Annotated in this window: 49 protein-coding genes, 1 tRNA gene and 2 rRNA genes (2 of these 52 cut by a window edge); 35 read left to right on the top strand and 17 right to left on the bottom strand. The window is 73.0% G+C overall.

Annotated elements, in window-relative coordinates; all coding sequences use genetic code 11:
- The 4 genes from QMF98_RS04950 to QMF98_RS04965 all read right to left on the bottom strand — a co-directional run.
- On the bottom strand, positions 1-801 hold the start of the coding sequence (locus tag QMF98_RS04950; protein ID WP_337974947.1) for a DUF885 domain-containing protein. Its footprint begins 894 nt before the window's first position; 801 of the gene's 1695 nt are visible here — the first part of the coding sequence; its start codon is at positions 799-801; its stop codon lies beyond the left edge, outside the window.
- A 71-nt stretch (positions 802-872) separates the two neighbouring features.
- Positions 873-1085, bottom strand: a complete 213-nt coding sequence (locus tag QMF98_RS04955; protein WP_337974948.1) for an acyl-CoA carboxylase subunit epsilon — start codon at positions 1083-1085, stop codon at positions 873-875.
- Positions 1082-1621, bottom strand: a complete 540-nt coding sequence (locus tag QMF98_RS04960; RefSeq protein WP_263731653.1) for a hypothetical protein — start codon at positions 1619-1621, stop codon at positions 1082-1084. The genes QMF98_RS04955 and QMF98_RS04960 overlap by 4 nt, the downstream gene beginning before the upstream one ends.
- Positions 1618-3267 carry an acyl-CoA carboxylase subunit beta gene (locus QMF98_RS04965; protein ID WP_490715645.1) on the bottom strand — a complete coding sequence of 550 codons (1650 nt, stop codon included), beginning with the start codon at positions 3265-3267 and terminating at the stop codon, positions 1618-1620. Before QMF98_RS04965 ends, QMF98_RS04960 begins: the two co-directional genes overlap by 4 nt.
- 103 nt (positions 3268-3370) lie before the next feature.
- Here QMF98_RS04965 and QMF98_RS16980 point away from each other — a divergent pair, with 103 nt between their 5' ends.
- Positions 3371-5389, top strand: a complete 2019-nt coding sequence (locus QMF98_RS16980; RefSeq protein WP_348773395.1) for a biotin--[acetyl-CoA-carboxylase] ligase — start codon at positions 3371-3373, stop codon at positions 5387-5389.
- 34 nt (positions 5390-5423) lie between these two features.
- On the opposite strand, the gene QMF98_RS04980 is transcribed toward QMF98_RS16980, so the two are convergent.
- A complete protein-coding gene (locus QMF98_RS04980; protein ID WP_337974949.1) occupies positions 5424-6212 on the bottom strand; it encodes an SOS response-associated peptidase in 789 nt (262 codons plus the stop codon).
- Between the two features lie 105 nt (positions 6213-6317).
- On the opposite strand from QMF98_RS04980, the gene QMF98_RS04985 reads away from it, so the two are divergent.
- Positions 6318-7664 carry a multidrug effflux MFS transporter gene (locus tag QMF98_RS04985; protein WP_337974950.1) on the top strand — a complete coding sequence of 449 codons (1347 nt, stop codon included), beginning with the start codon at positions 6318-6320 and terminating at the stop codon, positions 7662-7664.
- 30 nt (positions 7665-7694) lie between these two features.
- Here the strand turns inward: QMF98_RS04985 and QMF98_RS04990 are convergent, their stop codons facing one another.
- The 7 genes from QMF98_RS04990 to QMF98_RS05020 form a co-directional block, all read right to left on the bottom strand.
- Positions 7695-8918, bottom strand: a complete 1224-nt coding sequence (locus QMF98_RS04990; protein ID WP_490715646.1) for a pyridoxal phosphate-dependent aminotransferase — start codon at positions 8916-8918, stop codon at positions 7695-7697.
- Positions 8919-8947: 29 nt separating this feature from the next.
- The gene (locus QMF98_RS04995) at positions 8948-9073 is read right to left on the bottom strand and encodes a molybdopterin oxidoreductase (RefSeq protein WP_337974951.1); all 126 of its coding nucleotides are present in this window, start codon (positions 9071-9073) and stop codon (positions 8948-8950) included.
- A gap of 81 nt (positions 9074-9154) precedes the next feature.
- Positions 9155-9664, bottom strand: a complete 510-nt coding sequence (locus QMF98_RS05000) for a hypothetical protein (protein ID WP_337974952.1) — start codon at positions 9662-9664, stop codon at positions 9155-9157.
- A gap of 174 nt (positions 9665-9838) precedes the next feature.
- Positions 9839-12475 (bottom strand): bifunctional acetaldehyde-CoA/alcohol dehydrogenase, encoded by a 2637-nt coding sequence (gene adhE, locus QMF98_RS05005; RefSeq protein WP_490715661.1) that lies wholly within the window; start codon positions 12473-12475, stop codon positions 9839-9841.
- Positions 12476-12815: 340 nt separating this feature from the next.
- Positions 12816-14975 carry an alpha-galactosidase gene (locus QMF98_RS05010; RefSeq protein ID WP_337974953.1) on the bottom strand — a complete coding sequence of 720 codons (2160 nt, stop codon included), beginning with the start codon at positions 14973-14975 and terminating at the stop codon, positions 12816-12818.
- Between the two features lie 217 nt (positions 14976-15192).
- Positions 15193-16122 (bottom strand): aldo/keto reductase, encoded by a 930-nt coding sequence (locus QMF98_RS05015; RefSeq protein WP_337974954.1) that lies wholly within the window; start codon positions 16120-16122, stop codon positions 15193-15195.
- A gap of 31 nt (positions 16123-16153) precedes the next feature.
- Positions 16154-17020, bottom strand: a complete 867-nt coding sequence (locus QMF98_RS05020; protein ID WP_337974955.1) for an aldo/keto reductase — start codon at positions 17018-17020, stop codon at positions 16154-16156.
- Between the two features lie 137 nt (positions 17021-17157).
- Between QMF98_RS05020 and QMF98_RS05025 the strand changes: the two genes are divergently transcribed.
- On the top strand, positions 17158-18102 hold the full coding sequence (locus QMF98_RS05025) for a LysR family transcriptional regulator (RefSeq protein WP_337974956.1): 945 nt from the start codon (positions 17158-17160) through the stop codon (positions 18100-18102).
- A gap of 327 nt (positions 18103-18429) precedes the next feature.
- On the opposite strand, the gene QMF98_RS05030 is transcribed toward QMF98_RS05025, so the two are convergent.
- Both QMF98_RS05030 and QMF98_RS05035 read right to left on the bottom strand, forming a co-directional pair.
- Positions 18430-18502, bottom strand: a tRNA-Arg gene (locus tag QMF98_RS05030).
- A gap of 76 nt (positions 18503-18578) precedes the next feature.
- Positions 18579-19235, bottom strand: a complete 657-nt coding sequence (locus tag QMF98_RS05035; protein ID WP_263731643.1) for a FadR/GntR family transcriptional regulator — start codon at positions 19233-19235, stop codon at positions 18579-18581.
- Between the two features lie 155 nt (positions 19236-19390).
- Between QMF98_RS05035 and argS the strand changes: the two genes are divergently transcribed.
- The 6 genes from argS (at position 19391) to rho (ending at position 28338) form a co-directional block, all read left to right on the top strand.
- Entirely contained in the window at positions 19391-21070 is a 1680-nt protein-coding gene (argS, locus tag QMF98_RS05040; RefSeq protein WP_337974957.1) for an arginine--tRNA ligase, read from the top strand.
- On the top strand, positions 21067-22428 hold the full coding sequence (lysA, locus tag QMF98_RS05045) for a diaminopimelate decarboxylase (RefSeq protein ID WP_337974958.1): 1362 nt from the start codon (positions 21067-21069) through the stop codon (positions 22426-22428). Before argS ends, lysA begins: the two co-directional genes overlap by 4 nt.
- Before the next feature lie 126 nt (positions 22429-22554).
- Entirely contained in the window at positions 22555-23868 is a 1314-nt protein-coding gene (locus QMF98_RS05050; RefSeq protein WP_337974959.1) for a homoserine dehydrogenase, read from the top strand.
- Positions 23868-24959, top strand: a complete 1092-nt coding sequence (thrC, locus tag QMF98_RS05055) for a threonine synthase (protein WP_337974960.1) — start codon at positions 23868-23870, stop codon at positions 24957-24959. The genes QMF98_RS05050 and thrC overlap by 1 nt, the downstream gene beginning before the upstream one ends.
- A 3-nt stretch (positions 24960-24962) precedes the next feature.
- The gene (thrB, locus tag QMF98_RS05060) at positions 24963-25901 is read left to right on the top strand and encodes a homoserine kinase (protein ID WP_337974961.1); all 939 of its coding nucleotides are present in this window, start codon (positions 24963-24965) and stop codon (positions 25899-25901) included.
- A 334-nt stretch (positions 25902-26235) separates the two neighbouring features.
- On the top strand, positions 26236-28338 hold the full coding sequence (gene rho, locus QMF98_RS05065; RefSeq protein ID WP_337974962.1) for a transcription termination factor Rho: 2103 nt from the start codon (positions 26236-26238) through the stop codon (positions 28336-28338).
- 45 nt (positions 28339-28383) lie between these two features.
- On the opposite strand, the gene QMF98_RS05070 is transcribed toward rho, so the two are convergent.
- Complete coding sequence (locus tag QMF98_RS05070; protein ID WP_337974963.1) at positions 28384-29553, bottom strand: glycosyltransferase family 4 protein; 1170 nt, start codon at positions 29551-29553, stop codon at positions 28384-28386.
- Between the two features lie 171 nt (positions 29554-29724).
- On the opposite strand from QMF98_RS05070, the gene rpmE reads away from it, so the two are divergent.
- From rpmE to QMF98_RS05175, 21 genes are all read left to right on the top strand, one after another.
- Positions 29725-29937 (top strand): 50S ribosomal protein L31, encoded by a 213-nt coding sequence (rpmE, locus tag QMF98_RS05075; protein WP_263731635.1) that lies wholly within the window; start codon positions 29725-29727, stop codon positions 29935-29937.
- 132 nt (positions 29938-30069) lie between these two features.
- A complete protein-coding gene (gene prfA / locus QMF98_RS05080) occupies positions 30070-31170 on the top strand; it encodes a peptide chain release factor 1 (protein WP_337974964.1) in 1101 nt (366 codons plus the stop codon).
- Entirely contained in the window at positions 31167-32150 is a 984-nt protein-coding gene (prmC, locus tag QMF98_RS05085) for a peptide chain release factor N(5)-glutamine methyltransferase (protein WP_337974965.1), read from the top strand. Before prfA ends, prmC begins: the two co-directional genes overlap by 4 nt.
- The gene (locus QMF98_RS05090; protein ID WP_337974966.1) at positions 32147-32815 is read left to right on the top strand and encodes an L-threonylcarbamoyladenylate synthase; all 669 of its coding nucleotides are present in this window, start codon (positions 32147-32149) and stop codon (positions 32813-32815) included. Before prmC ends, QMF98_RS05090 begins: the two co-directional genes overlap by 4 nt.
- The gene (locus tag QMF98_RS05095; protein WP_337974967.1) at positions 32812-33921 is read left to right on the top strand and encodes an MraY family glycosyltransferase; all 1110 of its coding nucleotides are present in this window, start codon (positions 32812-32814) and stop codon (positions 33919-33921) included. Before QMF98_RS05090 ends, QMF98_RS05095 begins: the two co-directional genes overlap by 4 nt.
- Positions 33921-34400, top strand: a complete 480-nt coding sequence (locus QMF98_RS05100) for a Cg1360 family ATP-synthase-associated protein (protein ID WP_337974968.1) — start codon at positions 33921-33923, stop codon at positions 34398-34400. Before QMF98_RS05095 ends, QMF98_RS05100 begins: the two co-directional genes overlap by 1 nt.
- Positions 34381-35355: a F0F1 ATP synthase subunit A gene (gene atpB / locus QMF98_RS05105; RefSeq protein ID WP_348773396.1), complete on the top strand. Its 975-nt coding sequence runs from the start codon at positions 34381-34383 to the stop codon at positions 35353-35355. Before QMF98_RS05100 ends, atpB begins: the two co-directional genes overlap by 20 nt.
- A 92-nt stretch (positions 35356-35447) precedes the next feature.
- Positions 35448-35690: an ATP synthase F0 subunit C gene (atpE, locus tag QMF98_RS05110; protein WP_291763071.1), complete on the top strand. Its 243-nt coding sequence runs from the start codon at positions 35448-35450 to the stop codon at positions 35688-35690.
- The gene (locus tag QMF98_RS05115; RefSeq protein ID WP_291763069.1) at positions 35687-36280 is read left to right on the top strand and encodes a F0F1 ATP synthase subunit B; all 594 of its coding nucleotides are present in this window, start codon (positions 35687-35689) and stop codon (positions 36278-36280) included. Before atpE ends, QMF98_RS05115 begins: the two co-directional genes overlap by 4 nt.
- Entirely contained in the window at positions 36280-37092 is an 813-nt protein-coding gene (locus tag QMF98_RS05120; protein ID WP_337974969.1) for a F0F1 ATP synthase subunit delta, read from the top strand. Before QMF98_RS05115 ends, QMF98_RS05120 begins: the two co-directional genes overlap by 1 nt.
- Positions 37093-37170: 78 nt before the next feature.
- The gene (gene atpA, locus QMF98_RS05125) at positions 37171-38796 is read left to right on the top strand and encodes a F0F1 ATP synthase subunit alpha (RefSeq protein WP_291763065.1); all 1626 of its coding nucleotides are present in this window, start codon (positions 37171-37173) and stop codon (positions 38794-38796) included.
- A 2-nt stretch (positions 38797-38798) separates the two neighbouring features.
- A complete protein-coding gene (locus QMF98_RS05130) occupies positions 38799-39698 on the top strand; it encodes a F0F1 ATP synthase subunit gamma (protein WP_291763064.1) in 900 nt (299 codons plus the stop codon).
- Positions 39699-39729: 31 nt separating this feature from the next.
- Entirely contained in the window at positions 39730-41211 is a 1482-nt protein-coding gene (atpD, locus tag QMF98_RS05135; RefSeq protein WP_291763062.1) for a F0F1 ATP synthase subunit beta, read from the top strand.
- An 11-nt stretch (positions 41212-41222) separates the two neighbouring features.
- Positions 41223-41498 carry a F0F1 ATP synthase subunit epsilon gene (locus QMF98_RS05140; protein ID WP_263731623.1) on the top strand — a complete coding sequence of 92 codons (276 nt, stop codon included), beginning with the start codon at positions 41223-41225 and terminating at the stop codon, positions 41496-41498.
- 12 nt (positions 41499-41510) lie between these two features.
- The gene (locus tag QMF98_RS05145; RefSeq protein ID WP_337974970.1) at positions 41511-41951 is read left to right on the top strand and encodes a DUF2550 family protein; all 441 of its coding nucleotides are present in this window, start codon (positions 41511-41513) and stop codon (positions 41949-41951) included.
- Between the two features lie 17 nt (positions 41952-41968).
- Positions 41969-42664 (top strand): endonuclease NucS, encoded by a 696-nt coding sequence (gene nucS / locus QMF98_RS05150; protein ID WP_337975550.1) that lies wholly within the window; start codon positions 41969-41971, stop codon positions 42662-42664.
- On the top strand, positions 42664-43566 hold the full coding sequence (locus QMF98_RS05155) for an HAD family hydrolase (protein ID WP_337974971.1): 903 nt from the start codon (positions 42664-42666) through the stop codon (positions 43564-43566). Before nucS ends, QMF98_RS05155 begins: the two co-directional genes overlap by 1 nt.
- 110 nt (positions 43567-43676) lie before the next feature.
- A complete protein-coding gene (locus QMF98_RS05160; protein ID WP_337974972.1) occupies positions 43677-45125 on the top strand; it encodes a GH1 family beta-glucosidase in 1449 nt (482 codons plus the stop codon).
- 49 nt (positions 45126-45174) lie between these two features.
- On the top strand, positions 45175-45483 hold the full coding sequence (locus QMF98_RS05165) for an Rv1322 family protein (protein WP_337974973.1): 309 nt from the start codon (positions 45175-45177) through the stop codon (positions 45481-45483).
- A 75-nt stretch (positions 45484-45558) separates the two neighbouring features.
- Positions 45559-46368, top strand: a complete 810-nt coding sequence (locus QMF98_RS05170; protein WP_337974974.1) for an alpha/beta hydrolase — start codon at positions 45559-45561, stop codon at positions 46366-46368.
- The gene (locus QMF98_RS05175) at positions 46365-47150 is read left to right on the top strand and encodes an alpha/beta fold hydrolase (protein ID WP_337974975.1); all 786 of its coding nucleotides are present in this window, start codon (positions 46365-46367) and stop codon (positions 47148-47150) included. The genes QMF98_RS05170 and QMF98_RS05175 overlap by 4 nt, the downstream gene beginning before the upstream one ends.
- Positions 47151-47164: 14 nt before the next feature.
- Here QMF98_RS05175 and QMF98_RS05180 read toward each other — a convergent pair whose 3' ends face one another.
- Positions 47165-47659, bottom strand: a complete 495-nt coding sequence (locus tag QMF98_RS05180) for a hypothetical protein (protein WP_337974976.1) — start codon at positions 47657-47659, stop codon at positions 47165-47167.
- 5 nt (positions 47660-47664) lie between these two features.
- On the bottom strand, positions 47665-49866 hold the full coding sequence (locus QMF98_RS05185) for a coiled-coil domain-containing protein (protein WP_337974977.1): 2202 nt from the start codon (positions 49864-49866) through the stop codon (positions 47665-47667).
- A 192-nt stretch (positions 49867-50058) separates the two neighbouring features.
- Between QMF98_RS05185 and QMF98_RS05190 the strand changes: the two genes are divergently transcribed.
- The 5 genes from QMF98_RS05190 to QMF98_RS05210 all read left to right on the top strand — a co-directional run.
- The gene (locus QMF98_RS05190; RefSeq protein WP_337974978.1) at positions 50059-52044 is read left to right on the top strand and encodes a hypothetical protein; all 1986 of its coding nucleotides are present in this window, start codon (positions 50059-50061) and stop codon (positions 52042-52044) included.
- Positions 52041-53081, top strand: coding sequence for a DUF8094 domain-containing protein (locus QMF98_RS05195; protein WP_337974979.1), 1041 nt, complete (start codon positions 52041-52043; stop codon positions 53079-53081). Before QMF98_RS05190 ends, QMF98_RS05195 begins: the two co-directional genes overlap by 4 nt.
- Before the next feature lie 37 nt (positions 53082-53118).
- On the top strand, positions 53119-54057 hold the full coding sequence (locus QMF98_RS05200; RefSeq protein WP_337974980.1) for a tetratricopeptide repeat protein: 939 nt from the start codon (positions 53119-53121) through the stop codon (positions 54055-54057).
- 610 nt (positions 54058-54667) lie between these two features.
- A 16S ribosomal RNA gene (locus QMF98_RS05205) occupies positions 54668-56185 on the top strand.
- Positions 56186-56622: 437 nt separating this feature from the next.
- Positions 56623-57671, top strand: a 23S ribosomal RNA gene (locus tag QMF98_RS05210); it runs 2059 nt beyond the window's last position.
- Together the 16S and 23S rRNA genes form the textbook arrangement of a ribosomal RNA operon.

A 57671-nucleotide genomic window follows, 5' to 3' on the forward strand; every position in this document is an offset into this window, starting at 1 on the left:
GGTGATGGCCGCGAGCTGGTCCAGACCCCAGGCGTACGTCTCGTCGAGGTCGACCGTCGCGCCCAGGAAGGCCCGGGAGAGCAGGCCGTAGCGGTCCCGGCCGACGGCGTCCTGGTCGACTGCGAGCGGTGCCAGCTCGTCCCGGAGGAACTCGGCCAGGGCGGCGTACGCCTGCCCGGCCAGCGCCGCCCCGCGCTCCAGCTCGACCCGCAGCGATCCGGCCAGCTGGTCGGGCGCGGAGGCGACGAACCCGGGGAAGAACGACGACGACGGGTCGGCCTGCTCCTGCGCCTGCCGCACCGCCTCGGCGACCTGCCGGACCGGGGCGACGTGCCCCTGGGCCGCCGCGGCACGCAGCGACTCGGTGTAGCCGGCGACGGCGGCGGGCAGCTCGACGAGCCGCGCGGCGACGGCGGCCCAGTCGTCCGGGGTGTCCGTCGACATCAGGTCGAACACGTCCCGCAGACCCTGGACGGGCGAGGCGATGTTGTTCAGCGTGGCGAGCGTCTCGCCCGCGGCGTCGAGCTCCAGGTCCGTGCCCAGCAGGTACGACATCGCCTCGAGGGTGGTGACGTCGTCCTCGTCCACCGGGTCGACGCCGTCGAGCAGCTGCAGCGTCTCGCGGGTCAGGTCCGACCGGGCGGCGTGCCCGGCGGGGGACAGGTCCGTCATCTCCGAGTCGTGCCCGGTGACGCCGAGCTCAGTGGCGAGCAGCGGGTCCAGCGCCGCGTAGCGGTCGACGAACGAGTCGGCCACCTCGTCGACGGGGGTGTGCGGGCGCGTGGGCTGCTCGGGGGTCACAGGGCCGACCCTACCGACGGGCGGTCCGCCGACACCCGGGGAATCCGCGGACGGCGGTGGTCAGGGGGTGGTCAGGGGTGCAGGCTCCAGCGCCAGGTGGTCGGTCCGGGGGTCGGTGCGGGCGTGGGACGTACCGTGCGCCGGCGGTCCGTCCACGCGGCCGGGTGCTCGCCCTCGTGGGCGTCGTCGGACCGTGCCGTCGCGACGAGCCCGGCGACCAGCGCGGCCAGCTCGTCGTCGTCCGGCGTCCCGCGGACCACGTGGACGTGGGGGGTGTCGGTCACCCCTCGTCGTCCTCGTCGTCGTCCCCGAAGCTCATCGGCGCACCCCGGGACGCGCCCCACTCGATCACCTGGAAGCCCGCGTCCTGCAGCTTGTGCGCGAGCTCGGAGCCGCCCGCGTCGACCAGGTCGAGCACCGAGTCGAGCGTGAGGTCGCTCGCGCCGGTCGGCGGGCCGACGACGAAGCCGAGGTGGAACGTGTCGACGTCCTGGTCGGACGGCTCCTCGTCGTGCTCGTCGTCGTCCCACGTCATGCCGGTCAGGTCGGCGTGCACGCCGAGCGTCTCGTGCAGCAGGTCGTACAGCTGGGCGTTCAGGGTGCCGACCTGCGACTCGAGGGCGAGCACCCGCGGGTCCTCGTCGGCCTCGTGCGCGCCGAACTCCGCGCGCACGCCCACCGCCGTCTCGACGTAGGAGTGCAGGGCGGCGGCCATCTTGTCCACGACCGCGTGCAGCGCCGTCGGGTCGACGTCCCGCAGCGGGTCGCTGCCGTGGGACGCGGCGTCGTGGTCGTGCTCGTCGTGCTCGTGCTCGCTCATAGAGGGATGTTCCCGTGCTTCTTGGCCGGAAGGGTGGCTCGTTTGGTGCGCAGCAGCCGCAGCGCCTTGGTGATCTCGGCGCGGGTGGCCGACGGATGGATGACGGCGTCGACGTAGCCGCGGTCGGCGGCGTCCCACGGGTTGACGATCGCCTCCTCGTACTCGGCGGTGAGGCGCCGCCGCTCGGCGTCGACGTCGCCGCCGGCCTGCTCGACGGCCTTGAGGGCGCCGCGCTGGAGGATGTTCACGGCGCCGCTCGCGCCCATCACGGCGATCTGCGCGGTGGGCCAGGCGAGGTTGACGTCGGCGCCCAGCTGCTTCGAGCCCATCACGATGTAGGCACCGCCGTACGCCTTGCGCGTGATGACGGTGACGAGCGGGACCGTCGCCTCGGCATAGGCGAAGATCAGCTTCGCGCCGCGCCGGATGATGCCGTTCCACTCCTGGTCGGTGCCGGGCAGGAAGCCCGGGACGTCGACGAACGTGAGCACCGGGACGTTGAACGCGTCGCACGTCCGCACGAACCGGGCGGCCTTCTCGGCCGCGTTGATGTCCAGGGTGCCGGCCATGGACATCGGCTGGTTGGCGACGATGCCGACCGGATGACCCTCGACGTGCCCGAACCCGATCAGCACGTTCGGGGCGTACAGCGACTGGACCTCCAACAGCTCGCCGGCGTCGAGCACCGCCTCGACGACCGTCCGCATGTCGTACGGCTGGGAGTCCGAGTCGGGGACCAGGGAGTCGAGTGCCAGGTCCTCGTCGGTCGGCTCGAGGTCGGCCTCGTGGGCGAACGACGGCGGGTCGGTCAGGTTGTTGGGCGGCAGGTAGGACAGCAGCGCGCGGACGTAGTCGATCGCGTCGTCCTCGTCGGACGCCAGGTAGTGCGCCACGCCGGACTTCGTGTTGTGGGTCGTCGCGCCGCCCAGCTCCTCGAAGCCGACGTCCTCACCGGTCACGGCGCGGATCACGTCCGGGCCGGTGATGAACATGTTCGAGGTGCCGTCCGCCATCACGATGAAGTCGGTCAGCGCGGGGGAGTAGACCGCACCGCCGGCCGACGGGCCGAGGATCAGGCTGATCTGCGGGATCACGCCGGAGGCCGCCACGTTGCGGCGGAAGATCTCGGCGAACTGGGTCAGGCCCGCGACACCCTCCTGGATGCGCGCACCGCCGCCGTCGAGGATGCCGACCAGCGGGACGCCGGTGCGCAGCGCCAGGTCCATCACCTTGGTGATCTTCTGGCCGTGCACCTCACCGAGGCTGCCGCCGAACACCGTGAAGTCCTGCGAGTAGACGCACACCTCGCGGCCGTCCACCGTGCCGTGCCCCACCACCACGCCGTCGCCGGGCACGCGCTTGCGGTCCAGGCCGAAGTTGGTGGACCGGTGCCGCACGAAGGCGTCGATCTCGGTGAACGTGCCCGGGTCGAGGAGCGCCTCGATGCGCTCGCGGGCGGTCTTCTTGCCCCGGGCGTGCTGCTTCTCGGCGGCGGTGCGCTCGGCCTCCTCGATCGCGGCCTGCTGGCGCGCGGCCAGGTCGGCGAGCTTCGCCGCGGTGCCGGAGGCCTCGGCGGCGGCATCGGGCGCGTCCGCCGGCGCGGACGGGTCGGCCGGTGGGGCGCCGGAGGGATCGGTCTGAGTCACCCGACGAAGGCTAGTTGTCGCGTCCCTGCGGTGCCGTGCAGGCGCGTCACGGGGTTCGTCGCGGCACCTCGTGGGGACCCCACAACTGCACGATGATGGCCGGATGACCGCCGACCGTCCCCCGCTGCGCCGGGGTGAGCTCCGTGAGCTGCTGCTCACGCCCGGGGGACCGCTCGCGAAGGTCGAGGTGGTGGACGCGGTCGGGTCGACCAGCAGCGCCGTGGCCGACCAGCTGCGGGCCGACCCGGAGTCGTGGCCGGACCGCTCGCTGCTCGTGGCGGACCAGCAGGTCGCCGGCCGCGGGCGAGCGGGACGCAGCTGGGTCACGCCCGCGCGCGCGGCGCTGACGGCGACCCTCGTGCTCCGACCTCGGGTGCCGGCGGACCGGTGGGGCTGGTTGCCGCTGCTGGCCGGGCTCGGTGCGGTGACGGCCCTCAGGGCGACCGCGGGCGTGCCGGCGGCGCTCAAGTGGCCCAACGACGTGCTGGTGGACCTCAGCGGTCACGTCGGGGAGCTGGACGGCTGGGGAACGGCGCGCAAGGTCGGCGGCATCCTCACCGAGGTGGTGGCGCTGCCCGGCGGCCCGGCGGCCGGCGGGGCGACAGCGGGGCCCGGTGCGGCCGTGCTGATCGGGATCGGCGTGAACGTCTCGCAGACGGCACCGGAGCTGCCCGTGGACAGCGCGACGTCGCTCGCCCTGGCCGGCGCGCAGCACACCGACCGGGAGACCGTGCTGACCGCGGTCGTCAGCGCGGTGCTCGAGGTGGTGGAGCGGTGGGTGGCGGCCGACGGGGACGCCGTCCTCGCCGGTCTCGCGGCCGAGGTCTCGGCGGTGTGCGAGACGCTCGGCCGGCGCGTGCACGTGGAGCTGCCGGGCGGCGGCGTGCTCGACGGGGTGGCGCTCCGGCTGGACGCGACCGGCGCCCTGGTGGTGGCCGGGCCGGACGGCGAGCACGTGGTGGCGGCGGGCGACGTGCTGCACCTGCGCGGCCAGGTGGACCGCGGTGCCGCGCACTCCGCGACGGCCGTCGGCGACGGGCCGGGTGCGGGGACCGCCGGTGCGCCGACCGAGGTGCGGGCGGCGGCCGAGCCGGTTCCCGACTCGACGGTGGCCAGGCTGGACGAGGTGCTGCTCGGCGGTCCGCGCACGTTGACCGCCGGTGAGCTCGCGCTGCGTGCCGGGGTGGACGAGGAGTCCGTCCGCACGTTCTGGCGCACCTTCGGACTGGCGGCGGCCGAGCCGGGCGAACGGGCGTACACGGAGCGCGACGCCGAGGCGGTGCGGGCCCTCGTCGACCTGGTGCGGCGCGAGGGGCTGCAGCTGTCGACCGTCCGCACCCTCGTGCGCGGCCTGGGGCACACCACCGACCGGCTCGCCCTGTGGCAGGTGGAGGCCTTGGTCGAGGACGCAGCCACCCGGTACCGGCTGGACGACGCGAGCGCACGCCTGCTGGTGCTCGACAGGCTCGCCGCCATCGCGCCGGTCCTCGAGCAGGAGCTGGTGCTGGCGTTCCGCCGGCAGCTGGCGACGATCGGCGGCCGGTTCGCAGCCGAGCTGGGGCAGGCGCGGCAGGTCGGCACCGGCCCGTCGGACCTGCCGCTGGCCCGCGCGGTCGGGTTCGCCGACATGGTGCAGTTCACGCGGCGCACCGCGGGGCTCGGGTCGACCGACCTGTCGGCGTTCGTGCAGCGCTTCGAGGCGGCCGCGCGGGACGTCGTCGCGGCCGCCGGCGGACGGGTCGTCAAGACGATCGGGGACGCCGTGCTGTTCGTCGCCGACGACGTGGTGACCGGCGCGGAGGTGGCGCTCGGGCTGGCGTCGCGGTTCGGCGACGGGGCGGGTGCCGTGGCCGACGACCTGACGCAGGGTGCGCGGGGCGTGACGCCGGTGCGCGTCGGCATGGTGTGGGGACGCGTGCTGTCGCGGTTCGGCGACGTGTTCGGCGCCTCGGTGAACCTGGCGGCGCGCCTGACCGACATCACCGAGCCGAGCGGGGTGTGGGTGGACACCACCACGGCGCGATTGCTCGCCGACGACCCGCGGTACGTCCTGACCGCGCTGCCGCCACGCGACGTCGAGGGGCTGGGGACGGTCGAGCCCGTGGCGCTGGGCCGGGCCTGACCGCCCGATCCGGGCGGGCGCCGTCGTCGCGGAGTCAGGCGGAGTCGCGCACCTGACGGTCGTCGACGTCCCCGGCCGGGTCCGACGCCGGATCCACCGGCTGCACCAGTTCCGGTCCGTTGTTCTGGACGGCATTGACCGCCGTCGACACCGGGGTGGCCACCAGCTCCGGCCCCGGGGCGTCGAGCAGGGGGCGCGCCGCCGCACCGTCCACCGCGGGGTCGAGCCAGGCGTCCCAGTCCTCGGGTCGCAGCAGCAGCGGCTGCCGGTCGTGGATCGCCGCGAAGCGGGCGTCCGCGGGACGGGTGACGATCGTGACGCTGACGAGCCAGCGGGACGGGTCGTCGTCGGCCTTGGACGGGTCCTTCCAGAACTCGTAGAGACCGGCGAGCGCCAGCACGCCCCCGTCGGCCGGGTGCAGGTAGAACGGCTGCTTGCGCCGGCGTGCCTTCGGCTGCCCCGGCACCGGTGGGAGCGCCTGCCACTCGAAGTAGCCGTCGGCCGGCAGGATGGCCCGGCGCAGCCCGAAGGGTCGCGCGAACGCCGGCTTGTCGGCCAGCGACTCGCGGCGGGCGTTGATCATCCGGTTGCCGATCGACGGGTCCTTGGCCCACGACGGCACGAGTCCCCAGTGCGCCACCCGGAGCTGGCGGGTCACCTCGCCGGTGTCGCGGTCGGCCCGCTCCACCACCATGCGGACGCCGTCGGTCGGCGCGACGTTCCACGACGGCGGGAGCAACCGTGCGTCGTCGGCCACCGTGGCGATGGCGAACTCGTCCTCGATCGCCTGGTCCTCCCGGAACGACGCATACCGTCCGCACACGCCGCCCACCCTGCCACCCGCCTCCCACACGGGCGCGCCGTGCTCCGGACGCGCCGATCGAATCGATTCGCGGCGGCCGTCGGATGCGTGTGACGATGGGGGCCCATGAGCTCGACGCCCCCGAACCCCGCACAGCCGTCCGGGCCGCCGGCGCCGCGACCGACGGACGCGCCGGTGGCGGAGGCGGACACCGGTGGCGGGACGGTCGCACCGCCCGAGCACGCCCCCACGCCCGCAGCGCCGGTCTACCGTCCGGACGCGCGCTACGTGCTGATGCTCGGCTTCATGACCGCGCTGCCGGCGATCTCGACGGACATGTACCTGCCGTCCCTGCCGGACGTCGCGCGCGACCTGCACACCACCGCCGCCGGCGCCCAGCTGACGATGACGGCGATGATGCTCGGTGGCGCCGTGGGTCAGCTGGTCATCGGTCCGCTGTCCGACCGGTTCGGGCGCCGGCGGCCGGCGCTCGTCGGCGTGGCCTTGCACGTGCTCACCTCGCTGACCTGCGCGGTCGCCCCGCTGATCGGCGTGCTCGTCGGCCTGCGCGCCGCCCAGGGCTTCTTCAACGCGGCGGCCACCGTGGTGGCCATGGCGTTCATCCGGGACAGGTTCGTCGGTGCCGACGCCTCGCGGCTGATCTCCCGTCTGATGCTGGTGATCGGCGTGGCCCCGCTCTTCGCCCCGTCGGTCGGCGGGTTCATCGCCGGGCAGTGGGGCTGGCGATCGGTGTTCGTGGCGCTGGCCGTGTTCGGGGTGGTGCTCTGGGTGGCGGTGTGGTGGCGGCTGCCCGAGACGCTGCCGCCGAACGTGCGGCAGCTCGGCGGCGTGCGGGTGGCGGCCGCCGGGTACGGCCGGCTGGTGCGGGACCGGCAGTTCGTCGGCCTCGCGCTGATCCCCGGTCTGACCTCCGCCGTGCTGATGAGCTACGTAGTGGCGTCGCCGTTCGTGTACCGGGTCGGGTTCGGGCTGAGCAGCCAGCAGTTCGCGCTGATGTTCGCGGTCAACGGCCTGGGGCTGGTGGGCGGTGCGCAGGTGAACGCGGCCCTGGTGCGCCGGGTGGCGCCGATCCGGATCCTGCGGGTGGCCCAGCCGGTGCTCGCCGGCCTCACCCTGGTGCTGCTGGGGCTCGCGGTCACGGGGGTCGGTGGGCTCTGGGCCCTGCTGGTGGTGCAGGCTCTCGCGCTGTCGATGATCAACCTCGCCCCACCCAACGCCTCTGCTCTGGCGCTGACCCGCTACGGGCGCCTGGCGGGCACCGCGGCGGCGGTGCTCGGCGCCGTGCAGGCCGCCGGGGGCGGCCTGGTCAGCCCGCTTTCCGGCCTGCTGGGCGGTGACGCGCGGGCGATGGCCCTGGTGATGGCGGGGGCCGCGGTGCTGGGGGTGCTGGTGCTGGCCCTCGCGACGCCGGCGTACCGGCGCGGGTCGGCCTGGACCGTCGTCCCCGGCTGACCGTCAGCCCCGCGTGTCCGCGGCTGACCGTCAGCCGCGCGCGAGCCGTGCGAGCCGCTCGGCAGCCTGCTCGAGCACCTCGGTCCGCTTGACGTAGGTGAACCGCACCCAGGAGCGCAGCCGGCGCTCGGTGGCCGACCCGGCGTGGGTGAACGCGCCGACCGGCACGGCCACCACTCCCGTCAGGGCGGGCAGCTCCCGGCACAGCCTCGTGCCGTCGTCGTACCCGAGCGGTCCGGCATCCGCCAGCACGAAGTAGGTGCCGCGCGGCACCACCACGTCGAACCCGGCGGTGCGCAGGCCGGCGCAGAGCAGGTCCCGCCGCCGTGCCAGCGACGTCGCCAGCTCCCGCACCCACGCCTCGACGCCGGGGTCGGTCAGGGCGAACGCCACCGCCGGCTGGAAGGGTGCGCCGGACACGTACGTGAGGAACTGCTTGACGGTGCGCACGGCCGTCACCAGGTCCACCGGACCCGTCACCCAGCCGATCTTCCAGCCGGTGAACGAGAGCGTCTTGCCGGCCGACGACACCGTGAGCGTGCGCTCGGCCATCCCCGGCAGCGTGGCGACGGGGACGTGCACGGCGCCGTCGTACACCAGGTGCTCGTACACCTCGTCGGTGAGGACGAGGGCGTCGTGCCGGACCGCCGCGTCCGCCACCGCTGTCAGCTCGGCGCGGGTCAGCACCGTGCCGGTCGGGTTGTGCGGCGTGTTCAGCAGGATCAGCCGGGTGCGGTCGTTGACCGCCGCGCCCAGGGCCGCGACATCGAGCCGGAAGCCGTCCGGGCCCGGGACCAGCGGCACGGTCACGTGCGTGGCGCCCGCCAGGGCGATCGCCGCCGCGTAGGAGTCGTAGAACGGGTCGAGCGTCACCACCTCGTCGCCCGGTCCGGTCAGCGCCAGCACCGCCGCCGTGAGCGCCTCGGTCGCGCCCGTGGTCACCAGCACCTCGGTGTCCACGTCCGGCACCAGCCCGTAGTGCCGGCGCTGGTGGTCCACCACGGCGGCCCGCAGCTCCGGGATGCCGGTGCCGGGCGGGTACTGGTTCGCGCCCGCCGCGATGGCGTCCGCTGCGGCGCGCGCCACCGAGGGTGGTCCGTCGACGTCCGGGAAGCCCTGCCCCAGGTTGATCGCCCCGGTGCGTGCGGCCAGCGCGGACATCTCGGCGAACACCGTCGAGCGCACGGTTCCCGACGGGTCCAGCAGGCCGGTGGCGGCGGCGACGGAACGCCAGCGGGGCGGCAGCGGGGGCACGCCCGCGAGGATAGGCCGACGGCGGACGGTCAGCGGACCCCGGCAGCCGCCATCAGGCCGCCTGCGACCAGCAGCCCCAGCGAGCCCCACGCGGACACGACCCACCACGCCACGTGGCGGTGCGGGAGGCCGCTCGGGTCGGTGCGGATGGTCATACCGTCACCATCGGCAGGTGCCCGAGACACTTCCAGGGGCCACGCGGGTGAACGGTCGATTCCACCCGGGGGAGCGTGGCGTCAGCCCTTCGCTGCCTGGTCGATCTTCGAGCTGAGCTCGTCGAGCGTCGTGCGGACCGCGTCGAGGGCCGTGCTGCCCTTGTCGCCCGCCTGCGTCGTGACCGCGTCGAGCTGGCTCTTCGCGTCGGCGAGATCGGTCTTCGCCTTGGCCAGTGCATCCTTCGCAGACGCCGAGCCCTGGGTCCCGGCCTGCTGCAGCGCGGTGGTGGCCTCGTCGACGGCCTTCTGGGCCGCCGTCAGCGCCGTCTGCGCCTGCGTGCGCGCGGCCGAGTCGGTGGACGACAGGCTGTCCTTGGCCTGCTGGATCTTCGCGGCCGCGTCGTCGGCGGCCTGCTTGGCGCTCGCCAGCGCCGACTTGGCTCCGGCGACGGCCGAGGTCGCGGAGGCGGCTGCCTTGTTCAGGTCGCCCGTGCTGCAGGCGGCGGTGCCGAGCAGCAGGGTGCCGGCCAGCGCCAACCCCGTCAGGGCGGTGACGCGGGTGCTGCGGTGGGCGGTGCCGACGGGTCTCACGGTCCCTCCAGGTGTGCGTGGTCAGCAGTCGGACCATCCAGTCTGCCCGCACGGTCCCCGTCCTGCGCGCTGCGCGGGAGTGCCGCACCCGCCGGCAGACGGCCGACGCCCCGTCCGGACAGTGCCGGGCGGGGCGTCGGTGCGAGCGCGGTCAGGCGACCGTCGGGGAGTCGGTCAGGCGCTGGCCTGCTCGCGGCGGCCCCGGACGTCCTCCAGCGACGTGCCGTAGAAGGCCGCGGTCATCAGGTCCTTCATGTCCTCGATCATCGGCATGCGCGGGTTGGCCGGGGCGCACTGGTCCTCGTACGCACCCATCGCCACCTCGTCGAGCCGGGACATGAACTCCTGCTCGTCCACGCCCTGCGCCTGGAAGGACGCCGGGATGCCGACCTTGGCGCGGAGCGCCTCGACGGCGATCGCGTAGGACTCGACACCCTCGGCGGGGGTCGAGGCCGGCAGGCCGAGCATCGCCGCGATCTGCTGGAACCGCTCCGGCGCGACGTAGCTCTCGTACTTCGGCCAGCTGGTCAGCTTGGTCGGGACGGTGCCGTTGTACCGGATGACGTGCGGCAGCAGCGTGGCGTTGGTCCGGCCGTGCACCAGGTGGTACGTCGAGCCGATGACGTGCGCCATCGCGTGCACGATGCCGAGGAACGCGTTGCCGAACGCCATGCCGGCGATGGTGCCCGCGTTGTGCATCTTCTCCCGGGCGTCCTTGGTCGCCGGGTCGGCCGGGTCGCCGTTCACCGACTGCGCCAGGTTGTCGAAGATCAGGCGGATCGCCTGCAGCGCCATGCCGTCGGTGAAGTCGTTCGCGTACACCGCGACGAACGCCTCGGTGGCGTGCGTCAGGGCGTCGAACCCGGAGTCGGCGGCCAGGGACCGGGGCATCCGCGAGGTCAGCACCGGGTCGATGATCGCGACGGTCGGGGTCAGCGCGTAGTCGGCGAGCGGGTACTTCTTCTTCGCCTCGGTGTCGGTGATCACCGCGAACGGCGTCACCTCGGCGCCGGTGCCCGACGTGGTCGGGATGCAGACCAGCTTGGCCAGGTCACCGAGCACCGGGAACTTGAACGCGCGCTTGCGGACGTCGAAGAACTTCTGCTTGAGGTCGGAGAACACGATCTCCGGGTGCTCGTACAGCAGCCACATCACCTTGGCCGCGTCCATCGGCGAGCCACCGCCGAGGGCGATGATCGTGTCCGGGCGGAAGTGGCGCATCTGCGCGGCACCGGCCTGCACGGTCTTGACGGAGGGCTCCGGCTCGACCTGGTCGATGATCTGCAGCGCGACGTTGTTGGACCGGCGGCGCAGCACGTCGATCACCTTGTCGACGAACCCGAGCTGGGTCATCGTCGAGTCGGTGACGATCGTCACGCGCTCGATGCCCGCCATGTCCGCGAGGTAGCGGACCGCGTTCGGCTCGAAGTACGTCTTCGCGGGGACCTTGAACCACTGCAAGTTGTTGTTCCTCCGCCCGACGCGCTTGATGTTGATCAGGTTGATCGCCGAGACGTTGTTGGACACGGAGTTGTGCCCGTACGAGCCGCAGCCCAGGGTCAGCGACGGGATGAAGGCGTTGTAGATGTCACCGATGCCGCCGAGCGACGACGGCGCGTTGCAGATGACGCGGATCGCCTTGACGCGCGAGCCGTAGGCCACGGTCAGCGCCTCGTCCTGCGTGTGGATGGCGGCGGAGTGGCCCAGGCCGTCGAACTCCACCATCTGCTCGGCGAGCTGGAAGCCCTGCTCGGTGGAGGTGGCGCGCAGCACCGCGAGGACCGGGGCGAGCTTCTCGCGGGTCAGCGGCTCGTGCGGGCCGACGCCGGAGACCTCGGCCAGGATGATCGAGGTGTCCCGCGGGACGGAGAAGCCGGCCTGCTCGGCGATCCACTGCGGGGACTTGCCCACGACCGCGGGGTTGAGCTTCGCTCCGCCGCAGTTCTCGCCGCCGGCCTCGACGCCGAAGATGAACTGCTCGAGCTTGGCCTTCTCGGCCGGCGTCACCTTGTAGGCGTGCAGCACGGCGAACTCGGCCAGGGCGGCGTCGTAGATCTCGTCGTCCAGGATCACGGCCTGCTCGGAGGCGCAGATCATGCCGTTGTCGAACGCCTTGGACAGCACCACGTCGTTGACGGCGCGCTTGAGCTTGGCCGTCTTCTCGATGTAGGCGGGGACGTTGCCCGCACCGACGCCGAGGGCCGGCTTGCCGCAGGAGTAGGCGGCCCGGACCATCGCGTTGCCGCCGGTCGCCAGGATGGTGGCCACCCCGGGGTGGTTCATCAGGGCGTTGGTGGCGGCCAGGGACGGCGTCTCGATCCACTGGATGCAGTGCTCGGGCGCACCGGCGGCGATCGCGGCGTCGCGCACGATCTTGGCGGCGGCGACCGACGACTTCTGCGCGTTCGGGTGGAACGCGAAGATGATCGGGTTGCGGGTCTTCAGCGAGATCAGCGACTTGAAGATGGCCGTCGAGGTCGGGTTGGTCACCGGGGTCAGACCGGCGACGACGCCGACCGGCTCGGCGATCTCCGTGATGCCGCGGATCTCGTCCACGTTGACCACGCCGACCGTCTTCAGCGACGCCATCGAGTTGGTCACGTGCTCGCACGCGAAGATGTTCTTGACGGCCTTGTCCTCGAACGTGCCGCGCCCGGTCTCCTCGACCGCGAGCTTGGCGAGCTGGCCGTGCTGGTCGAGCGCGGCGACCGCGCCCTTCTTCACCAGGCGGTCCACGTCCTCCTGGGTGAACGTGGCGTACTCGGCCAGCGCCTTGGTGGCGTTCGCGACGAGCTGGTCGACCGTCGCCACGATGGCGGAGTCGTCGGTGGCGGGCGCGACGGTGGCCGCGGCCTTGGGCGTCTCGACGACCTTCTTGTCCCGCGCGCTGGAGGTGCGCGGGGTCGGGCTGCTCTCGGTGGATGGCACCGGTGGTTCTCCCCTAGTCGTATCGATGGGTGTCGACCTGCGACGCTGGAGGTCTGTCTTGGCGACATCTCGACGCTAGGGGCGCCGGTCCGGCCGGACGGCGGGGCAAAGGTCCTGACGGTCGTCCCAGGTGTTGTGACGAGGACCCGTCACGCCTCCGTTCCGGGACCTGGGTCCTGGGATGTCTGCGGTGGAACGGCCCGGAACGGTCCGGAACGGCCCGTCAGAGCGCCCGGACCTCCTCGGCGGTCAGGTGCAGCACCAGCGCCTGGAACGGCCACAGCACCGGAAGCTGCAGGCCGACCTCGTCCAGCACCCGACCGGGCAGCCGCACCTGGCCGGCGGACAGCCACGGCGGGATGATCCAGCCCGCCTGCGGGGAACCGATCTCGTCGCGCACACGGACCCGGTACAGGCGCGCGGGGTCGAGGCCCGGCAGCCGTACGGGCTCGGGCAGCGCCTCCTCGAGGGCGGCCACGGTGGCGACCGTGAACACCGCCTCGTCCCGGTCCGCCGCCACGACGCCGGTGATCCGCAGCGCTGGGTCCACCGGGTCGGCGTGCACCGCCGTGCCGGTGTGCAGCAGCGGCCGCAGCTCCGTGTACAGGGCGGCGAACCGCCGCAGGGCTGCCGTCTCCGCTTCGTCGCAGCCCGCGATGTCCCACTCGAGGCCGGCGGAGCCCATCAGCGCGGTGGCCAGCCGGTACGGCAGGTCGATGGTGCGACCGGAGCTGTGCGCGGTCGGCGGTCCGACGTGGCCGCCCACCAGCTCCGGCGGCAGCAGCAGCTGCGTCCAGCGCTGGATGTCCTGGCGCTCGACGGGGTCGTTGGAGTCCGACGCCCACACCCGGTCGGTCACGGCGAGGATGCCCAGGTCGGTGCGGGCGCCGCCGGACGAGCACGACTCGATCTCGAGGCCGGGGTGGTCGGCCTTGAGGCGGGCGATCAGGGCGTACGTGGCCAGCGTCTGGGCGTGCGTGCCCGGCCGGCCGGCGTGCACGGGTTCGACGAGGTCGCGGTTGTGGTCCCACTTGATGAAGTCGATCCCGAGCCGGCTCACCAGCGCGTCGATCTGCCCGTGGACGTGCTCCCAGGCCGCCGGCTCGGCGAGGTCCAGCACGTGCTGGTTGCGCCACGAGACGCCGTCGGGCGCCGCGAGCGGCCGCGCGTGCAGCAGCCACTCCGGGTGCGCGCGCGCCAGGTCGGAGTCGAGGTTGACCATCTCGGGCTCGAACCACAGGCCCAGCTGCATGCCGAGGGAGTGCACCAGCTCGGCGAGCGGCTCCAGCCCGTGCGGCCACACCGCCGGGTCCACCACCCAGTCGCCGAGGCCGCGGGTGTCGTCCCGACGGTCGTGGAACCACCCGTCGTCGAGCACGAACCGCTCGACGCCGACCTCCGCAGCCCGCCGGGCCAGCGCCGCCAGCCGCTCCGGGTCGTGGTCGAAGTACACCGCCTCCCAGGTGTTGAGCACGAGGGGCCGAGGCGTGCGCGGGTGCTGCGGGCGGGCCCGCAACCAGGTGTGGAACCGAGCCGAGACGCCGTCCAGCCCCGTGGCCGACCAGGCGAAGTACGCCACCGGCGTGCGGTACTCCTCGCCGGGACCGAGACGGACCTCGCCGGGACGCAGCAGCTCGCCGGCGCCGAGCAGGGTGCTGTGGTCCGTCAGCCGGTCGAGTCGGTGCGTGACGTCGGCGCTCCAGCCGAGGTGCACCGCCCACACCTCGCCGTGGCGGTCGTGGGGTGCGCCGGTCGAGGCGAGCGTGGCCCACGGCGAGTCGTGACCGGCGCGCCCGCGACGCGAGGTGCGGGTGGTGCTGCCGCGCGGCATGGGCGTGGTCTGCGGCACCTTCTCGCGGGTCCACCGACCGGCGAACGTGGTCACGTGGTCGGCCCGCCGCGGCACGGGCAGGGTCGCCTCGAGCCAGGCGACCTCCACGGTGCCCGGTCCGTCGTTGGTCAGGGCGTGCTCGACCAGCACGAGGCCTCCGGCGCCCACCTCGATGCGCGTGCGCAGCAGCAGGCCCTCCGTGGCGGCGGCGACCTCGACGACGGCGGCGCCGCGATCGACCGCCAGGACGGTCCAGCGCGGGAAGAGCGGCGCGCCGTCGCGGGTGAGCAGCACCCCGGGGCGACCGGGCCAGCCGTCGCCCTCCTGCGGCAGGACGGTGAGGCCCCACGCGCCGTCGAGCGCACCCGGCGGCGTCTGACGGGAGGTGGCCGCGTCGATGCCGGCCAGGTCCTCGTCCGACAGCGTGCCGAGGTCCGCACCCCAGTGCCGCACGGTGGGAAGTCCGCCCGCCTCGTGGGCGACCACGACGGCGACGCCGTCGCGGCGCAGCACCGTCCACGCCGGGGGAGCGGGATGCGAGGGAACGGTCACGGAGCACCTCTCGGGGGGACATCGGCGCGCGGGCACCGTCGCGCGGCCATCATGGCGGACCTCCACCGCCCGGCGCACCGGTGTGCCGCCGCGCGGGCACGGCCGCACGGGTGCGGCCGCGCCTGGCCCGCCGACCGCACCGACCTGCACCGGACTGAGCGCGACCGAGCCCGGCCGGGACGGACCCGACCGGGCTCGGCACTGCCGGTCACGCGCGTCAGGGGACGACGTACCCCGCCGCGGTGAACAGCTCGTACCACTGGGCACGGGTCAGCTGCAGGTCCGAGCCGGCGGCCGCGTCCGCCACCCGGTCCGGTCGGGTGGTGCCCAGCACCACCTGCATCTGCGCCGGGTGCCGGGTGATCCACGCCGTCGCGATCGCCGTGGGCGTCACGTCGTGCTCCGCCGCGAGGCGGTCGATCACCGCGTTGAGCTCGGGGTACTCCGCCGAGCCGAGGAACGGCCCCTTGAAGAAGCCCGCCTGGTAGGGCGACCACGCCTGCACGGTGATGTCGTTCAGCCGGCAGTAGTCCAGCACGCCCAGGCTGCGGTCCACGGACTGCTGCTCGTCCCGCATGTTCATCGCCACACCCTGGGCGACGATGTCGGCGTGCGTCAGCGACAGCTGCAGCTGGTTGGCCACCAGCGGCTGGCGGACGTACCGGCGCAGCAGCTCGATCTGCCCCGGCGTGTGGTTGGACACCCCGAAGTGGCGCACCTTGCCGGCCGCCTCGAGGTCGTCGAACGCCCGGGCCACCTCCGCCGGCTCGACCAACGCGTCCGGCCGGTGCAGCAGCAGGATGTCGATGCGGTCGGTGCCCAGCGCCGCGAGCGAGCCGTCCACCGACTCCACGATGTGCTCGTAGGAGAAGTCGAACCCGGCACCGCGGACGATGCCCGCCTTGGTCTGGATCACCAGCTCGTCCCGGTCGGCGGGGGTCAGCCGCATCGCCTGGGCGAACCGCTCCTCGCACTCGTGCAGGCGGGTGCCGTACACGTCGGCGTGGTCGAGGAACGTGATGCCGGCGTCGCGGGCGGCGGCCAGCAGAGCCCGGATCTCCTCGTCCGACTTGTCGGCGATCCGCATCAGGCCGAGCACGACGTTGGGCACGGTCAGGTCCGTGCCGGGCAGGGTGAACGTCTTCATGTCAGCGTCTCTCCCGTGGGCTCGGGCCGGCTCAGGCGCCGGCGCCGGACAGCAGCGCGACCTCGTCGGCCGACAGCTGCAGCTCGGCTGCCCGGACGGAGTCCTGGATGCTCGTCGGGCGCGACGCCCCCGGGATCGGGACGACGACGGGCGCCAGCGCGAGCTCCCACGCGAGCGTCACCTGCTGCGGGCTGACGCCGTGCGCGTCCGCGACCTGCTGGAACGCGCCGTGCCGCGAGCCGACCTCACCGGCGCGGGCGATGCCGCCGAGCGGGCTCCAGGGCAGGAAGGCGATACCGAGCTGGGCGCAGTGCTCCAGCTCGCCCTGCGACGAGCGGAAGGCGGGGGAGAACTGGTTCTGCACGGACACGAGCCGGCCGCCCAGCAGCTCGTTGGCCTGGTCGATCTGCGCGACGTTCGCGTTGGAGATGCCGGCGAGCTGGATCACGCCCTCGTCGAGCAGCTGGACGATCGCGCCGATCGAGTCGGCGTAGGGCACCTTCGGGTCGGGACGGTGGAACTGGTACAGGCCGATCGCCTCGACCCCGAGCCGCTTGGCGGACGCCTTCGCGGCCTCGAGCAGGTGCTCCGGACGGCCGTCCTGGGTCCAGGAGCCGTCACCCGGGCGCAGGTGGCCGCCCTTGGTGGCGACCAGCACCTCCGAGGTGTCACCGCCGTACGTGCGCAGGGCCTTGGCGATCAGCTCCTCGTTGTGACCGACCTCGCCCGCGAGCAGGTGGTACGCGTCGGCGGTGTCGATCAGGGTCACGCCCGCGTCGAGGGCGGCGTGGATCGTGGCGATCGAGCGGGCCTCGTCCGGCCGGCCCTCGATGGACATCGGCATGCCGCCGAGGCCGATCGCGCTGACCGTGCGGGGGCCGAGGGTGCGCTGCTGCATGGGGGAGAGCCCTTCGTCGTCGTCGGCCCGGCCGATGGTCCCGGACCGTCGTCCTCGACCCTAGGGAGGGCTAATCTAGAAGTCCAACGACTACGAGTGATGCCAGTTATGAGTGTCACTCATGAAAGAGGCCACCGATGGATCTGCGGCAGATGGAGCACCTCGTCGCCCTGGCCGACGAGCAGCAGTTCACCCGCGCCGCCGCGATCTCCGGCGTCTCGCAGTCAGGCCTCTCGGCGTCGATCAAGGCGCTCGAGGACGAGCTGGGCACCTCGCTGTTCACCCGGACGACCAGGCGCGTCGAGCCGACCGACGCCGGCATGGCCCTGCTGCCGTACGCCCGCTCGATGCTCGCGCAGGCGGCCGCGGGCCGCGACGCCGTGGTGCGGTCGACGCGCGAGCTCGCCGGCTCGCTGCGCGTCGGCGCCGAGCAGTGCCTCGGCGTGGTCGACGTGCCCGCGGTCCTCGAGCGGTTCCACCGGCGGTACCCGTTGGTCGACATCCACTTCGCCCAGGCCGGGTCGCACGAGCTGGTCGGACAGGTGCGCGCCGGGGAGCTGGACCTGGCGTTCGTCGCGACCACCGAGCACGTCGCCACGGTCGCGCGGACGGTGATCGACCGGCGTCCGATCGTGCTGCTGGTGCCGCCCGAGCACCGGCTGGCGGGCAGCAGCCGCGTCGACTGGGCGCAGCTGGACGGCGAGGACTTCATCGACTTCCAGGACTCGTGGGGCGTGCGGTCGCTGAACGATGCGGCCTGCCACGCGCACGGCGTGCGGCGGCGGGTGCGGTGCACGGTGAACGACATCCACACGCTGCTCGACCTGGCGCACCGCGGGCTCGGCATCGCGCTGGTGCCGCAGCACATCGCCGCCAAGCCGCAGGCCGCCGGCCTCGTCACGGTGCGCCTGCCCCAGGACACGACCCCGGAGTGGGTGGTCTCGGTGGTGAGCAGCCCGACGCCGGCCGCCGCCTCGCTGGCACCCCAGCTGCTGGAGCTGCTGGAGCCGTGCGCGGTGGACGTCGCCGCGAGCGGCGCAGCGGCAGGACCGGCCGACGACGAGCGCCTGGTGCTGGCCTGACCCGTCGAGATCGCCTCGCACGGGTCCGTCTCCGCTGCGCGGACCTCGTCCTTCTCCGGGTCCGTCACGGCGTCCGGGGTGTCGTCCGGCACGCTGGCGCGCCCGTTCGGGACGTGGGCCGGACATGGCGCGGCCCCCGCCGGCAGGGGGTCCGGCGGGGACCGCAACGAATCTGGACGCTAGTCCTGTAGCGGCGCTCAAGGGGCCGGTTCACGGACCGGGATCGACAGGATCACCCGGGCGAACGCACTCCCGGCGGCATCCCGGCCCTCCACCGCCCGGTACGACGAAGCCCCGGCCACCGCTGCGGTGACCAGGGCTTCAACGTGCCCGCGACTGGACTCGAACCAGCGGCCTTCTGCTCCGGAGGCAGACGCTCTATCCACTGAGCTACGCGGGCCTGTCGCCGTCAGCCACCCGGACGATCACTCCTCCGGCTGCGCCGCGACGCGGAGACCGAGACTACCAGCCGGTGCTCACTGCTCACGGACCAGGTCGGACAGGTACGTCGACGTCTCGTCTACCGCGCGTGCGTCGTTACCGGCGACGATCGCGTCGATCAGCCCGTCGTGGGCGTCGTGCCCGTGCGCGTCCTCGCCGATGAAGTTGAACCGGATGTTGTCGCCGATGGCGTCGATCAGGTTCTCGTACAGGGACAGCAGCACCGGGTTGGCGGCCGTCTCCACGATGGCGCGGTGCAGGGCGAGGTCCGTCTCCACCATCTGGTCGAGGTCGCCGGCCAGGTACGCGGCGGAGCGGGCGTCGCGGCGCGAGACGAGGGTGGCGGCATCGGTGGCGGTCCGACGACGGGCGGCGAGCCGCGCCGCCTCGACCTCGAGCGCCCGACGCACCTCGATCACGTCGCGCTGGCGCGCCTCGGCGATCTGGCGGCTCATGCTCACGGCCATCTCGGAGCTGGACAGCACGTAGGTGCCCGACCCCTGCCGGCGCTCGAGCAGGCCGGCGTGCACCAACGACTGCACCGCCTCCCGCACGGTGTTGCGGCCCACGCCGAGCAGCTCCACCAGGGCGGGCTCGGGAGGGATCCGGGTGCCCACCCCCCACTCGCCGGAGACGATGCGGGAGCTCAGCTGTTCGACCGCGCTGTCGATCAGACCGGTACGTCGCGCCATGGGGACAGTGTGCCCGCATCGAGCCCCTGCCCGGGACAGGTCGTCCGACGTCTCACCCCTGGTGCTGCCGACGCCTCACCTGCGCGGGCGGGCGCCGCTCGGGGGCGGCCCGGACGCCGACCGGGCGTCCACGTGCTGCTCGGTAGGCTGACGCGGTGACCCCCGATCAGCTCGCGCAGGCCGTGCGCGCCGCTCTCCTGGCCGCCGTGGACGACGGCAGCCTCGCCCTCGACGCCGCCGAGATCCCGGCCGAGGTGCACCTCGAGCGACCCCGTCAGCGCGAGCACGGCGACTGGTCGACCAACGTCGCGATGCAGCTGGCGAAGAAGGCCGGCACGACGCCGCGTGCCCTGGCCACCGACCTGGCGGGCCGCCTGGAGCAGACGCCGGGCGTCGCCTCCGTCGAGGTGGCCGGCCCGGGGTTCCTCAACATCCGGCTCGACGCGGCCGCCGCCGGTGAGCTGGCCCGCACGATCGTCGACCAGGGGCCCGGGTACGGCCGCAACACGTCGTTCGACGGCATCGCGGTCAACCTCGAGTTCGTGTCCGCCAACCCGACCGGTCCGCTGCACATCGGCGGGGTGCGGTGGGCGGCGGTCGGGGACAGCCTGGCGCGCGTGCTCGAGGCGTCGGGCGCCACGGTGACGCGCGAGTACTACTTCAACGACCACGGCGCCCAGATCGACCGGTTCGCCCGGTCGCTGCTCGCCCGCTCGCGGGGCCAGGAGGCCCCGGAGGACGGCTACGGCGGGCAGTACATCACCGACATCGCGGAGCAGGTCGTCGCCGACGCGCTCGCGGCGGGCGAGCCGGACCCCAGGACGCTCCCGGACCGGGAGGCGACCGAGGCGTTCCGCGTGCGGGGCGTCGAGCTGATGTTCGCGGAGATCAAGCAGTCGCTGCGCGACTTCGGCGTCGAGTTCGACGTCTACTTCCACGAGGACTCGCTGCACGAGTCGGGTGCCGTCGACCGGGCCGTGGAGCGGCTGCGCGCCGCAGGCCACATCTACGAGAAGGACGGCGCGGTCTGGCTGCGCACCACCACGTTCGGTGACGACAAGGACCGGGTGGTGATCAAGTCCGACGGCGAGGCGGCGTACATCGCCGGTGACATCGCCTACTACCTGGACAAGCGGGAGCGCGGCGCCGACCGCGTGGTGATCATGCTCGGCGCGGACCACCACGGGTACATCGGCCGGATGATGGCGGTCTGCGCCGCCTTCGGGGACACCCCGCACGTCAACCTCGAGCTGCTGATCGGCCAGCTGGTCAACCTGGTCAAGGACGGTGAGCCGGTCCGGATGAGCAAGCGCGCCGGCACGGTCGTCACCATCGACGACCTGGTCGACGCGGTGGGCGTCGACGCCGCCCGGTACGCCCTCGCCCGCTCGTCGACGGACTCGGCGATCGACCTCGACCTCGACCTGCTGGCGAAGGCGACCAACGAGAACCCCGTCTTCTACGTGCAGTACGCCCACGCGCGCACGGTGAACGTCGGCCGCAACGCCGCCGACTCCGGGGTGCGCATCGAGGACGGCTTCGACGCCTCGCTGCTGGACCACGAGTCCGAGGCGGTGCTGCTCGGCCGGCTCGCGGAGCTCCCGCGCGTCGTCGCGGCCGCCGCGGAGCTGCGGGAGCCGCACCGCGTCGCCCGCTACCTCGAGGACCTCGCCGGTGCCTACCACAAGTGGTACGACCAGCGCCGCGTCACGCCCTTCGGCGACGAGGACGTCTCCGACGTGCACCGCACGCGCCTGTGGCTGAACGAGGCGACGCGTCAGGTGCTGGCCAACGGGCTGGCGCTGCTGGGTGTGAGCGCACCGGAGCGGATGTGACCGGCCCGCTCGGGGAGCCGTGGTCGTCCGGCACCACGAGGACGGCGGACGGGTCGCTGTCGGTCGCCGGCGTGGACGTGCACGAGCTCGCCGCGCGGTTCGGCACACCGGCCTACGTCCTGGACGAGGCGGACCTGCGGGCTCGGGCGCGGGGCTTCCGCTCGGCGTTCGAGCGGGCCTTCGCCGCCCTCGGGTGCGAGGTGGACGTCTACTACGCCGGCAAGGCGTTCCTGTCGCGCGCCGTCGCGCGCTGGGTGCACGAGGAAGGGCTTCGCGTCGACGTCGCGACGGGAGGTGAGCTCGCCGTCGCGCTCGCGGCCGGCGTCCCGGGCGAGCACCTCGGCATGCACGGCAACAACAAGTCGGACGACGAGATCGCGGCGGCCCTCGACGCCGGCGTCGGCCGGCTGGTCGCCGACTCGCTGGTCGAGATCGACCGGCTCGCCGCCGCGGCCGCGGCCCGGGGACTGGTCGCACCGGTGATGGTGCGGGTGACCACCGGCGTGCACGCGGGCGGCCACGAGTACATCTCCACGGCGCACGAGGACCAGAAGTTCGGCCTGTCGATGACGGCCGGCCCGGACGGCGGCGACAGCCCGGCGATGACCGCGCTGCTCGCGGTTCTGGACCGCCCGTCGTTGCGGCTGCTCGGCATCCACTCGCACATCGGCTCGCAGATCCTCGACCCGGCCGGGTTCGAGGTCGCCGCGCGGCTGGTGCTCGAGCTGCGTGCCGAGCTGGCCGCGCGCAGCGGCGTGCTGGTCGAGGAGGTCGACCTCGGCGGCGGGTACGGCATCGCGTACCTGCCCGGCGAGGAGCCGATGGATGCGGACGAGGTCGCCGACGGCGTCGCAGTCGCTGTGGCGGCCGCAGCCCGGGACACCCGGACGGCGCTGCCGCGGTTCTCGGTGGAGCCCGGCCGGGCGATCGTCGGGCCGGCGGGTCTGACGCTCTACACGGTCGGCACGGTCAAGCCGGTGCGCCTCGACGACGGGCGCGTGCGCACCTACGTGTCCGTGGACGGCGGGATGAGCGACAACATCCGGCCTGCCCTGTACGGCGCGCGGTACCACGCGGAGGTCGTCGGGCGCTCGTCCGGTGCGGACACCGTGCTGGCGCGCGTGGTGGGCAAGCACTGCGAGAGCGGCGACATCGTCGTGCACGAGGTGCAGCTGCCGGGGGACGTGCACGCGGGCGACCTGCTCGCGGTGCCGGCGACGGGGGCCTACGGGAGGTCGATGGCCTCGACCTACAACCTGGTGCCGCGGCCCCCCGTGGTCGGCGTGCGCGACGGTGCGGCCCGCGTGCTGCTGCGCCGGGAGACCGTCGCGGACCTGCTGGCGCTCGACGAGGGCTGATCCACCCTGTCCCGGGCGTCGCCGTGCGGCACCGGAGGCAGTGTGCCCGACCCCTGATCGGCCCGGACACCCGCGCGACGGCGGCCCGTATCGTATGCGCCGACACCCCCACGAGGAGAGGTACCCGTGAGCGCTGCGCCCACCTCCGGACCGTTGCGCGTGGCCGTCCTCGGCTGCGGCGTGGTCGGCACCCAGGTGGTCCGGCTGCTCACCGAGCAGGCCGACGACCTGGCCGCGCGCATCGGGGCGCCGCTGACGATCGTCGGGGTCGCCGTCCGCAACCTCGACGCCGAGCGTGACCCCGTCGTGGACCCCGACCTCCTCACCACCGACGCGCAGTCCCTGGTCCGCCGGGCGGACGTGGTGGTCGAGCTGATGGGCGGCATCGAGCCCGCCCGCAGCCTGATTCTCGAGGCGATCTCCCACGGTGCCGCGGTGGTGACCGCGAACAAGGCGCTGCTCGCGCAGGACGGTCCGACGCTCTACGCGGCGGCGGAGGCGGCCGGTGTCGACCTGTACTTCGAGGCGGCCGTCGCGGGCGCCGTCCCGGTGGTGCGCGCGGTGCGCGAGTCCCTCGCGGGCGACGATGTGCGGCGCGTGCTCGGCATCGTCAACGGCACCACCAACTACGTGCTCGACCGGATGGCCGCCGAAGGTCTCGACCTCGACATGGCGGTCAAGGAGGCGCAGGCGCTCGGCTACGCCGAGGCGGACCCGACGGCGGACGTCGAGGGGTACGACGCGGCGGCGAAGGCCGCCATCCTCGCCTCGCTCGCGTTCCACACCCGGGTCTCGCTGGACGACGTCGGCCGGGAGGGCATCACGGCCCTGACCGCGGACGACGTGGCGTGGGCGGCGCGCACCGGCCACGTGCTCAAGCTGCTCGCCATCGCTGAGCGGGTGCACGACGAGGAGACCGGCCGGGACGGCGTCCTGGTGCAGGTGCACCCGTCGCTGGTGCCGGAGGGGCATCCGCTGGCCAAGGTCGGCGGCTCGTTCAACGCCGTGTTCGTCGAGTCCGACGCCGCCGGGGAGCTGATGTTCCTCGGCCGTGGTGCCGGCGGCGCCCCGACCGCCTCCGCGGTGCTCGGCGACGTCGTCTCGGTGGCGCGGCACCGCGTGCTCGGTGGCAAGGGTCCGGTGGAGTCGTCCTACGCGGACCTCCCGGTGCTGCCCGCCGGTGCGGGCCGCGCCCGGTACCAGGTGCGCCTGGACGTGGAGGACCGTCCGGGTGTGCTGGCCCAGGTGGCCGCCCTGCTCGCCGAGCACGAGGTGTCCATCGAGGCGGTACGCCAGTCGCCCGCCGCCGGCGATGCCGCGCACCTGGTGATCACCACGCACATCGCGTCCGAGGCGAACCTCCGCGCCACCGTCGCCGCCATCGCCGAGCTCGCCGTGGTGCGAGCCGTGCTGTCCGTCCTGCGAGTCGAGGGAGCCTGATGGCCCACCAGTGGCGCGGCGTGATCGCCGAGTACGCCGACCGCCTCCCCGCCCACGTCCAGCAGAAGGTGGTCACCCTCGCCGAGGGCGGTACGCCGCTGGTGCCGGCCCCCGTGCTGTCCGCCCGGATCGGTGCGGAGGTGCACCTCAAGGTCGAGGGCATGAACCCGACCGGCTCCTTCAAGGACCGCGGTATGACCACCGCGATCTCGGCCGCGGCCGGACGCGGTGCCAAGGCCGTCGTCTGTGCATCCACCGGCAACACCTCGGCCTCGGCCGCGGCCTACGCCGCGCGCGCGGGCATGGTCTGCGCCGTGCTGGTGCCGGACGGCAAGATCGCGATGGGCAAGCTGAGCCAGGCGGTGGCGCACGGCGCCCGGTTGCTGCAGGTGGACGGCAACTTCGACGACTGCCTGGTCGCGGCCCGCAAGCTCGCCGAGGCGTACCCGGTCGAGCTGGTGAACTCGGTCAACCCCGACCGCATCGAGGGCCAGAAGACGGCGGCCTTCGAGATCGTCGACTCGCTCGGCGACGCCCCGGACGTGCACGTGCTGCCCGTCGGCAACGCCGGCAACATCACCGCGTACTGGAAGGGCTACCGCGAGTACGCGGGCCTCGACGGCGGGTCGGGTCTCCCGGCCGTCGCGAGCCGCACCCCGGCGATGTGGGGCTTCCAGGCGGCCGGCGCCGCACCGATCGTGCTGGGCCACCCGGTGGACGCCCCGGAGACGATCGCCACGGCCATCCGCATCGGCAACCCCGCGTCGTGGGCGCAGGCCGAGGACGCGCGGGACACCTCCGGCGGCCTCATCGAGTCGGTGACCGACGAGCAGATCCTGGCCGCGCACCGGTTCCTGTCCGCGCAGGAGGGCGTGTTCGTCGAGCCCGCGTCGGCCACCGGCGTCGCCGGCCTGCTGGCGCTGTCGGAGGCGGGTCGCATCCCGGCCGGCCTGCGGATCACCGTCACGGTGACCGGGCACGGCCTGAAGGACCCGCAGTGGGCGCTGCGCACGGCCGACGGCGGTGACGTGCAGCCCGTTCGCGTGTCGGCGGACGTCGTGTCCATCGCCGACGCCCTCGGCCTGGACTGAGCGATGCGTCTGGCCGCCGACCGGGTGCACGTCCGCGTGCCCGCCACGAGCGCGAACCTCGGTCCCGGCTTCGATGCGCTCGGCGTCGCGCTGTCCCTGCACGACGAGCTGGAGGTGCGCGCCGTCGGCTCGCCGGGCGCCACGGTCGAGGTCTCCGGGGAGGGCGCCGGGCAGGTGCCGGACGACGAGAAGCACCTGGTGGTCCGGGCGGTCCGTCTGGCGCTGGACCACGTCGGCGCCTCACAGGTGGGCCTGCACCTGGTGTGCCACAACCGCATCCCGCACGGGCGGGGCCTGGGGTCGTCCGCGGCGGCCGTCGTCGCCGGCATCCTGGCCGCGCGAAACCTGATCAGCGACCCCGAGGCGCTGGACGACGACGTCTGCCTCGACCTGGCGACGCAGATGGAGGGACACCCGGACAACGCCGCCCCCGCACTGCTCGGGGGTGCGACCGTCGCGTGGTCCGACGACTCGGGGGTGCGCGCCGCCCGGCTGCCCGTGCATCCCGACGTGCTGCCCGTGGCCGTGGTGCCGCCGCAGCACCTGTCGACGCGGACCGCACGCAGCGTGCTGCCCGCTCAGGTGCCGCACGGCGACGCCGCCTTCGAGGCCGGCCGTGCCGCGCTCCTGGTCGAGGCGCTCGGCCGTCGGCCGGACCTCCTGCTGCCCGCCACCGAGGACCGGCTGCACCAGGAGTACCGACGCGCCGTGATGCCGGACTCGCTGGCGCTGGTCGGGGCGCTGCGGCGGCAGGGGATCGCCGCCGTGGTGTCCGGCGCGGGTCCCACGGTGCTGGTGCTGGCGCGCCGCACGGCGGACGGCGGTACCGATGCCGACGCGGCGATCGCGGCGGCGTTCGGCGGCGTGATGGCCGGCTGGCGGGTGCTGCCGCTGCCGGTGGACCCGCGCGGGGCCGTCGCCGAGCGGTCCCCGCTCCACTGACCGGCGTGGCCGCTGCCAGCACCGACGCGGCTGTCCACGCCGAGCGACGCGCGGCGGTCGGGACCTCCGCCGGTGCTAGCATCGTGCCGTTCCCCGGACCTCGTCCTCATCGCAGGAGCGACGGTTTCGCGGCCCCGGCACGGTCGGGACCGCCTGGACCGGTGCACCAGCACCCCGCACACGTTCGGCACGAGTCGACGAACGGGAACGCCCCGCCCACGTGAGCTGACGTCGTCGAACGTCTTCCGTGCGGCTCCACCACCGCCCGGTCCCGGACCGGGCGACGGCCGGCCCGACGAGCGTCGGGAGGCCCGACGAGGGGGAAGGGTCCTTCGTGACAGACACCATCGACACCGCCGTGACGAGTTCCGGCGGTACTGCCCGTTCCGGGGGGCTGTCCGCCCTCCGGCTCCCCGAGCTGCAGGCCATGGCGGCCCAGCTCGGCGTGAAGGGCACCTCCAAGATGCGCAAGGGCGAGCTGGTGCAGGCGATCGGCGCCGCACGCGGCACGGCGGGCCCGGCATCGCAGGAGAGCCGCCCGCGGGAGGTACGGCGGGTGGCCGCCGAGCCGGCCGTCGCACCCCAGACCACGGCAGCGCTCGCGTTGCCCGAGCGCGCGGACGAGCCCGCGGTCCGGACGACCGAGCGGGCGGAGCGGCCGCCCCGGCGCGCGGCGCGGCCCGTGCGCGCACCCCTCGGTTCCGGAGACGACGAGGCGCGCCCCGTCCGTGGCGCGCAGGACGCCCTCGCGGGCCTCGAGGCAGCGCTCGACGCCCGGACGACGGCGCACCAGGACGACCGCGAGGACCGGGCGGCCCGTGCGGCCGAGGCCGTGGTCGGCGTCAACGCCGAGCGCCGCAGCCGCCGCGCCGGTCGCGGTGCCGGTGCGCCCGTCCGTGCCGACGAGGCGGACCGCGCGCAGCCCCGCGCCGCGGAGGTCACGGGCGAGACGGGAGCCGAGGGTCCGGACCGCCTCGACCAGGAGCGTCAGGGCGGCGAGCGGCCGGCTCAGGACCGCCTCCGCTACGAGCGCGAGGGCTTCGTCCGCGGCGACCGTCAGCAGCGCACCGAGCGCACCCAGGGCCCGGTGGGGCAGGGCGAGCGCACCGACGCCGGCGACGAGGGCGAGGGCAACGGCCGTCGTCGTCGGTCCCGGGACCGCTACCGCGACCGGGACCGCAAGCGCGGCCGGGGCCGGGGCCCCAACGGTCCGGACCTGCTCGGCCTGGACAACGAGGTCGAGCTGTCCGAGGACGACGTGCTGCTGCCCGTCGCGGGCATCCTCGACGTGCTCGAGTCGTACGCCTTCGTGCGGACCAGCGGCTACCTGCCGGGCCCCCACGACGTGTACGTCAGCCTCGGCCAGGTGAAGAAGGCCGGGCTGCGCCGCGGTGACGCGATCACCGGTGCCGTCCGTCAGCCCCATGAGGGCGAGTTGCCGCCGGCGGGCAACCGGCCGAACAAGTTCAACGCGCTGGTGCGGCTCGACACCGTCAACGGCCTGACGCCGGAGCAGGCCCGTCAGCGGCCCGAGTTCGGCAAGCTGACGCCGCTGTACCCGCAGGAGCGCCTGCGCCTGGAGACGGAGCCGACCCGGCTGACGCCCCGCGTGATCGACATCGTCGCGCCCATCGGCAAGGGCCAGCGCGGCCTCATCGTCGCGCCGCCCAAGGCGGGAAAGACGATCATCATGCAGCAGATCGCCAACTCGATCACCGCGAACAACCCCGAGGTCCACCTCATGGTCGTGCTCGTCGACGAGCGCCCTGAGGAGGTCACCGACATGGAGCGGACGGTGAAGGGCGAGGTGATCGCCTCCACCTTCGACCGGCCCGCGTCGGACCACACGATCGTCGCCGAGCTGGCGATCGAGCGGGCCAAGCGCCTGGTCGAGCTGGGCCAGGACGTCGTGGTGCTGCTCGACTCGATCACCCGGCTGTCCCGCGCGTACAACCTCGCGGCGCCGGCCTCCGGGCGCATCCTGTCCGGCGGTGTCGACGCCGCGGCGCTCTACCCGCCGAAGAAGTTCTTCGGCGCCGCGCGCAACATCGAGAACGGCGGCTCGCTGACGATCGTCGCGTCCGCGCTCGTGGAGACGGGCTCGAAGATGGACGACATCATCTTCGAGGAGTTCAAGGGCACCGGGAACATGGAGCTGCGGCTGTCCCGGTCGCTGGCGGACAAGCGGATCTTCCCGGCGGTGGACGTCAACGCGTCCGGCACCCGCCGCGAGGAGATCCTCATGTCCACCGACGAGCTGAAGATCGTCTACAAGCTGCGCCGGGTGCTCGGTGCGCTCGACCAGCAGCAGGCGATCGAGCTGCTGCTCGGCAAGCTGCGGGAGACGAAGTCGAACGTGGAGTTCCTGCTGCAGGTGCAGAAGACGACCCCCGGTGGCCCCTCGATCCTCGAGGACACCATCGGCCGCACCGTCTGACGCCGTCCCGCCCGCACCGGACCACCGGTGCGGGCGGCCACCGCGTCAGCGCCCGGCCGCCCGCACCGCCCGGCGGTACACCGCCTCGACCTGGTCCATGACCAGGTCGGCGTCGAACCGGTGCACGGCCGCGCGCTGACGGCTGACGGCGGCGGCGCGCTCCTCGTCGTCCGCGTCGACCCAGCGTGCCAGGGCGCGGGCGAGCGCGCGCACGTCCCGCGCGTCCACCAGCTGCTCCTCGACGCCCGCCATCGTGGTGCGGTACCCGGCGTTGTCACCCGCCAGCACCGGGCCGCCGGCGCAGGCCAGCGCCTCGACCACCGAGATGCCGAAGCTCTCGCCGCCCGTCGAGGGCAGGACGACGAGCCCGGCGCCGGCCAGCAGGTGCGCCTTCTCCTCCTCCGCCACGAACCCCGGCATGCGCACCCGCTCCGTCAGACCTCCGGTGCGCACCGCACGGTGCAGCTCGTCGACCAGCGGCCCCCCACCGGCCAGGGTCAGGGTCCACGGCCGGCTCGTCATGCGCTCGCGCTCCATCAGCACCAGCGCCGCGACCAGCTCCCGGGGCCCCTTGCGCTCCACGAGCCGGCCGAGGAACACGATCTGGGTGGTCCGGCCGGCGGTGGGCTGCACCGGTCGGGCCGGGAACGCCGACAGGTCCAGCGGCATGCCGATCGCGGTCGACGTCACGCCGAAGGCGCGCTGCGCGAACTCCCCGGCCGGCTCGGACAGGGCGATGACCTCGTGGAACCGCCGCAGCGTGCGCCGCTCGGCCAGCCCGAGCGCCCGGGTGGCCAGGGCCACGCGGGGGGAGTCCGGCAGGATCAGGAAGGTCCCGACCACGGCGACGTCGGCAGCCGCCCGGCGCACCACCCGCCCGGTGAGCAGGGGTGAGTGCGGCAGCTGCACGTGCAGCACGTCGAACGGCACCTGCGCGAGCAGTCGGCGCACCGAGGCGGCCGAAGCCGGCAGGGGCGTCCGCACCACGTTGCCGTTGACGCGCACGCCGAGGTGACGGCCCAGGACGTGGAGGTTCTCCAGGTCCGTGCGGCGGGTGGTGGAGGCGACCAGGTGCACGGTGTGCCCCCGGGCCGTCAGGTTCCGGGCGAGCGCCAGCACGTACTGCTGCACACCGTCCGGACGGTCGAGCCCGTCGTCCAGCAGCAGACCGATGGTCAGCGGCCGCACCTCGTCGGAGGGGGGCGAGGCGGACATCCGCCCAGGATAGGTGGGGGACGGAGGCGGGGTCGCCGGCGGCCGACGGCCGGTCCGCCGGGATGATTTCGGGCCGGTCCGTGGTTCTGGCATGATTGTCTGTCGGTCTGCCGGTTCACCGGCGCAGCACCTGCGTCCGGACCCGGAGACGTCCCCGAACAGGAGATCCCCGTGAAGTCTGGTATCCACCCGCAGTACGTGCCCACCACGGTGACGTGCACGTGCGGCAACACCTTCGTCACCCGGTCCACCGTGACCAAGGGTGAGATCCACGCCGACGTCTGCAGCGCCTGCCACCCGTTCTACACGGGCAAGCAGAAGATCCTCGACACCGGTGGCCGTGTGGCCCGGTTCGAGGCCCGCTACGGCAAGAAGCAGGGCTAGCACCTCGACAGCGCCGGCGCCTCGGCGCGGACCCGCCCCTCCCGGGGCCGTCCGCCCCGGGCGCCGGCGCTGTCGTGCTGTCCGGGGTCGTGCGCCGCGACCCCGCGTGAACGGTCGACCGGGAGGTCACGCATGAGCGCGTCGTTCGACGCCCTGCAGCCGGTGCTCGACGAGCACGCGGCCATCGAGGCGCGGCTGGCCGATCCGGCGGTGCACGGCGACCCGGCGGAGGCACGTCGGCTCGGTCGCCGGTACGCCGAGCTGGGTCGGGTGGTCGGCGCCTACCGAACGTGGCGGGCGGCCGACGACGACGCGCGCGCAGCCGCCGAGCTGGTGGAGCTCGCCGAGGGCGGCGAGGCCGCGGAGCTCGCGGCGGAGCTCCCGGCGCTGCAGACCGCGGCCGACGAGGCCGCCGAGCGGCTCCGGCGGGTGCTCGTGCCGCGGGACCCGGACGACGCACGCGACGTCATCCTGGAGATCAAGGCGGGAGAGGGCGGCGAGGAGTCGGCGCTGTTCGCCGCCGACCTGCTGCGGATGTACTCCCGGTACGCGGAGCGGCAGGGGTGGGCGACGCAGGTGCTCGACGCGACCGAGTCCGGCCTCGGCGGCTACAAGGACGTGCACCTCGCCGTGAAGGCGCGCGGCACCGTCGCGCCGGAGGACGGCGTCTGGGCGCACCTGAAGTACGAGGGCGGCGTGCACCGCGTGCAGCGGGTGCCGGTGACGGAGTCGCAGGGCCGCATCCACACGTCGGCGGCGGGCGTCCTGGTGCTGCCGGAGGCCGACGACGACTCCGAGGTGGACATCGACCCCGGCGACCTGCGCATCGACGTGTTCCGGTCCTCCGGTCCCGGCGGGCAGTCGGTGAACACCACCGACTCGGCGGTGCGCATCACGCACCTGCCCACGGGCATCGTCGTCTCGATGCAGAACGAGAAGTCGCAGCTGCAGAACCGCGAGCAGGGGATGCGCGTGCTGCGCGCGCGGCTGCTCGCGGCCCGTCAGGAGGAGGTCGCAGCGGCCGCGCAGGAGGCCCGGCGTTCCCAGGTCCGGACGGTCGACCGGTCGGAACGCATCCGCACCTACAACTTCCCCGAGAACCGGATCGCCGACCACCGCACGGGCTACAAGGCGTACAACCTCGACGCGGTGCTCGACGGCGACCTGGGGCCCGTGGTGCAGTCGGCGATCGACGCGGACGAGGCGGCCCGGCTCGCGGCCGCCACCTCATGACGCGCGACGGCGGTCCGGCCGGGGCAGCCGATGCGGGCCGCGCCGCCGGGCTGCGTCCCTTCGTCGACGCCGCGACGCGGCTGCTGCTCGAGGCCGGCGTCGCCTCCCCGCGGCACGACGCGCTCGCGCTCGCCGCGCACGTGCTCGGCCACGACCGCGTCGACCTCGTCCTGCCGCCCGAGCTGCCGGCCGACTTCGCGTCGCGGTTCGCCGAGCTGGTGGAGCGTCGCAGGCGGCGGGAGCCGCTGCAGCACCTGGTCGGCAGCACCGGGTTCCGGTACCTGACGCTCGCGGTGGAGCCCGGGGTGTTCGTGCCGCGCCCGGAGACGGAGGTGGTCGCCGGCGTCGCGGTCGAGGAGGCCGCCCGGGTGGCAGCCGGCGGGACGGAGCCGGTCGTCGTCGACCTGTGCTGCGGGTCCGGCGCGATCGCCGTCGCGGTGGCCACCGAGGTGCCGACCGCCCGGGTGACCGCCGTCGACCTCTCCGCGCAGGCCGTCGCACTGACCACCCGCAACGGCGCCGTGGCCGGTGCCGAGCACCTGGTGGCGCTGCAGGGCGACGTGGCGGACCCTGCGCTGCTGCCCGGGCTGGCCGGCCGCGTGCACGTTCTGGTGGCCAACCCGCCGTACATCCCACCGGACGCCGAGCCCGTGGACCCGGAGGTGCGCGACCACGATCCGGACCTGGCCCTGTACGGCGGCGGGGTCGACGGCCTCGACGTGCCGCGCGCCGTGCTGCGCGCGGGCGGCCGGCTGTTGGTGCCCGGCGGTCTGCTGGTGATGGAGCACGCCGAGGTCCAGGCGGCGTCCGCGCGGCAGGCGGCGACCGCGACGGGGCTGTACCGGGACGTCGTGACGCAGCCCGACCTGACGGGGCGCCCGCGGATGCTCGTCGCGCGCCGCACCGGTGCTCCGGAGCCGTCCGGCGTGGCGGAAGCCGACGAGCGGCAGGGGCACGACGTGGGAGACTCGCGGCCGTGACCGGCGAGCAGATCCTGGACGCGACAGACCCGGCGGCGTGGGGCCCGGCCCTCGACGAGGCAGTCAACGCGCTGGCCCGCGGCGGTCTCGTGGTGCTGCCGACGGACACGGTGTACGGCGTGGGGGCGGACGCGTTCGCCCCGGCCGCCGTGCAGGCCCTGCTGGACGCCAAGGGCCGGGGCCGGCAGATGCCGCCGCCGGTCCTCATGCCGGACGTGCGCACGCTGGACGGTCTCGCCCGGGACGTGCCGGAGGCGGCCCGGGCGCTGGCGGAAGCCTTCTGGCCCGGCGCGCTGACGATCATCGTGCACGCCCAGCCGTCGCTCGCGTGGGACCTGGGGGAGACCCACGGAACCGTCGCGCTGCGCGTGCCGGACCACGCGCTGGCGCTCGCGCTGCTGCGGCGCACGGGCCCGCTCGCCGTCTCGAGCGCCAACCTGACCGGGCAGCCGTCGGCGGTGACGGCGCAGGAGGCCGCCGAGCAGCTCGGGGACTCCGTGCCGGTGTTCCTCGACGGTGGCCCGACGCCGGGTCCCGTGCCCTCCACCATCGTGGACGCGACGGGGGACCGCCTCCGGGTCGTCCGGCTCGGCTCGATCAGCCTCGAGCAGCTGCGCGAGGTCGCGGACGTCGACGAGCCCGCGCGGGAGGACCCCGCCCGGTGAGGGTCTACCTGCTCGTCCTCGTGCTGACGGCGGCAGTGACGTACCTGATGACGCCGCTGTCCCGGTGGCTCGCGCTGCGCTGGCACGCGATCACCGCGGTGCGGGACCGGGACGTGCACGCCGTCCCCACGCCTCGGCTGGGCGGCACGGCGATGTACCTCGGCCTGCTGGTGGCCGTCCTGGTCGCCAGCCGGCTGCCGTTCCTCGCTTCGGTGTACGCCAACCCTCGGCCGCTGATCGGGATCGTGGGCGGCGCGACGGTCGTGGTGCTGCTCGGGGCGGCCGACGACGTGTGGGACCTCGACTGGCTGACGAAGCTGATGGGCCAGGTGCTGGCGGCCGGCTTCATGGCGTGGCAGGGCGTGCTGCTCTACCAGATGCCCCTGTTCGGGGTCACGGCGTGGTCCACCCGCATCTCGATCTTCGTCACCGTGCTGTCGGTGGTGGTCGCGATGAACGCGGTGAACTTCGTCGACGGCCTCGACGGGCTGGCCGCGGGTGTGCTGGCGATCGGCGGCAGCGCCTTCCTGCTCTACAGCTACCTGCTGACGATGGGCTCCAACCCCGGCGACTACGCGAGCCTGGCGACCCTCGTCCTCGCCGTCCTGGTCGGCATGTGCGCCGGCTTCCTCCCGCACAACCTGTACCCGGCCCGGATCTTCATGGGCGACTCCGGCTCGATGCTGCTCGGCTTCGTCATGGCGGCTGCGGCGATCATCGTCACCGGGCAGATCGACCCGCAGTCCGTCTCGCAGCGCGCGTCCTTCCCGGCCTACCTGCCGATGCTGCTGCCGCTCGCGGTGCTCGTGCTCCCGCTGCTGGACATGGCGCTGGCCGTGGTCCGCCGGGTCGGCGCCGGCAAGTCGCCGTTCCACCCGGACCGCCGGCACCTGCACCACCGGCTGCTCGCGCTCGGGCACTCGCACCGGCGTGCGGTCGCGATCATGTACCTCTGGACCGGTGTCTTCGCGTTCGGCGCCGCCGCCCTGGTGCGCTGGTCGACGACGACCGTCCTGATCGGCGTCGGCGTCGCCGTGCTCGCCGCCGTCGCCCTCACCCTCGGCCCGCTGCGCGGCCGGTCGACCCCCCACCCGGAGGCACCCTGATGACCGCACCTGACGACGGCGCGCTGCCGGACCCGGGCCGTGCGGCTCCGCCCGCGGAGCCGACGGCCGCTGACGCGGTCTTCCGTCGCGCGCTGCGCGACACCGTGCTGCTCCTCGTCGCCCTCACCGTGCTGGGTGTGCTTGTCGGAGCCCTCGTCTCCGGCCTGCCGGGCGTCTGGGGCGCGCTGATCGGCGTGGGGCTCGCTGCCGTGTTCTCCGGCACCACGGTCGTCGCCATGCTGCGCACCACGCGCTCGGCGCCGCAGGTGATGGCCGGGGTGGTGATGGGCACCTGGTTGGCCAAGGTGCTCGTCGTCATCGTCGCCCTCGCGCTGCTGCGCGGTCTGGACTTCTACTCGGCGCCCGTGCTCGCCGGCGTGCTCGCGCTCGGCGCGATCGGCTCCGCGCTGCTCGACTACCGGGCGGTCTCGACGGGGCGGGTACCGTACGTCGAACCGGGTGACGGGGGCCGTCGGTGACCCTCCTGAACCGTGCGCAACGGACCTTCGGCCATGGGTTAGGCTTGCCAACATCCATGACGGCCGGGGTGCCGATGGCCTGCCCGCACCGCTGCGGAAGGCGCCCGTTCGACCTCACGACCACCAGGAGCTTGCTCTGACCAGCCTCGCGACCCTGCTGCCGTTCGCCGCCGATCAGAGCGGGACCGGCGGCTTCGAGCCGCCCTCGATCGCGGACTTCTTCCCGGCGCCCGTGCTGTTCCAGGGCACCTGGCTGGAGTTCAACCGGATCATGCTCGTGCGGCTCGTCGCCGCAGTGGTGCTCGTCACCTTCATGGTGGTGGTCGCCCGCCGCGCCCGGCTGGTGCCGGGGCGCACGCAGGCGGCGGTCGAGATGGTCCTCGACTTCGTCCGGGTCAACGTCGTCAACGAGATCCTCGGCACCGAGCGCGGCAAGCGCTACGCGGCGATGCTGACGACCGTCTTCTTCGGCATCCTCGCCTTCAACATCACCGGCGCCATCCCGGGCCTGAACATCGCCGGCACGTCGCTGATCGGCCTGCCGGTGCTGCTGGCGGTCTGGGCGTACGTGACGTACCTCTCGGCGGGGGTGAAGGCCCAGGGCTTGGGCGGCTTCGTGAAGTCGAGCCTGTTCCCGCCGGGCGTCCCGTGGTTCATGTACATCCTGCTGACGCCGATCGAGCTGCTGCAGGTCCTGGTCATCCGGCCCGCGACGCTGGCGATCCGGTTGATGGCCAACATGGTCTCCGGGCACCTGATGCTCGCGCTCTGCTTCGCCGCCACCCAGTACTTCGTCGTCGAGGCGGCCCCGGCGCTCAAGGCCTTCGGCGCCCTGACCCTGGTGGCCAGCCTCGCGCTGACGGCCTTCGAGGTCTTCGTCGCGGCGCTGCAGGCGTACATCTTCGTCGTGCTGACGGCGGTCTACATCAGCCTGTCGGTCGAGGCGGAGCACTGACGACGCACTGACGCACACGCACCACCCGGGGGCCTCGGCCCCGCCAACCCGGTGCCGCCACCTGCGGCACCCACAGGAAGGAACGACCAACCGTGGACACCAGCACCATCCTGGCGGCGGCGGACACCGTCTCGGGCAACCTCGCCACGCTCGGCTACGGCCTCGCGGTGATCGGCCCCGGCATCGGCCTCGGCATCCTCATCGGCAAGACGATCGAGGGCATGGCCCGTCAGCCCGAGGTCTCCGGCCAGCTGCGCACCACCATGTTCATCGGCATCGGGTTCGTCGAGGTGCTCGGCCTCCTCGGCCTGATCACCGGGTTCCTCTTCAAGTGAGCACGGCCGCGCTCGCCGCGGCCGTCGTGACGGCCGCAACGCAGGAGCCTGACGGCGTCAACCTGCTGATCCCCCACACGTTCGACATCGTGTGGTCGCTGGTCGTCCTCATCATCATCGCCGTCCCCTTCCGCATCTGGGTGCTGCCGGCGTTCCAGCGGGTGCTGGACGAGCGTGCCGAGAAGATCGAGGGCGGTCTGGCCAAGGCGGAGTCCGCCCAGGAGGAGGCCGCGGCCGTCCTCGGCCAGTACCAGCAGCACCTGGCCGACGCCCGCGCCGAGGCGGCGCGCATCCGGGAGGACGCGCGCACCGAGGGTGCCCAGATCGTCGCCGACCTGCGCACCAAGGCGCAGGAGGAGGCCGCCCGCATCCTCGAGACGGCGCAGCGCCAGGTCGAGGCCGAGCGGCAGCAGGCCGTGGTGGCCCTCCGGTCCGACGTCGGCGCGCTGGCCACCCAGCTCGCGGAGAAGATCGTCGGCGAGTCCCTGGCCGACGAGGTCCGCCGGTCCCGTGTCGTGGAGCGCTTCCTCGACGACCTCGAGGCCGACCAGGCCGCGGGTGTCGCGACGGGCCAGGGCAAGGGGGCCTGATGCGGGGAACGAGCCAGGCGTCCCTGGACGCGGTCGAGGGCCGGTGGGAGCCGGTCCTCGAGGCGGCCGGGTCGCAGGCGACCGTGCTCGGCCAGGAGCTGTACGCCCTGGTCGACGCGCTGGACGCGTCGGGGTCGCTGCGCCGCGTGCTGGCGGACCCGTCCGCCGCGGGGGATGCCAAGGCGGCCCTGGCGGCACGGCTGCTCGCCGCCGCCGACCCCCGCACGGTCGCGGTCGCGCAGGACCTGGCCCGCTCTCGGTGGTCGGCTGACGCCGACCTCGCCGACGCCGCGCAGCGGCTCGGCACCTCCGCCGTGCTCGCGGCGGCGCAGTCGGCCGGCACGCTGGAGCAGGTGGAGCAGGAGCTGTTCGCCGTGGTCGGTGCCCTGTCGGGGCAGCGGGACCTGCGGCGCGCCCTGTTCGACCCGGCGGTGCCGGGCCAGGCCCGTGCGGACCTGGCCGAGCGCGTGCTCGGGTCGCACGTCAGCGCCACGACGCTGCTGCTCGCACGCCGTGCGGCCGCGGCCCCTCGCGGTCGGCGGTACGTCGCCTGGCTCGGTGACGTCGTCGACCTCATCGCGGAGCGCCGTCACCACCGTGTCGCGACCGTGACGGTCGCGGCCCCGCTGTCGGACGCCCAGCGCACCCGGCTCGCCGGGCTGCTCGCGACGGCCCTCGGACGGCAGGTCGAGCTCGACGTGGTGGTGGACCCCCGCGTGATCGGCGGCCTGCGCGTCCAGTCCGGTCCGGACGTCATCGACTCGACCGTGCTCGCCCGCCTGGCGGACGCCCGCCGACAGCTCGCCGGATGACCCTTCGCCCCCGCCCGGCGGTCCCGGGCCCACGCACCCCGCGCGCGACGCGCGCGACCCACGAGGAGAACAGACACCATGGCTGAGCTGACGATCCGGCCGGAGGAGATCCGCGCCGCGCTGGACAGCTTCGTGAAGTCGTACGAGCCGAAGCAGGCCGCGACCGAGGAGGTCGGACGGGTCACGCTGACCGCCGACGGCATCGCGCAGGTCGAGGGCCTGCCCGGGGCGATGGCGAACGAGCTGCTGCGGTTCGAGGACGGCACGCTCGGGCTGGCGCTGAACCTCGACGTGCGCGAGATCGGCGTCGTCGTGCTCGGCGAGTTCGCCGGCATCGAGGAGGGCCAGGAGGTGCGGCGCACCGGCGAGGTGCTGTCCGTGCCCGTCGGAGACGGCTACCTCGGTCGCGTGGTCGACCCGCTCGGCAAGCCGATCGACGGCCTCGGCGACGTGGAGACGGAGACGCGCCGCGCCCTGGAGCTGCAGGCGCCCGGCGTCATGCAGCGCAAGAGCGTGCACGAGCCGCTGCAGACCGGCCTGAAGGCCATCGACTCGATGATCCCGATCGGCCGTGGCCAGCGTCAGCTGATCATCGGTGACCGCCAGACCGGCAAGACGGCCATCGCGATCGACACGATCATCAACCAGAAGTCGGCCTGGGCCACCGGTGACCCGAAGCAGCAGGTGCGCTGCATCTACGTCGCCATCGGCCAGAAGGGCTCGACGATCGCCTCGGTGCGCGGCGCGCTCGAGGAGGCCGGTGCCCTGGAGTACACGACGATCGTCGCGGCTCCCGCCTCCGACCCGGCCGGCTTCAAGTACCTCGCCCCGTACACCGGCTCGGCCATCGGCCAGCACTGGATGTACCAGGGCAAGCACGTGCTCATCGTCTTCGACGACCTGTCCAAGCAGGCCGAGGCCTACCGTGCCGTCTCCCTGCTGCTGCGCCGCCCGCCGGGCCGCGAGGCCTACCCGGGCGACGTGTTCTACCTGCACTCCCGCCTGCTCGAGCGTTGCGCGAAGCTGTCCGACGACCTCGGCGCCGGTTCGATGACGGGCCTGCCCGTGATCGAGACCAAGGCGAACGACGTGTCGGCGTACATCCCGACCAACGTCATCTCCATCACCGACGGGCAGATCTTCCTGCAGTCGGACCTCTTCAACGCCGACCAGCGCCCCGCCGTGGACGTCGGCATCTCCGTGTCCCGCGTCGGTGGTGCCGCGCAGGTCAAGGCGATGAAGCAGGTGTCCGGCACGCTGAAGCTCGACCTGGCGCAGTACCGCTCGCTCGAGGCGTTCGCGATGTTCGCCTCGGACCTCGACGCAGCCAGCCGGGCGCAGCTGACCCGTGGCGCGCGGCTGATGGAGCTGCTGAAGCAGGGCCAGTACAGCCCGTACCCGGTTGAGGACCAGGTCGCCTCGATCTGGGCCGGCACCAAGGGCAAGCTGGACGACGTCCCGCTGGAGGACGTGCGGCGCTTCGAGTCGGAGCTGCTGGACCACCTGCGGCGCAAGACGGAGGTGCTGAGCACCATCGCCTCGACCGGCAAGCTCGAGGAGTCCACCGAGCAGGCCCTGGCCGCCGCGGTGGACGAGTTCCGGCAGGGTTTCATGCTCTTCGACGGCAGCCCGCTGGTGAAGTCCGACGAGGACGAGCCGGTCCAGGTGGACCAGGAGCAGATCGTCCGGCAGAAGCGGGCCTGAGGATGGCGGGTTCGCAGCGGGTCTACCGGCAGCGCATCCGGTCCACGCAGTCGCTGAAGAAGATGTTCCGGGCGCAGGAGCTGATCGCGGCGTCCCGGATCGGCCGTGCCCGGGACCGGGTGAGCATGGCGACGCCGTACTCGCGCGCCATCACGCGGGCCGTCTCGGCGGTGGCCACGCACTCGACCCAGTCCCACCCGTTCCTCGTCGAGCGGACGGACACCAACCGGGCCGCCGTGCTCGTCGTCGCCTCGGACCGCGGCATGGCCGGGGCCTACTCGGCGTCGGTGATCCGCGAGGCGGAGCGGCTGATCAACCGGCTGACGGACGAGGGCAAGGAGGTGGCCCTGTACGTCACGGGCCGCCGGGCGCTGTCCTTCTACACGTTCCGGCAGCGTGAGGTCGTCAGCAGCTGGACCGGCAGCTCCGACGCGCCGACGGTCGAGATCGCCGACGACATCGCCGGCACGCTGCTCGGTGCCTTCCGCGCTCCCGCAGACGAAGGCGGTGTCGCCGAGGTGCACATCGTCTACACCCAGTTCGTCAACATGGTCACGCAGCGCCCGCGGGTGCTGCGGCTGCTCCCGCTCGAGGTGGTCGAGGGCGTCGTCGAGCCAGGCGAGGCCGAGGCCCTGCCGCTCTACGAGTTCGAGCCGAGCCCCGACGTGGTGCTCGACGCGCTGCTGCCGCGGTACGTGCGCAGCCGGATCTACGCCAGCCTGCTGCAGGCGGCGGCGTCCGAGCTGGCGGCGCGACAGCGCGCGATGAAGACGGCGACCGACAACGCGGAGGACCTCATCCGCATGTACACGCGGCTGGCGAACCAGGCTCGCCAGGCCGAGATCACGCAGGAGATCAGCGAGATCGTCTCGGGCGCCGACGCGCTCGCGTCGGCCTCCTGAGCCACCCGAACACACCGAAGCGAGGCAGCACATGACCGCCACCACCGTCGACGCGACGGCGACCCCCACGGGCAGCTCCGGCGTGGGTCGTGTCGCGCGGGTGATCGGCCCCGTCGTGGACATCGAGTTCCCGCCGGACCAGATCCCCGAGCTGTACAACGCCCTCACCGTGAGCATCGACCTGTCCCGCCAGGGGGAGGGCGAGAGCTCGCACAGCCTCACCCTCGAGGTCGCCCAGCACCTGGGTGACTCCCTGGTGCGCGCCATCGCGCTCAAGCCCACCGACGGGCTGGTCCGCGGCGCCGAGGTGACGGACACCGGTGCGCCGATCTCGGTCCCGGTGGGCGACGTGACCCTCGGCCACGTGTTCAACGTGACCGGGGACGTGCTCGACCTCGAGCCCGGCGAGAAGCTCGAGATCACCGAGCGCTGGCCGATCCACCGGCGGCCGCCGGCCTTCGACCAGCTCGAGTCGAAGACCACGATGTTCGAGACCGGCATCAAGGTCATCGACCTGCTCACCCCGTACGTCCAGGGCGGCAAGATCGGCCTCTTCGGCGGCGCCGGCGTGGGCAAGACGGTCCTGATCCAGGAGATGATCCAGCGCGTCGCCCAGGACCACGGCGGTGTCTCGGTGTTCGCCGGGGTCGGCGAGCGCACCCGTGAGGGCAACGACCTGATCGTCGAGATGGAAGAGGCGGGGGTCTTCGACAAGACCGCGCTCGTCTTCGGCCAGATGGACGAGCCGCCGGGCACGCGTCTGCGCGTCGCCCTGTCCGCCCTGACGATGGCGGAGTACTTCCGCGACGTGCAGCGTCAGGACGTGCTGCTGTTCATCGACAACATCTTCCGGTTCACGCAGGCCGGGTCCGAGGTGTCCACGCTGCTCGGCCGCATGCCGTCCGCCGTGGGGTACCAGCCCAACCTGGCCGACGAGATGGGCCTGCTCCAGGAGCGGATCACCTCGACCCGCGGCCACTCGATCACCTCGCTGCAGGCGATCTACGTGCCGGCCGACGACTACACCGACCCGGCGCCGGCCACGACGTTCGCCCACCTGGACGCGACCACCGAGCTGTCCCGTGAGATCGCCAGCCGCGGCCTGTACCCCGCCGTGGACCCGCTGGCCTCGACCAGCCGCATCCTCGACCCGCGGTACGTCGGCCACGAGCACTATGCGGTGGCCACGCAGGTCAAGTCGATCCTGCAGCGCAACAAGGAGCTGCAGGACATCATCGCGATCCTCGGTGTCGACGAGCTGTCCGAGGAGGACAAGACCGTCGTGGCGCGTGCCCGGCGGATCCAGCAGTTCCTCTCCCAGAACACCTACATGGCGGAGAAGTTCACCGGCGTGGCGGGTTCGACGGTCCCGGTGGCGGAGACCGTCGAGGCGTTCAAGAAGATCGCCGAGGGCGAGTTCGACCACATCGCCGAGCAGGCCTTCTTCAACATCGGCGGGCTGGAGGACCTCGAGCGGAACTGGGCGCGGATCCAGAAGGACTACGGGGTCTGAGGGGAGGCACGGTGGCACAGCTCGAGGTCGACCTGGTCGACGCGGAGGGCAAGGTGTGGTCCGGACAGGCCCACCAGGTCACCGCGCCGGCGGCGGACGGTGAGATCGGCATCCTGCCGGGTCACACGCCCGTGCTGTCGCTGCTGCGCGCCGGTGAGGTGCGGGTGCGCGAGGAGCGTGGCGGCGCTGCGCTCGCGTGGCACGTCGACGGGGGCTTCCTGTCCGTCGACTCGGACCAGGTGACGCTCGTCGTCGACAACGCCGAGCCCACCACCGCCGGGAACTGAGGGCGAGCAGGGATGGGCGGGCTGGAGGCGGACACGCTCCTGGCGCTGGCCGCCCTCCTGCTGCTCGTCGTGCTGGCGTCCGGTCTCTGGCTGTCCCGGACCCGGACGCTCTCGCACCGGCTCGGCTCGTTCTCCTGCTCGCTCGCGCGCCGGCCGGAGGGGCCGTGGGCGCGTGGCATCGCGCAGTACGGCGTGCGCCGCCTGTACTGGTGGCGGCTCGCGTCGATCGTGCCCCGGGCGCGCCACGTCTGGAGCCGGCCGCGGATCGCGGTGCTGTCCCGGACGACGGTCCCGTCGCCGGACGGGCACACGCGCATCGTGGAGCTGCGCTGCCGCGTCGCCGGCGAGACCTCGTCGCCGATCGAGGTGTACCTGCAGATGTCCCCCGAGGCGTACGCCGGGCTGACGTCGTGGATCGAGGCGACGCCGACGCGCTCCGCCTCGGTCATCTAGAAGCCCCGGAGGTCCTGGTGCGGTTGGTGGTGGCCACGTGCACGGCCACGTACAGCGGACGGCTCGACGCGCACCTGCCGCAGGCCACCCGCCTGCTGGTGGTCAAGGCGGACGGGTCGGTGCTGGTGCATGCGGACGGCGGGTCGTACAAGCCCCTGAACTGGATGAGCCCGCCGTGCACGCTGACGGTCTCGGTGCCCGACGACGAGCGCGCGGCGCTCGGCGTGCAGGAGGTGTGGACCGTCCAGCACGCGAAGTCCGACGACCGCCTGGTCGTGGAGCTGTTCGAGGTGCACCACGACTCGGTGCACGAGCTCGGTGTGGACCCGGGCCTGGTGAAGGACGGCGTCGAGGCGCACCTGCAGCAGCTGCTCGCGGACCAGATCACGCTGCTCGGGCCGGGCCACCAGCTGGTGCGTCGCGAGTACCCGACCGCGATCGGACCGGTGGACATCCTGGCGCGCGACCCGGCCGGCGGGACCGTCGCCGTGGAGATCAAGCGTCGCGGCGACATCGACGGCGTCGAGCAGCTGACGCGGTACCTCGAGCTGCTCAACCGGGACCCGCTCCTCGCGCCCGTCCGTGGCGTGTTCGCGGCGCAGGAGATCCGCCCTCAGGCGCGGGTGCTCGCCACCGACCGCGGCATCGGCTGCCTCGTGCTCGACTACGCCGCCCTGCGTGGCGTCGACGACGCGGGCTCGCGGCTGTTCTGATGGCCGGACCTCTCCGCAGCGCGCCGAGCGGGGACGTCGTCCCGCCCGGTACGGGCGCGCCGCGGGTGGTCGCCACCGATCTGGACGGCACGCTGCTCGGGCCCGACGGTGGTCTGTCGGCCAGGACCCGGGACGCCCTGTCCCGCAGCGACCGCGCCGGCGTCCGGGTGGTCGCCGTCACGGCGCGGCCGCCGCGGTGGCTCGGCGACCTGGCCCCGGCGCTGGGCGGGTGCGGGGTGGCCATCTGTGCCAACGGAGCCGCTGTCGTCGAGCTGGCGACGTTGGCGGTCCGGCACGCCTACACGTTCGACGACCAGGTCGTGCGCGACGTGGTCGCCCGGGTGCGCCGTGCCGATCCGACGGTGAGCTTCGCGCTGGAACGCACCACCGGGTTCGCCGCGGAGGTGGGGTTCCGCTCGAGCCACCCGGTGCCCGAGGGCAGCCCGTCGGTCGCGGACATCACCCAGGCGTTGGACGGTCGCACGATCAAGGTGCTCGTCCGCGCGGCGCCGTCGATCGACCTGGACGCCTTCGTGGGGGCGTTGTCCACGGCGGTCGGGGACGCGGGCGTGGTGTCCCACTCGGGCGCCACCGGTCTGGCGGAGGTGTCGCCGTCGGCCGTCACCAAGGCCAGCACGCTGGCCGTCTGGGCGGCGGAGGAGGGGGTCGAGGCGAGCGACGTCTGGGCGGTGGGCGACGCACCGAACGACCTGCCGATGCTGGCGTGGGCCGGTCGTTCGTTCGCCGTCGCGAACGCCCATCCGACCGTCCTGCGCAGCGTCGACACGGTGCTGCCGTCGAACGCGGACGACGGCGTCGCGGTGCTGCTCGACACCGCCGTCGCGCTGGTGCCGCACGGCGCTCGTCGCGGGCGGGACCTCCCGGGCCTCGCGACCTCCTGATGGACCGTTGGAAGCGCTCCCGCAACGCGCGCGGCGCGGTGTATCGTATCGATTCGACCCCGGTCGCCGACGACCGGCCCTTCCCCTCCCGCGATCGACCGAGGATTCCCATGGCGACCACGCGCCCGTCCGGCCGGCAGTTCCCCACCGACTTCCTCTGGGGGTCCGCGACGGCCTCGTACCAGATCGAGGGCGGCGTGCACGAGGGTGGGCGCGGCCCGTCGATCTGGGACACCTTCAGCCACACGCCGGGCCGGGTGCTCAACGGCGACACCGGTGACGTCGCCGTGGACCACTTCCACCGCGTGCCGCAGGACGTGGCGATCATGCGCGAGCTCGGCCTGCAGGCGTACCGGTTCTCGATCGCGTGGTCACGGGTGCAGCCGACCGGTTCCGGCGAGTTCAACCAGGCGGGTCTGGACTTCTACTCCGACCTGGTGGACCGGCTGGTCGACGCGGGGATCCAGCCCGTCGCGACCCTGTACCACTGGGACCTGCCGCAGGCGCTGGAGGACGAGGGCGGCTGGGCGAACCGTCAGACCGCCTACCGGTTCGCCGACTACGCCCGCCGGATGGCCGAGGTCCTCGGGGACCGGGTGCGGCTGTGGACCACGTTGAACGAGCCGTGGTGCTCCGCCTTCCTCGGGTACGCGTCCGGCGCCCACGCCCCTGGGGTGACGGACGACGCCAAGGCGCTGGCCGCCGTCCACCACCTCAACCTCGGCCACGGTCTCGCGGCCCGCGCCGTGCGCTCCGTCCTCGGTGAGGGCACGCCGGTCTCGGTGACGCTGAACCTGCACGTCACGCGCGCTGCCTCCGACGATCCGGCTGACGTCGCGGCCAAGCACCGCATCGACACGATCGCCAACGAGGTGTTCCTCGGCCCGATGCTGCTCGGTGCGTACCCGGAGCAGGTGTTCGCCGACACCGCCGCGATCAGCGACTGGGCCTTCGTGCAGGACGGGGACCTGGAGCTGATCCGGGTCCCGCTGACCCTGCTGGGTGTCAACTACTACGCGACCGGGCTGGTGCGGGCCGGTGCGCCCGCGGCCGTCACCCCGGGTGAGCCAGGTCCGGACGGCCACCGCGCTGCCGAGCACAGCCCGTGGGTCGGCGCCGACCAGGTGGAGTGGCTGCCGGTGGCCGGCCCCTACACCGCGATGGGCTGGAACATCGAGCCGCAGGGCCTCGTCGACCTGCTCCTGGAGCTGCGCGACCGGTTCCCGGACCAGCCGCTGGCCATCACGGAGAACGGTGCGGCGTTCGCCGACGAGGTCTCGGCGGACGGGCGCGTGCACGACGCCGACCGGGTCGCCTACCTGCACGACCACATCGATGCGATGGGTGCCGCGATGGACGCCGGCGCCGACGTGCGCGGCTACTTCGTCTGGTCGCTGCTGGACAACTTCGAGTGGGCGTACGGGTTCGACCGCCGCTTCGGCGTGGTCCGCGTCGACTACGACACGCTCGAGCGCACGGTCAAGGACTCCGGACGCTGGTACGCCGAGCTGGTCCGCACCGGCACGGTGCCGCCGGCGGAGGTGGCCGCCACGCTCTGAGTGCCCGGTCGGTGGGCGAGCGACCGCCGGCATCGGACAGGATGGGCGCATGCCGAGCAGCCGTCGATCGTCGAGACGGCCGTACGGGACCGCCCACCCGGAGCTGGACCTGATGCGCGCCACCGGCGGGCGGACGGCCGAGAGCGCATCCGACGGCGAGTGGACGGTGCAGTCGGTCGCCGGCTCGTCCCGGGAGTACCGGTGCCCGGGCTGCGACCAGGTGGTCGCGCCCGGGACGCCCCACGTGGTCGCGTGGCGGACGGACGACCTGCTCGGTGACGGTGTGGAAGGTCGTCGGCACTGGCACACGGCGTGCTGGCGCGCGCGAGGCCGTCGTCGTCCCAGCCGTCGCGCCTGACGCCGCCGCGCCTGAGGATGCCCAGGCCGACGGTCGCCTGCATGCCCGCCACGGTCGCCGGTTAGGCTCGAGACGATGTCCGAGACCTCTGCCGCGACCGCCCACGGCGCCCCGATCCGCTCCCTGACCGTCCTGCCCGCACACCGGGAGGAGGTCGAGCTGCACACGGCGGACGGCCTGACGCTGGTCGGTGAGCTCGCCCTGCCGGTGGACGCGGAGGGCCGTCCGACGACGCCGCGCGCCACGCTGGTCACGCTGCACCCGCTGCCGACGCACGGCGGGTACATGGACTCGCACGTGCTGCGCAAGGCGGCATGGCGGCTGCCCGCCCTGGCGGGTCTCGCCGTGCTGCGGTTCAACACGCGCGGCACGTCCAGCCCGCGCGGCACGAGCCAGGGCTCGTTCGACGGAGGCGTCGCCGAGCGGTTCGACGTCGCCGCCGCCCTCGAGCTGGCCGAGTTCCACGACCTGCCGCACATCTGGCTCGTGGGATGGTCGTTCGGCACCGAGCTGGCCCTGCGGTACGGGCGTGACCCCGTGGTGGAGGGAGCCGTGCTGCTGTCGCCGCCCCTCAGCAGAGCGGGCGACGAGGACCTGGACGCCTGGGCATCGTTCGGCCGGCCGCTCGTCGTGCTGGTGCCCGAGCACGACGACTACCTGCGCCCGCCGCAGGCGCGTGAGCGCTTCGCGCGGGTGCCGCAGGCCGACCTGGTGGCCGTCGACGGTGCGAAGCACCTGTGGGTGGGGGAGTCCCAGGTGCGCCGCGTGCTCGACGAGATCGTCGCGCACGTCGCGCCGGAGGTTCCCGTCCCGCTGCCGCGGACGTGGTCGGGGCCGAGCAGCCAGGCGGAGTCGACGGTCGACCTGACGGGGGAGGACTCGTGACACCGATCGCAGGTCTGACCACGGTCCGGTCCGACGCCGGGGCGCTGCCGCTCGTGCTGCTGCACGGGATGCCGCTCGACTCGCGGATGTGGACCGCCGCCGCGCAGCTCGTCGCCGGCCCGGCGGCCGTGCACCTCGTCGACCTTCCGGGCACGCCGCGGTACGTCGCCGACCTGCCTGCGCCGTCGCTCGAGGCCTCCGCCGACGAGGTGGCCCGCCTCCTGTCGGACGCGGGTGTCGACCGCGCCGTCGTCGTGGGCCTGTCGATGGGCGGCTACGTCGCGCTGGCGATGGCCGAGCGCCACCCGGACCTGCTGGCCGGGCTCGGCCTGGTGGACACCAAGGCGGTCGCGGACACCCCGGAGGCTGCGGCCAAGCGCCTCGCGACGGCCGACGAGCTGGAGTCCAGCCGGTCGCTCGACGCGGTGCTGCCGGTCGACGGGTTGCTCGGCGAGACGACCCGGACCGCGCGGCCGCAGGTTCTCGAGCAGGTGCTCGACTGGGTGCACGACCAGGTGCCGAGCGGGCTGGCCTGGTCGCAGCGGGCGATGGCGGGCCGGCCGGATCGCACCGAGGTGCTGCGGACGTTCTCCGGGCCCGTCACCGTGGTGGTGGGCGACGAGGACACCGTGTCGCCGGTCGAGCAGGCGCGTGCCATGGCCGCGGTCGGCGACGCGGCGCTCGTCGTGGTGCCGCGCGTCGGGCACCTGTCTGCCGTGGAGGACCCGGCGGCAGTGGCGACCGCCCTGGGAGAGCTGGTCGCGCGGGCGCAGCGCGGCTGAGCGCCTGCCTGCGGTCAGGCGCCGCCGAGGACGCGGGAGATCGCCACGTCGAGGTCCAGCGACTCACCGTCCTTGCCGCCGGCGCCGAGCACCAGCGGGGGGTCCTGCGGGGTCAGCTCGACGCCCCGCCAGAGGGACACGAGGCTCGCCGGCGCGCGCAGGACGTAGAAGTCACCGGCGGTGGAGACCGCGAGCGACTCGTCCTGCCGGAGGTACCAGCCCTCCAGCCCGGTCCGGTACCGGTGCCGGCCGTCGAAGCTGCGCGCCCGCAGCGGCACCGGCGCCGGACCGTGCGCGGTCGCACGTGCCACGAGGTCGGCGAGCATCGCCCGCGCGCGGTCGGACTCCGCCTTCTGACGCCGGTTCAGCGCCTCGGCGTGGGCGGCCGCCGCGGCGCGACGCTCCGCACGCCAGGACGACGCGTCGGAGGCGTCAGCGGAGCCGTCGCTCTGCGGGAGGTCGTCGCTCCCGGCGTGCCGAGCGTCCCGCGACCCGCCCTGCGCGCTCACGGCGCTCAGCCGCGAGCGGATGCAGCGTCGGTCGACTCCGCCGGCGCCTCCGACCCGTCTCCCGCGGACCCGTCCGGGACCGACTCGTCACGCACGGACTCGGCTCCGCCCGTCTCGGCGGTCGCCTCGGGCTGCCCCTCGGGCTCGGCCTCGCGGGTCGGCGTCGCCGCGCCCTCCGGGATGCCGTCCGCAGCCGTCTCGGCACCTGCCGAGGGCTCGTCGTCGGCCGCAGGGCTCGGCGGCGCCGTCGCGGCGGCGGACACCGGTGCCGGCCTTCCCTTGGCGCCCCGTACCGCCGGCCGGCTGCTCCGCGCCGGACGCTCCGCCGCCGACTGACGGTTCTTCTCGAACTCGGCCTCCACGCGGCCGGCCTTCTCCAGCGCCGAGCGGTCCGGGTTGCTTCCGAGGAGGTTCCGCAGCTCGTCGAGGTACCCGGTGATCGACTCCCGCTGCCGGTTCAGGTCCTCCACCTGACGCTGGGCGGAGGTGCGCTCGCGCTCGGACTCGATCATCGCGTCCGAGATCTGCTTCTCCGCGTGCTCCCGTGCCTCGGAGACCACGCGGTCGGCGTTCTTGCGGGCGTTCGAGACGAGGTCCCGGGCGTGCGCCTCCGCGTCGGTCCGGACCTTCTCGGCCTGGGCGAGCGCCTTGGCCACCCGCTGCTCGGCCTCGGCGGCGTGCGCCTCCGCGTCCGCGACCAGGCGCTCCGTCTCGGCACGAGCCCGTTCGTGGCGCTCCGAGTCCGCGCGCTCGGCGGCCTCCCGCTTCGAGGCGATCTCCAGCTCGGCGTCCGCCAGGCGCTGCTCGGCGTCCCGCACCAGCGTGTCGGCGTGCGCCTTGGCGTTCGCGGTCAGGTCGGCGATCGACCGCCGCGCCTCCGTCTGGAGCCGCTCGACCTCCAGGCGCGTGGTCTCCCGCAGCTCCGTGGTCTCGCGTGCGGCCGTCGCCCGCAGCTCGGCGGCCTCCCGCTCGGTGGTCTCCCGCAGCTGCGTGGTCTCCCGCTCCGTGACCTGGGCGAGGTGCGCCGTCTCGACCTGCGTGCGCTCCCGCAGCTCCGTCGTCTCGCGCTCGGCACGGGCCCGCAGGTCAGCCGCGTACTGCGCCGCCTCCGCACGGAGCGCCGCGACGGCCTGCTCCGCCTCGGTGCGGGCCGCCGCCAGCTCGTCCGCCGTCGTCGCGCGCAGCTCCCCGGTCTCCCGCTCCGCGCTGGCCCGCACGAAGGACGCGTACTGCTCCGCCTCGGTCCGCAGCGCCGCCACCTCGGCGGCGACCCGCTGCTGCAGGGCCGCCCCGTCCCGCTCCGCCGCGGAACGCACCTGGTCGGCGTACTCCTGGGCCGACGCGCGCAGGGTCGTGACCTCGTCCGCCACGTGCTGGCGCAGGGCGGCGGCCTCGTCGTCCGCCTCGGCCCGAACCCGTGCCGCGTACCGGTCCACCTCGGAGGTCCGGGCGGCCAGCTCGGACTCGACGCGCTGACGCAGCTCCGTCGTCTCGACGTCGGCCGCGCGGCGCAGGTCCTGGTCGTAGCGCTCGGCCTCCGCCCGCATCGCCTCGGTCTCCGCCTCGGTGCGCGCCCGCAGCTCGCTCGCGGTGCGCTCCGTCGCGACCCGGAGCTGGGTCGCCTCGTGCTCCACCGTCGCCCGCAGCGTGCCGAGCTCGCGCTCGAGGGTGGTGCGCCGCTCGCTCTCCTCGGTGGCGATCGCGCTCGCGATCCGAGCCGCCTCGCGCTCGGCGGAGCCGACCAGCTCCTCGGCCCTCCGCTGGGCGGCGGTCAGCTGGCTCTCCGCCTCCGTCGCCGCCGACGTCCGGACCTCCTCGGCCTCGCGGCGCGCGGTCGCGAGCAGCTCCGCGACCTCGTTCTCCGCGCGGGCGCGGAGCTGCCCGGCTGCAAGCTTGGCCCGCGCGAGCGAGTCCGCCGCCTGGGCGTTGGCCTGCGTCACGACGTCGGACGACTGCTCCTCGGCTGAGCGCAGCAGCTGCTCGATCCGCGAGCCGAGGCCGGAGTACGTGGGCCGCTCCGCCTCCCGCAGCTGCCGGTGCGCCTCGGACAGCTCACCGGCGACCTGGAGCGCCTTGGCGTCCGCAGCCTGGACCTGCGAACGGGCGTCGTCCACGGCCTTCTCGAGAGCGGCGATCCGCGCGTCGACGGCGTCGCGGTCGTAGCCGCGGAAGTTGACGACGGGGAAGGTGGGCCGGGCATCGGACACGGGCTTGATCCTCCAGGGGGCGTGGGCACGCGACGGCGCGGTCGACCACGTGTCGAGACCGGCGACCCGGCGCCAGGATACGCGGAACGGGTGAAGGAGCCCATGGGCCGAACGGGGTGGGGAACCTCGCGTTCGGCGGGCCGTCCCGGGCCGCCCGCTTATCCTGGGTGTCCCGTCCGAGAGGATTTGTGTGTGCGCAAGCGACTGATCGAGGCCGGCATCGGCTTGCTGGGGCTCGTCGTCATCGCTCTGGCGGTCGCCTCCGCGACCCTCTGGCGCGCGGACGACGTGCTGGTCGCCCGGGCCACTGCGACCGCCGGTCTCGTCGTCACGGACCCCGGTGTCCTGGAGCTCGGCGGAGACCCGGTCACGGTGCGCGCGCAGGTCCCGGCGGGGGACCACGTCGTGCTCGCCGTCGGTCGGGACACCGATGTCAGCGGCTGGGTGGGCAGCGATCCCTACCAGCGCGTGTCGGGACTCTCCGGCTGGCGAACGCTGCGGCTCGCCGCACCCGGGTCGTCCGCTGCGCCGTCGCCGGCGGGCTCGACGTCCGCGTCCGCTTCACCGTCGGGGGGCGCCGCTGCCTCGAGCCCGTCGGGGGGCGCCGCAGCCGCGTCGGCGGCTCCAGGTTCGAGCGCCTCCGCTGCACCGGGAACGGGCGCGAGGCCGGCAGCGGACCCGTCAGGTTCCGACATGTGGGTGGCCCAGGCGACGGGCACGGGGTCGGCGCAGCTCACGTGGCACGCCCAGGACGGACGCTGGAGTCTCCTCGTCGCGGGCATCGCCGCCGACGGGTCCGCCGTGAACCCCACGCTGGAGATGTCGTGGCCCCGGGTCGTCTCGTCGCCGTGGCTGGTTCCCGGACTGGTGCTCGGAGGTCTGCTCCTCCTGGCCGGCGCCGGGCTGCTGGGTCGGGACTGGTGGCGGACCAGGACCGGTCACGACGGCTGGACCTCGGTGGAGACGGGTGCGGTTCCCGAGGTGCTGCCGGCCGGGCCCGGCGCCGTCCTGACGCGTCGGCAGCTGCGGGAGCTCCAGAGCCGCAGCGGTCGACCGCCCACCGGCGCCGTCCAGGCGGTGGGAGCGGTCGACGCGCGCGCAGCTGCTCGGGGTGAGCAGGATGCGGCCACCGTGCCGCCGACCAGCACCACGCAGATCGGGCCGCCATCCGCGCTGCCGGGCGAGCGGTCGGGCACCCGACCGCAGTCCCGTCCGCAGCCTGCCGCCGCTGGGCGCCTCCCGGGCGCCCCGGCCGCTCGCGCGTCCTCGACCCCCGGCGCCACGCCGATCGCACCGCAGGTGCGACCCGCCACCGACACGGTGACCGCGGCGGACGCCGCACGCCGCGCTGCGTCCGCGCACAGGTCGCCCGCGGGTGCCGCCGCGGACACCGTCGGGACGTCGCCCGCAGCCGTGCCGTCGGCCGCGGCGCCGTCGCAGCTCGGGTCCGCCGGCGGGCCGCCGTCTGCCCCGCCGATCGAGCGCCCGGCACCGCCTTGGGCCGCCGGGGGCCGCCGCGCCCGTCGTGCGGCGGCCGCGCAGCCCGACCTCGGGACGCAGCCGCACGAACCCACGGCCCACGGTGCGACCTCGCCCGGAACGCCGAGCCCGCACGAGGGCCGTCCCGCGTGGGCCGCCCCCGTTCCTCCGGACGCTGCCGGCGCGAGGCCCGTCGCCAGGTCCGGCGGCGATGCACCCAGCCCGTTCGTGCTGAGGCCCTCCGGGCAGGAGGGGCCCGCCGCCCCCTCCCGGACCGGTTCAGGACAGCCGGGCGCACCGGGTTCCCGGACGGCGGGAGGCCCCGCACGTCCCGGTCAGCCGCTGGCGTCCCCTCGCACCGCGCAGCCGCCGCGACCCGGCGGTTGGGTGCCCGTGCCCGGCGCGGGAGAGTCCGGGGTGCCCGCGGACCGCGGCGACCGTCCGGGCCGGCCCGCCGCACCGCGCCCGCCGGTGCACCCCTCGTGGCTCGTCAGCCGGCCCGATGAGCCGCCCACCGGCGAGTCGGCACCGTCCATCGGCCGACCGTCCACGCCCCCCGCCCGCTCCGGCGACGAGCAGCGCGCCGCGACGGACGAAGGCGCGGAGGACTCACCGTCGTCCCGCGCCGACGCGTGGCGGCGCGCGTGGGGCCTGCCCACCGAGCCGCCCGCCGACGACCGAGGAGGGGATGGCCGATGAGCACCGCACGCTCGTTCTCCGTGACCTCGGGCTCGCGGGCGCTCTCACGACGGGCCGCCGGGCTCACCGTCGTGGCCGCGGTCCTGGGCTCCGTGCTCGCCGGCTGCGCCGCGGCGCCACCGGCACCGCACCCTCAGGCCGCCCCGGCCGTGCCCCCACCGGTGCTGTCGGTCGCGCAGACCACCACCGTCCTCGGTGACCTGGGCAAGGTGCTCACGGCCGGTGACGCCGCCCTCGACTCCAACGCGCTGACGGCCCGCGTGATGGACCCGGCCCTCGCCATGCGGCACGCCGAGTACCTGCGCGCGCAGGCCACCAACGGTCAGCGACCGCCGACGGCTCTCCCGACCAGCGCTCAAGCCGTGATCGAGCCGCGGACCTCGGGCTGGCCGCGGACGCAGGTCGTCGTCAGCGTGCAGCCCGACGACCTGCAGGCACCCCGCCTCCTCGTGCTGGAGCAGACGACCCCCCGCGACCCGTACCGGTTGTGGGGATGGGCGCGGCTGTTCCCGGGGGTCTCGATGCCCGCCACCGCGACGCCGGGTGCAGGCAGCCCGGTGCTCCCGGCCGACGCGAGCGGCCTGAGCGTCCGGCCGGACCAGGTCATGCCGGCCTATGCCGACGTGCTCTCGAACGGAGACGCGTCACAGTCGGCGTCGCAGTTCGCGCCCGACCCGTTCCGCACGAGCGTGACCTCCGCCCGGCAGACCCTGGCGACCAACGTCAAGGACGTCGGCAACGCGGCGGAGACGTACACGCCCGACCCCGCTCCGCTGACGGTGATCGGCACGGTCGACGGGGGCGCCCTCGTCATCGGCAAGGTGACGACGGTGTCCACGGTGTCCATCACCGTCGGCGGTGCCAAGCTCAGCCTCAGCCCGGTGGAGTCCGCGCTGGCCGCGGCGTCCGAGGCGACGCAGTCGCTGGTGCGCACGTACACCGACGTGCTGGTGTTCCGGGTCCCGCCTGCAAGGTCGACGGCACAGGTGCAGCTCGTCGCCGCCGAGGCCGTCCTCACCGCCGTCGCCGCACAATAGGTCGGCCGCTCACGCAGCACCCAGGGAGTCAGTTCGTATGTCGCAGTCCTCGCAGCCTCGACCGCGCCTCGACGTGCGTGGAGCCGTCGACCTCTCCTCGCTCGGCAGGCCCTCGACACCGCCCCCGGGCTCACCGGGCGGCCTCCCGGCCCCCGGCGCCTACGTCGTCGACGTCGACGAGGCATCGTTCGCCGACGTGGTGCGGCGGTCGAGCCAGCACCCCGTCGTGGTGGTGCTCTGGGCGTCGTGGAGCGAGGTGAGCGCCACGGTGGCCGGACAGCTGGCGGCGATGGCGCAGGACGACGGCGGCACCTGGCTCCTCGCGCGGGTCGATGCCGAGGCCAACCCGCAGATCGCCCAGGCATTCGGCGCCCAGTCGGTCCCGACGACGGTCGCCGTCCTGGGTGGTCAGCCGGTCCCGCTCTTCCAGGGTGCACCCGCCGCGGACCAGATCCGCGGGGTGCTCGACCAGGTGCTCGCCGCGGCGCAGGCCAACGGCATCACCGGGCGCGTGACAGCCGGTCAGCAGCCCGAGGTCCCGGCCGAACCCGAAGAGCCTCCGCTGCCCCCGCTCCACCAGGCCGCGTACGACGCCCTGGAGCGTGACGACCTGCCGGGCGCTCGCACCGCCTACGAGCAGGCGCTCCGCGAGAACCCGCGCGATGCGATGGCCCGGGCCGGTCTCGCGCAGGTCGGCCTCCTGGAGCGCACGGCCCCCCTCGACGGACGCAAAGCCCGGGAGGCTGCGGCGGCGGACCCCCACGACGTCGACGCCGCACTGGCCGTCGCCGACTTGGACGTGATGGGTGGTGCGGTCCAGGACGCCTTCGACCGCCTCGTCGACATCGTCCGGCGAACCTCGGGCGCCGACCGCGACCGGGTCCGGGAACGCCTCGTCGACCTGTTCGAGGTCGTGGGGACCGACGACCCGCGAGTCGTGGCGGCCCGGCGGGCGCTCGCCAGCGCCCTGTACTGAGCTCCGCACCCTTCGATCGGCGCGCGCGCGCCTCGGCCGTCGCCGGGGGCCGTCACCACCGGGGAACCGGTTTGCACGGCGTGACGCGGGTCACCACGTCCGGGATTTGCATTCCCGCCGGGGCGTTGCATAACCTTCTCAGGCCCCCGGCAGGGAGGAACGAACACCAGGGAACACCCGGTGGTCGGTCCCGCCGAGGGACACCCGGACTCTCGAGACCACGGCACCGCTGTGGTCTCGGCCGAGTCCGACGCGGGTTCGACCCGCTCCTGACGACCGGACTGCCCGGACCCGACCGCTTCTTCGCGGCCGAGGCCAAACAGAGCAGCGAAGTTGACCGGAGGAAGTCGAACCGCTAAGTTTGAACGGTTGCCTCCGAACGGGTCGAAAGACCAAGACGGATGAGCGTCTGTTCTTTGAGAACTCAACAGTGTGCCAAGTAGTCGATGCCAAGTTGTCTGCTGCGATGTTGTGTCGTGGTGGGCTTGGTGTTGATGGGAGCCTGTCGTCCACCCCGTGGGTGGTGGGTTCCTTTTTGATGCCAGATCTGTGTTGTTCTTTGTTGTGTCTGTTGCCTGACTGTCTTCGGGTGGTTGGGTGGCGTTGGACATTGACGGAGAGTTTGATTCTGGCTCAGGACGAACGCTGGCGGCGTGCTTAACACATGCAAGTCGAACGGTGATGGCCAGCTTGCTGGTCTGATCAGTGGCGAACGGGTGAGTAACACGTGAGTAACCTGCCCCTGACTCTGGGATAACTACCGGAAACGGTGGCTAATACCGGATATGAGGTGCCTGGGCATCTGGGCGCCTGGAAAGTTTTTCGGTCAGGGATGGGCTCGCGGCCTATCAGCTTGTTGGTGGGGTGATGGCCTACCAAGGCGACGACGGGTAGCCGGCCTGAGAGGGCGACCGGCCACACTGGGACTGAGACACGGCCCAGACTCCTACGGGAGGCAGCAGTGGGGAATATTGCACAATGGGCGCAAGCCTGATGCAGCGACGCCGCGTGCGGGATGACGGCCTTCGGGTTGTAAACCGCTTTCAGCAGGGAAGAAGCGCAAGTGACGGTACCTGCAGAAGAAGCGCCGGCTAACTACGTGCCAGCAGCCGCGGTAATACGTAGGGCGCAAGCGTTGTCCGGAATTATTGGGCGTAAAGAGCTCGTAGGCGGTTTGTCGCGTCTGCTGTGAAATCCTCAGGCTCAACCTGGGGCTTGCAGTGGGTACGGGCAGACTAGAGTGCGGTAGGGGTGACTGGAATTCCTGGTGTAGCGGTGGAATGCGCAGATATCAGGAGGAACACCGATGGCGAAGGCAGGTCACTGGGCCGCAACTGACGCTGAGGAGCGAAAGCATGGGGAGCGAACAGGATTAGATACCCTGGTAGTCCATGCCGTAAACGTTGGGCACTAGGTGTGGGGTCCATTCCACGGATTCCGTGCCGCAGCAAACGCATTAAGTGCCCCGCCTGGGGAGTACGGCCGCAAGGCTAAAACTCAAAGAAATTGACGGGGGCCCGCACAAGCGGCGGAGCATGCGGATTAATTCGATGCAACGCGAAGAACCTTACCAAGGCTTGACATACACCGGAAAAGTGCAGAGATGTGCTCCCCGTAAGGTCGGTGTACAGGTGGTGCATGGTTGTCGTCAGCTCGTGTCGTGAGATGTTGGGTTAAGTCCCGCAACGAGCGCAACCCTCGTCCCATGTTGCCAGCGGGTTATGCCGGGGACTCATGGGAGACTGCCGGGGTCAACTCGGAGGAAGGTGGGGATGACGTCAAATCATCATGCCCCTTATGTCTTGGGCTTCACGCATGCTACAATGGCCGGTACAAAGGGCTGCGATACCGCAAGGTGGAGCGAATCCCAAAAAGCCGGTCTCAGTTCGGATCGGGGTCTGCAACTCGACCCCGTGAAGTCGGAGTCGCTAGTAATCGCAGATCAGCAACGCTGCGGTGAATACGTTCCCGGGCCTTGTACACACCGCCCGTCAAGTCATGAAAGTCGGTAACACCCGAAGCCGGTGGCCCAACCTTTGGGGGGGAGCCGTCGAAGGTGGGACTGGCGATTAGGACTAAGTCGTAACAAGGTAGCCGTACCGGAAGGTGCGGCTGGATCACCTCCTTTCTAAGGAGCATCTGGCAGCTGGTCGTGCCTGTCATGGGTGCGGTTGGGTGTCCAGGCCCATGCCCTGGCCGTACGTGTCGGGGGTGGAGCTCACGGGTGGAACATCGACTACGGCCGGTTTGTCGCTTCTGGTTCGTCCTAGTACGTCGTGCTCGCTTCGGTGGGTGCGGGTGGGAACGGGTGGGTCAGGGGTGGGGGTCGGCCAGGCACGCTGTTGGGTCCTGAGGGAACAGCCGTTCGCGGGTGTTGTCCTTGGGGTCGCGATGATCGCTTCTGCTGGTCGGGGTTCTGCTCCGGGTGGTGGGAGGGGTCGGGTGGCCGGCAGGCCCCTGGTCCGGTGGACTGCTCCCTGGTGGGGGTGGGCGCCGGGTGTTCCGGGTGGGTCCTGGTCGTTGGTTGAGAACTGCACAGTGGACGCGAGCATCTTTGATTTTTGTGGTCAAGTTGATAAGGGCACAGGGTGGATGCCTTGGCACCAGGAGCCGAAGAAGGACGTCGTAGCCTGCGATAAGCCTCGGGGAGTTGGCAAACGAACCGTGATCCGAGGATGTCCGAATGGGGAAACCCCGTACGAGTCATGTCGTACGACCCGCACCTGAATATATAGGGTGTGTGGAGGGAACGCCGGGAAGTGAAACATCTCAGTACCGGCAGGAAGAGATATTCCGTGAGTAGTGGCGAGCGAAAGCGGATCAGGCCAAACCGTGCGCGTGTGCAAGCCGGCAGGCGTTGCGCGTACGGGGTTGTGGGACCTTTCGGTCCGGTCTGCCGACCGGGCAGGGAGTCAGAAAGCCGTGTCATAGTCGAAGGGTCTTGAAAGGCCCGGCACAGAGGGTGGTACCCCCGTAGACGAAATGATGCGGCCTCCCGAGAGGGATCCCAAGTAGCTCCGGGCCCGAGAAACCTGGAGTGAATCTGCACAGACCACTGTGTAAGCCTAAATACTACCTGGTGACCGATAGCGGACAAGTACCGTGAGGGAAAGGTGAAAAGTACCCCGGGAGGGGAGTGAAATAGTACCTGAAACCGTGTGCCTACAAGCCGTCGGAGCCTCCCTAGCAGGGGTGACGGCGTGCCTTTTGAAGAATGAGCCTGCGAGTTAGTGGTACGTGGCGAGGTTAACCCGTGTGGGGAAGCCGTAGCGAAAGCGAGTCCGAATAGGGCGTGTCAGTCGCGTGCTCTAGACCCGAAGCGAAGTGATCTAGCCATGGGCAGGGTGAAGCGCGGGTAAGACCGCGTGGAGGCCCGAACCCACCAGGGTTGAAAACCTGGGGGATGACCTGTGGTTAGGGGTGAAAGGCCAATCAAACTTCGTGATAGCTGGTTCTCCCCGAAATGCATTTAGGTGCAGCGTCACGCGTTTCTTGCCGGAGGTAGAGCTACTGGATAGCCGATGGGCCCGACCAGGTTACTGACGTTAGCCAAACTCCGAATGCCGGTAAGCCAGAGCGTGGCAGTGAGACGGCGGGGGATAAGCTCCGTCGTC

The organism is Cellulomonas sp. NTE-D12 (assembly GCF_027923705.1).
GTDB lineage: Bacteria > Actinomycetota > Actinomycetes > Actinomycetales > Cellulomonadaceae > Cellulomonas.

Excerpts from the sequence above, each read along its gene's own strand:
- QMF98_RS04960 (WP_263731653.1), bottom strand. The coding sequence starts at position 1,621 with ATGAGCGAGCACGAGCACGACGAGCACGACCACGACGCCGCGTCCCAC.
- QMF98_RS16980 (WP_348773395.1), top strand. The coding sequence starts at position 3,371 with ATGACCGCCGACCGTCCCCCGCTGCGCCGGGGTGAGCTCCGTGAGCTG.
- QMF98_RS04985 (WP_337974950.1), top strand. The coding sequence starts at position 6,318 with ATGAGCTCGACGCCCCCGAACCCCGCACAGCCGTCCGGGCCGCCGGCG.
- QMF98_RS04995 (WP_337974951.1), bottom strand. The coding sequence starts at position 9,073 with ATGACCATCCGCACCGACCCGAGCGGCCTCCCGCACCGCCACGTGGCG.
- QMF98_RS05015 (WP_337974954.1), bottom strand. The coding sequence starts at position 16,122 with ATGAAGACGTTCACCCTGCCCGGCACGGACCTGACCGTGCCCAACGTC.
- QMF98_RS05020 (WP_337974955.1), bottom strand. The coding sequence starts at position 17,020 with ATGCAGCAGCGCACCCTCGGCCCCCGCACGGTCAGCGCGATCGGCCTC.
- QMF98_RS05025 (WP_337974956.1), top strand. The coding sequence starts at position 17,158 with ATGGATCTGCGGCAGATGGAGCACCTCGTCGCCCTGGCCGACGAGCAG.
- QMF98_RS05035 (WP_263731643.1), bottom strand. The coding sequence starts at position 19,235 with ATGGCGCGACGTACCGGTCTGATCGACAGCGCGGTCGAACAGCTGAGC.
- thrC (WP_337974960.1), top strand. The coding sequence starts at position 23,868 with ATGGCCCACCAGTGGCGCGGCGTGATCGCCGAGTACGCCGACCGCCTC.
- thrB (WP_337974961.1), top strand. The coding sequence starts at position 24,963 with ATGCGTCTGGCCGCCGACCGGGTGCACGTCCGCGTGCCCGCCACGAGC.
- QMF98_RS05070 (WP_337974963.1), bottom strand. The coding sequence starts at position 29,553 with ATGTCCGCCTCGCCCCCCTCCGACGAGGTGCGGCCGCTGACCATCGGT.
- prfA (WP_337974964.1), top strand. The coding sequence starts at position 30,070 with ATGAGCGCGTCGTTCGACGCCCTGCAGCCGGTGCTCGACGAGCACGCG.
- prmC (WP_337974965.1), top strand. The coding sequence starts at position 31,167 with ATGACGCGCGACGGCGGTCCGGCCGGGGCAGCCGATGCGGGCCGCGCC.
- QMF98_RS05100 (WP_337974968.1), top strand. The coding sequence starts at position 33,921 with ATGACCGCACCTGACGACGGCGCGCTGCCGGACCCGGGCCGTGCGGCT.
- QMF98_RS05120 (WP_337974969.1), top strand. The coding sequence starts at position 36,280 with ATGCGGGGAACGAGCCAGGCGTCCCTGGACGCGGTCGAGGGCCGGTGG.
- atpA (WP_291763065.1), top strand. The coding sequence starts at position 37,171 with ATGGCTGAGCTGACGATCCGGCCGGAGGAGATCCGCGCCGCGCTGGAC.
- QMF98_RS05130 (WP_291763064.1), top strand. The coding sequence starts at position 38,799 with ATGGCGGGTTCGCAGCGGGTCTACCGGCAGCGCATCCGGTCCACGCAG.
- atpD (WP_291763062.1), top strand. The coding sequence starts at position 39,730 with ATGACCGCCACCACCGTCGACGCGACGGCGACCCCCACGGGCAGCTCC.
- QMF98_RS05145 (WP_337974970.1), top strand. The coding sequence starts at position 41,511 with ATGGGCGGGCTGGAGGCGGACACGCTCCTGGCGCTGGCCGCCCTCCTG.
- QMF98_RS05155 (WP_337974971.1), top strand. The coding sequence starts at position 42,664 with ATGGCCGGACCTCTCCGCAGCGCGCCGAGCGGGGACGTCGTCCCGCCC.
- QMF98_RS05160 (WP_337974972.1), top strand. The coding sequence starts at position 43,677 with ATGGCGACCACGCGCCCGTCCGGCCGGCAGTTCCCCACCGACTTCCTC.
- QMF98_RS05165 (WP_337974973.1), top strand. The coding sequence starts at position 45,175 with ATGCCGAGCAGCCGTCGATCGTCGAGACGGCCGTACGGGACCGCCCAC.
- QMF98_RS05170 (WP_337974974.1), top strand. The coding sequence starts at position 45,559 with ATGTCCGAGACCTCTGCCGCGACCGCCCACGGCGCCCCGATCCGCTCC.
- QMF98_RS05195 (WP_337974979.1), top strand. The coding sequence starts at position 52,041 with ATGAGCACCGCACGCTCGTTCTCCGTGACCTCGGGCTCGCGGGCGCTC.
- QMF98_RS05200 (WP_337974980.1), top strand. The coding sequence starts at position 53,119 with ATGTCGCAGTCCTCGCAGCCTCGACCGCGCCTCGACGTGCGTGGAGCC.